Genomic DNA, 56,908 nt, shown 5'->3' on the forward strand with positions numbered 1-56,908 from the left:
TGTCGAACACTGTGAACAACACCCACCGCCGCAGCATGCGGACGGTGACCCCTGTGGTCCGCGCCGGTCGCGCGACCGCCGGTGCTGCGATGGCCGCCGCGATGCTCTTCGGCGGCGCAGCTGCAGCCACCGCTGAGCCGCAGGCCGAGGCCCCCGCCGCACCGCAGGCCGGCCCCGCCGTCATCGCTCCCGTGGCCGCCCCGGCCGTCGCGATCCCCGTCGCCGGCGTCGCAGCGGACGTGCAGTCCGCCGATGCCGCTGCGGACGTCGAGACCGCGGACTCCACGACCGAGGCCAAGACCGCAGCCCCTTCCTTCGCTCCCGCCGGTGGGTCGATCTCCGTCGAGGTCGGTCCCACGGAAGAGGAGATCGCCGCCGCTGAGGCAGCTGCTGAGGAGGAGCGCGCCGCGGAAGAGGCCGCCCAGGCCGAGGCCGAAGCCGAAGCCGCCGCCGAGGCCGAAGCCGAAGCCGCCGCCGAGGCCGAGGAGCAGGACCAGCAGCAGGCCGAGACCCGCGACGAGGACGACGGCGCCGATCGCTCGAACGAGCGCTCCAGCACGTCGAACGACTCGGACGAGTCCAGCAGCTCTGACGAGTCCACCGAGTCCAGCAGCTCCGACGAGTCCACCGAGTCCAGCAGCTCGAACGACTCCAGCAGCTCGAATGACTCCGACAGCTCCGACCAGTCGAACGACTCGAGCGACAGCTCCTCCGAGCAGAAGAAGGAGGAGAAGTCCGCTCCGGCACCGTCCGCCAGCAAGGGCAGCTCCATCCTCGCCACCGCCCGTTCGGGCATCGGCACGCCGTATGTCTTCGGTGGCACGTCGACGTCGGGCTGGGACTGCTCCGGCTTCGTGCAGTGGGTCTACGCGCAGCACGGCATCGACCTGCCGCGCGGCGCGAACGCCCAGGGCGCATCGGGCACCGTCATCCCGCGCTCCGAGGCCCGCCCCGGCGACCTCGTGTACAAGCCGGGCCACATCGGCATCTACGCCGGCGGCAACAACTTCGTCGATGCCGGGAACTCCCGCGTCGACACCACCGAGCGCAACATCTACTCGGGCAGCTGGACCTTCGTCCGCATCGGCAGCTGACCCGTTCAGCGCTGATCGCGACCCCGTGCCACTGAAGTGGTGCGGGGTCGCTCCCATTCTCGGGCCATGTGCTGGGCGCTCCCATGGCGCACCGGTACCGTGTCGGGGTGTCCTCCGCCCGTGATCTCCTCGCCGCCCTCCTGCTGACCGGAGCCCTGCTCCTGGGTGCCCTCTGGCTCCCGGGGGTCTGGATCGACCGGAACGTCGTCGAGCAGAGCGGCTTCCTCGCCGTCACCGAGCCGCTCGCCGCCGATGAGGCCATCCAACGCGATATCTCCGACAGCGCCGTGGAGACTGTTCTGGACGACGACAGGATCCCCGGCTGGGCCGCGGATCAGCTCGCGCCGCTGATCCAGGACCAGGCCCCGCGGCTCACCGGCACGGAGATGTACGCGACGCTGTGGGACGACACCATGCGGGACCTGCACGAAGGACTGTTCTTCGACGGGGCGAGCGCGCTCGAGGTGGACCTCTCCCCGGTCATCGAGGAGATGCTCAGCGCCGTCGACGGGTCGCTGCCGATCCAGATCCCTCGCCCCGAGAACGCCACCATCACCCTGGCCACGATCCCCGACGTCCCTCTGCTCACGACCTTGCAGCTCGTCGCGCCCTGGTTCTCCTGGGCGGGTCCTGCGGCGCTCGTCCTCGCGGCGCTGGCGCTGCTCATCGCCGCCCATCGGCGGGCCCTGCTCGCGCTGGCCGGCGTGGCCGGGATCATCGCCGGTGCACTCACCTGCCTGCTCGCCGGCGAGATCGACACGCTGGTGCCGAACTCGATCGATCAGGCGGCCTTCCTCGGCCCGATCGTGCAGGCCTTCGAGACGCAGTTCGCGGCCGATGTGATGCCCCAGGGCGTGATCGTCCTCGGCGTCGGCGCACTGGTCGCGACCGTCGGGCTCGTGCTGGTGGGCGTGCATCGCCGGGACTGACGGCGGTCACCATCGCCGAGGAAGCGCGCCGGCAGCGATGCAGGCGCCTGCACCGTCGGCGCTCGGCTCAGCAACGTCCAGCAATTTTCGTGGTCCTGCGGTCCTGCGGTCCTGCGGTCCCGCGTTCCCTCAGCCCCGCGTTCGCTCAGCCGCTCGTTCCCGTGGTCGGGTCAGAGGAGGCCGAGCCGCTGGAACGCCGTGACGACGCCGTGCTCCGAGGGGCCGGGCACCTCGAAGCGGGCGGCCTCGCGGACCTCGTCGCGGGCGCCCTCGATCGAGATCCCGGTCCCGGCCGCACGCAGCATGCCGAGGTCGTTCAGCCCGTCGCCGATCGCGACCGTCGCCGAGACGTCCAGGCCGACGTGCTCGGCCGTGCGGAGCAGCCCGTCGGCCTTGTCGACCGTGCGCAGATGCAGCTCCCCGGAGCTGGTGTCCTCGGTGGTGATCGAGTTGGGCAGGGCGCCGACCTCCGGGCCGATCTCCGCCGCCAGCTGCTCGACGGGCACACGGGACTCCCATAGCGAGATCTTCGCGAAGGAGCAGGCTCCGAGATCCTCGGGGACGCGGACGGCGTCGACGATGTCGCGGGGCCCGTTCCCGATGCCGGCGCGGGAACCGGCACCGGCACCGGGGTCGGCACCGGGCCCGGCCTCGGAGCCGGAACCAGGCGCAGGAGCCTCCACCCGGGCACGGATGCGCTTCGCGGCCGACGCCGAGCACCACAGCGCGTCGGGAGCCTCGAGCGCGAAGGCCACGTCGTGGCGCAGGAGAACCTCGACAGCGCGCCGGCCCAGAGCGGCCGGGAAGCGCTCGTCGTGCAGCACCTCCTCCCCGATCCGGACGTGGCCGCCGGCGGACGAGATCACGCCGTCGAAGAGGGCGGCGACCTCGGGGGCGACGATCGAGGCGGGTCGGCCCGTGCTGAGCAGGATCAGGTGCCCGTTCGCGCGTGCCTCGGCCACCGCCTCGGCATGTTCGGCGGGGGCGACGCCGTGCTGGGCGAAGGTGCCGTCGAAATCGATGAACACGCAGCGGCGGTCGGCCACAGAGGTCTCCTCAGGAACGTCGTGATGCGGAGGGGCCAGCCTAGTCGATGCCCTGCCGGATCAGAGCCGACGGTGTGCGCTGACCAGCACGGAGATGGTGACCGGGAACACGGCGGAGGCCTGGTCGCCGTGGGGCTCGTCGGGGCGTCCATCGACGCCTCCATCCAGGGCTCCGTCGAGGTCTCCATCAAGTGCTCCGTCGAGGGGCCCGCCGAGAGCCGTGGCCAGTGCTGCGGTCAGGGGTTCCTGCTCCACGTGGCGGGCGCTCGGCGTCATGGCGATCAGGTCGCGGATCCGGGCCTCGTCCACGCTCACGCGGTAGGTCAGCTCCCGCTGGGCAGTGGTGGCGAAGAACGGATCCAGAGCGGCGTGCAGGCGCTCCTCCTTGCGCGGGTCCACGCTCACCATCTGCGGGACGATCTCGCGCAGCTCGGCGAGATGTGCGCCTGTGGGGCGGACGACGACGAGCCGGCCCTGCGGGCGCAGCACCCGGGCGAACTCGGCGGGGTTGCGGGGGGCGAAGACGTCCAGGAGGAGGTCCGCGCTCTCATCGGCCAAGGGGAAGGGGGCGAACACGTCTCCGGTGTACACGGCGGCGCGCTGGTGGGCGCGGGCGGCGAAGCGCAGCGATCTCGCGGAGGTGTCGAAACCGAGGCCGCGGGCGGCGGGGAAGCGGTCCAGCAGCCCGGCGAGGTAGTAGCCCGGCCCGCACCCCGCGTCGAGGATCGTCGGGGCCGGGGCCGGGGCCGGGGCCGGGGCCGGGGCCGACAGGTCGGCCGGTGCAGGGTCCTCACCCAGGGCGGGCACCTCCTGCTGCGCGAGGTCGCCGATCCCGTCGAGGAGCGGCTCGTAGGTCCCGGTGCCCAGGAAGCGGTCGCGCGCGCGGGCCATCTCGTCGTCGTCGCCGCTGACCGCGCCGCCACCGCCCAGCAGCGACACGTAACCGGCGCGGGCGAGGTCGAAGGAGTGCCGGCGGGGACACTGCAGCGCGCGTCCGTCCGCGACCAGAGCACCCTCGCAGGCGGGGCAGCGCAGGACGTCGAGGAGCGAGATCAGAGCGCTCGGAGCGGCAGGAGAAGTGGTGGGCACGCCGTCAGGGTAGCGGGACCTGGACCCTGTCACGCACCCACGTACTGCCGCAGATGGGTGGCCGTGAGCGACGACGCCTCCGCCACCAGCTGCGCCGGGGTGCCCTCGAACACGACCTGGCCGCCGTCAACTCCGGCGCCCGGCCCGAGGTCGATGAGATGGTCGGCATGGGCCATGACCGCCTGATGGTGCTCGATGACGATGACCGTCTTCCCGGAGTCGACGAGACGGTCCAGCAGCGTGAGCAGGTTGCCCACGTCGGCCAGGTGCAGTCCCGTGGTGGGCTCGTCGAGCACGAGGATCCCGCCCGTGTCGCCCATATGGGTGGCGAGCTTGAGCCGCTGGCGCTCCCCACCCGAGAGCGTCGTCATCGGCTGACCGATGGTCAGGTACCCGAGCCCCACCTCGTCCATGTGCCGCAGCAGCTTCGCGGCCGCGGGGACCGCGGATCCCTCGGTGGTGAAGTGCTCCAGGGCCTCCTCGACGGACATCTCGAGCACGTCCGCGATGTTCGCCGTGCCCAGGCGGTACTCGAGCACGGCGGCCTGGAAACGTCGGCCCTCGCACTCCTCGCAGGGGGTCGAGACGGTCTCCATGAAACCCAGCTCCGTGAAGATCACGCCGGCGCCCTTGCAGACCGGGCAGGCGCCCTCGGAGTTGTTCGAGAACAGCGCAGGCTTCACCCCGTTGGCCTTCGCGAAGGCCTTGCGGATCGGCTCCAGGAGGCCCGTGTAGGTCGCGGGGTTGGAGCGTCGGGAGCCGCGGATCGCGCCCTGGTCGACCACGGTCACCTCGACGTCGCGGGGGAGCGAGCCGTGCACGAGCGAGCTCTTGCCGGATCCGGCCACTCCGGTGATCACGGTGAGCACCCCGAGCGGGATGTCGACGTCGACGTCGCGGAGGTTGTGCTGGTCCGCGCCACGGATCGCCAGGGCCCCGGTGCTCTCGCGCGTCTGCTCCTTGAGGGTCACCCGGCGATCGAGGTGGCGTCCGGTCAGGGTGTCCGAGGCGCGCAGTCCGGCCACATCGCCCTCGTACTGGAGCTCGCCGCCATGGGAGCCCGCGCGCGGACCGAGGTCGACGGCGTGGTCCGCGATCGCGATCGTCTCGGGCTTGTGCTCGACCACCAGCACGGTGTTGCCCTTGTCCCGCAGCGCCAGCAGCAGCTGGTTCATCGTGGCGATGTCATGGGGATGGAGCCCGATCGTGGGCTCGTCGAAGACGTAGGTGACGTCGGTCAGCGCGGAGCCGAGGTGCCGGATCATCTTGGTGCGCTGGGACTCGCCGCCGGACAGGGTCCCCGACGGGCGGTCGAGGGAGAGATACCCGAGCCCGATCGTCACGAAGGAGGACAGCAGGGCGGCGAGGTTCGTCAGCAGCGGCGAGACCGTCGGCCCCAGATGTCGCTCGCGCAGCCCCTCGACCCAGGTGGCCAGGTCGGTGATCTGCCAGGCGGTGACGTCCGCGATCGAGACGCCGTCGATCCGGGAGGTGCGCGCATGTTCCGCGAGCCGGGTGCCCTCGCACTCGGGGCAGGTCACGAACTTCACCGCCCGGTCCACGAAGGCCCGGACGTGAGGCTGGAGAGCATCACGGTCCTTGCTGAGGATCGACTTCTGGATCTTCGGGATCAGGCCCTCATAGGTCATGTTCACCCCGTCGATCTTCACCTTCGTGGGCTCCTTGTACAGGAAGTCGTGGAGCTGCCTCGTCGTGAAGGACGCGATGGGCTTGTCGGAGGGGAAGAACCCCGAGGACGCGAAGATCTTCACGTACCAGCCGCCCGCGGCGTAGTTCGGGATCGTGAAGGGGCCTTCGTCCAGCGACAGGCTCTCGTCGTACAGCTCGGCGAGGTCCACGTCGGAGATGTGCCCCATGCCCTCGCAGCGCGGGCACATCCCGCCCACTCGCGAGAAGCTCGTCTTCTCCGCGATCGTCTTCGCTCCCTTCTGCACGGTCATCGCGCCGGCGGCCGTGACGCTGGGGACGTTGAAGGAGTAGGCGCCCGGCCCCCCGACGTGCGGCTCGGCGAGCGTGGAGAACAGGGTGCGCAGGTAGGCGTTGGCATCGGTGACCGTGCCGACGGTGGAGCGCACGTTCGCCCCCATCCGCTCCTGGTCCACGATGATCGCCGTGGTCAGGCCCTGCAGATCGTCCACGTCGGGCCGTGCGAGCGAGGCCATGAACCCTTGGATGAACGAGCTGTAGGTCTCGTTGATCATCCGCTGCGACTCCGCGGCGATGGTGCCGAAGACCAGGGAGCTCTTGCCCGACCCGGAGACGCCGGTGAACACCGTCAGGCGCCGCTTGGGGATGTCCAGCGAGATGCCGCGCAGATTGTTCTCCCGTGCGCCCCGGACTCGGATGACGTCGTGGGCGTCAGCGGGGGCGCTGCGAGGGGTGGCGGTGGTCATCGGTCCTCCGAGGATCGCTGGGTCGACGTTCGCTGGGTCGAGCGTCGCTGGGTCGAGTGTCACTGGGCCCGGGTTCGCTGGGTCCAGGTTCGCTTCCGGTCCGTTCCTGCAGTCCTCGATACTATCGTTGAAAACACCGTGGAGACTTAGCGGGACCCTGACGACCAGTGATGCCGTCGAAGCCCCAAAGGAGGAGTGCATGCGCCCGATCGATCTCGCGCGAGAGCATGGGCTCTCCGCCCAGGCGGTGCGCAACTACGAGGGTGACGGGGCGCTGCCGGAGGCGGGCCGCACGAACTCCGGGTACCGGACGTACACGCCCCGTCATCGAGAGGCGCTGCGCGCCTTCCTCTCGCTGAAACAGGCCATCGGCCACCACCCGGCCCTGGCGATCATGCGGGCCGTCCACCGGGACGATCTGGACGCCGCGCTCGAGGGCGTGGGCAGGGCCCATGAGCAGCTCCTGCGCGATCGCGCCACGCTGGCCGTCGTCGCTCAGGCCGCGCAGGATCTCAGAGCCGCGCAGGATCTCAGAGCCGACGGGGCCGACGGGGCCGACAGAGCCGACGGGGCCAACGGGGCCGACGGGGCTGATGGCGCTGATGGCGTCGACCGAGCCGACGGAGCCGCGGGTGAGGGGAGCGGACGGCAGGGGTCCACGCGTCGCGTGCTCGGCGTCGGAGAGCTCGCCGCTCGGATCGGGGTGTCGCCGGCGACGTTGAGGCATTGGGAGCGCGAGGGGCTGCTGTTCCCCGGACGGGTGAGCGCCAGCGCACCCCGGCTCTACGGCCCGCAGCAGGTACGCGACGCCGAGCTGGTGCATCTGCTGCGCCGGGGCGGGCACGGGCTGGGGGATATCGCCGTCGTGCTGGAGCAGATGCGCGGAGGCGCGGGTGACTCGTCCCTCCACGACGCGCTCTCGACCTCCCGTGCGCGGGTCGCGGCCCGTGGCCTGGCGCTGCTGCGGGCGTCCTCGGCACTGGCCGCCTACATCGACCTGGAGGAGGGCTAGCCTGGGACGGTGACCGACACTACGCATTACGACATCGCCCTGATCGGCTCCGGCTCCTCGAACTCGTTCCCGGGTCCCGACCTCTCCGACCGCAGCATCGTGCAGATCGACCGAGGTGTGGGCCCGGACCACGTCTTCGGCGGCACCTGCCTGAACCTCGGGTGCATCCCCACCAAGATGTTCGTGCACACCGCGAACCTCGCCGCGACGCCGGCCGAGTCCGGCCGCTTCGGCCTCACCTCGACGCTGCAGGGCGTGGACTGGCCGGCCATCCGAGACCGCATCTTCGGGCGCATCGACCCGATCGTCCACGGCGGCGAGGAGTACCGCCGGGATCACGAGGACAACGCCAATCTCACGCTGGTGCGCGGCACCGCCACCTTCACCGGGGCGAAGACGCTGCGCGTGCTCGACGCCGACGGCGGCGAGCGGATGATCACCGCCGACACGATCGTGCTCGGAGCAGGTTCGCGGCCCGTGCTCCCGCCCATCGACGGACTGGCCGACGCCGCCCCGCACACCTCGGACACGATCATGCGGATCGACCAGCTCCCGGCGTCCCTCGCCATCCTCGGCTCCGGCGTGATCGCCGTGGAGATGGCGCACGTGTTCGCCTCCCTCGGGGTCGAGGTCACGCTGATCGCCCGCTCCGAGCGAGTGCTGAGAACGGCCGACGCCGACATCTCGGCCCGCCTCACCGAGATCCTCGGCGAGCGCCTCCACCTGGAGACCGGATTCAGCACCACGTCCGTGCGTCGCACGGCGGCCGGGGTGGAGCTGCGCGGCCGCCGCGACGGCGCGGACGCGGTGCTGGAGGCCGAGGAGCTGCTGGTGGCCGTCGGCCGACGACCCAACTCCGACCTGCTGGACGTCGAGGCCGCCGGCATCGACACCACCGAGGACGGCCGTGTGGTGGTCGACGAGTACCAGCGGGTGCAGAGCGGGGGGGAGGTGCTCGAGGGCATCTGGTCGCTCGGGGATCTCTCCAGCGCGCATCAGCTCAAGCATGTCGCGAACCATGAGCAGCGGATCGTGCGGCACAACGTCCTGCACCCGGAGGCGCTGCGCCGGTCCGACACCATGCCGATCCCCAGCGGCGTTTTCACCCACCCGCAGGTGGCGTGGGTGGGCATGGACGAGGCCGCGGCCCGCGAGAGCGGCCGGGAGGTGAAGGTCGCCGTCCAGGAGTACGCCTCGATCGCGTACGGCTGGGCGATGGAGGACACCACCGGGTTCGCGAAGATCATCGTGGATGCGGAGACGACCGAGATCCTCGGCGCCCACATCATCGGCCCCGAGGCCACCACGCTGATCCAGCTGCTGATCCAGGCGATGAGCACCGGGCAGACCGCCCGCGACATCGCGACCACGCAGTACTGGATCCATCCGGCGATGCCGGAGCTGGTCGAGAACGCCCTGCTGCAGCTGCTGGACTGACGCGAACGAGAACGGGGCCGGATCTGCGTGAGCAGATCCGGCCCCGTTCTCATCTGGGCGCTACGAGTCGCGGAGCCTCAGCCCTGCTCAGCGCCGGGGAGGCAGGACTTCAGAGGATCGTGGTCGATCTCCGGAGCCTTGCTCTTCTCCGGTGCGGTGGTGGCCTCCGCGGACTCCTCCGTGGTCTCGGCGTCGTCCGTGGTCGGAGTGTCCTCCGTGGCGGACTCCGACGGGTCCTCCTCGCCCTCGGCCGGGGGCGGGGCCCCGGTATCGGCGGGCTCGTTCGAGCCGGGCTCGGTCTCGCCGAGCACGGAATCCGGCGAGTCGTCCTTCATGGAGTCCTCGATCGAGGCGGCAGTCCATTCCTTGAGGTAGTCCCAGTCCGGGTTGCCGGAGGGCGTCACATCCTGCGTGATCGGGTACGACGTGAAGCCGCCGTCCTTGACGCGCAGGGCGAGGTCCACGAAGGCGTTGAGGTTCGCGACCGGGATATCGGTCTGGATGTTCTCCTCGGTGGCGGTCACCAGGCCCGGGATCGACATGGCCAGCGTCGTGGGATCCGATTCCTCGGTCACGGCGCGCACCATGCGCTGCTGCCGGCACATGCGGTTGAAGTCGTTGGAGCCCTCGCGGGAGCGGGCGTACCACAGCGCATGGAACCCATCGAGCTTCTGCTGCCCGGCCTCGATATGACCGGTGACCGGGTACTTCCCGCCCGTGGCCTGATTGACGCCGCCGCCGATGGGGATGCGTCGCTCCACGACGAGATCGACCCCGCCGATGGCGTTGACGAGGTCCTCGAAGCCCTGGAGGTTGACCATCGCGTAGTAGTCGCTCTCCAGGCCGAGGGTCTCCTCGACGGCCCAGGTCGTCGCGGTCAGTCCGGGGTTGGAGTCGCCCGGGAAGAGATCCGGGTGATCCTCTGCCCAGGTCCACACCGCATTGATGAGGTCCTGGTTCCTGCCGAAGTAGTCGAATCCGTCCGGGAACTCCTCCGCCGCCGGCGTGCCCTCGGGGAAGTGGACCTTCTCGAGGTTCCGCGGGATGGAGAACAGGGCGGTCTGCCCGCTGGACGTGTCGATCGACGCCATCATGATCGTGTCCGGACGGGTACCGGTGCGGTCCACGCCGGAGTCCTGGCCGAGCAGCAGGATGTTCACGCGCTCCGTGTTCGCCCACGGATCCTTGCCCTCGACGAAGGGATGTTCACGGCCGTCGCCGCCCGCGAACACCGATTCCGAGCCGAGCAGTCCCTGAGCGGCCCAGAGCGACTGGAAACCACGGCCGAACGGCATCGCCACCGCCACCACCATCAGCGCGGCCAGGGCCAGGGCCAGATAGCGCTTGGCCCCCTCGAGCCGCTGCAGCTTGGTGTGCGCGAGGTTCGCGAGCACGATCTGCACCGCCCATACCAGCCCGACCAGGCCGATCGTGGCCGTGATGGCGATCAGCACGGAGCGATGGGTCAGCAGCATCATGCCGGTGCGCAGCGGGTCGCCGATCACGAGGAACGCCGCCACGAGGACCACGGCCAGGCCGAGGAGCGCCAGCAGGATCCAGCCGAGCCGTCGGCGGTGGGTGGTGATCAGCCCGGAGCCGGGGAGGATCGTCGTCAGGACGGTCCACAGCGCGACCTTGGGCAGTGATCCGTCGTCGCCGGAGCCCTTCGGGTCGTGGCCGTCGTGATCGGGCTTGTCGTCGTCTGGTCCTGCTGGGGGAGTTCCGCCGCCGTCGGAGCCCGAGGAGCCTGCGGCACCTGCGGCACCTGCGGCACCTGCGGCACCTGCGGCACCTGCGGGAGCGCCGGAGCCTGCGCGGCCGTCGTCGACCCCGGTGGGGGTACGGCCGTCACGGGCGGAGCCGGTGAGCTCTTCGCTGGTGCTTCCGGTGTCTGTGTCTGCGTCCGTGTCTGCAGCGCTCTCTGCGCCGGCCGCCTCGGGTGCACCGGTGCCTCCGGCCGCTCCGAGTGCACCGACGCCGACGGCCGCAGCGGCCACCGGTGCTCGCCGTTCCTCGGTGCCGCTCGTGGTCTCCGTTGCGTCGGACGCGGCGGCTTCGGGGGCCTCCGTCGAACGGTCAGGCTCTGTCGTCGTCGTCGGGCGCGCGCGACGAGCGCCCGACGGGAACGTGCGGGCCTCGGAGAAGGAGTACGAGCGATCCGCCGGGGCCGCAGGGCTCGCGGTGCTCGCAGGATCGGACGACGCAGTGTTCTGGGCGTCCTGCTCGGCTGGAGCCGACGTCTGGGTGCTCCAGGCGTCGTGGTGCGCGGCGTCGTCGTCGGAGGACGGATCCTGCGCACGTGCTGCGTCGGAGGGCTCCTCGGGGAGCTGGAACGCGGCACGGCGGCCGCGCGGGCGCCGCGGCGGTCGGTCGATCGGTGCGGCAGAGGCCGACGGCACGACAGGGCTCTCGGGACCAGTCGACCCGCCCGGAACTGCGGGAGCGCCCGGTTCAGAAGGGGCACCAGGCCGTGCTGAGTCCCCAGACCCCGAGGGCGCAGGAGATGCGTCAGGCGCAGCGGGCGTCCTGGAGGCTGAGGGCGCAGGCGTCGTGGCGGCCGCGGCGTTCGTGGCCGGGGGCGGGACCGCCGGCAGGGGAGTGGTGGCGGGTTCCGCCCCGGTGGGGGGCCCGGACCGCTCCGGGGTGCTCGATGCCGGGGAAGAGCCGGGCACCGGCGCGTCGCTCGCGGCGGACTCCGAGGGCTCTGCCGATGGTGCCGAGGGCGCGCCGCCCGGCCACATGCGCTTCGGGCTCGCGGCACCGAACGCGCTCTCGCGGTTCCTGCGCGCTTCGTCTGGCGGCATGGGCGTGGACTCGACGCGTCGGACCGGCTCCTGATGTCTGCCGGATCGACGGCGTCGTCGCCGAGAGGCCGAGGAAGGATCCGTCATATGCTCCATTCTAGATTCTCGAGGACGAATCGTCCCCCATGCGCCTGTGAGAACCTCGTGGAGGTCGATCCGCCGCCGGAGATCCGTAGCATGGACCCATGCGCCTGATTCACACTCCGTCGACGGACCTCACCTACGACGACTGCTTCTTCCTTCCCGCACGCTCCGCGATCACCTCCCGATTCGATGTCGACCTCGGCAGCGATGACGGCACGGGAACCACGATCCCGCTGATCGCCGCGAACATGACGGCCGTCTCCGGACGACGCATGGCCGAGGTCATGGCCCGGCGCGGAGGCCTCGCCGTCCTGCCCCAGGACCTCTCCCCGGAACGTCTGGACTCGATCATCCGGTCCGTGAAGCAGCGGGACCACGTCGTGGACCATCCGCTGACGCTCACCGTGGACGGCACCCTCGGCCAGGCCGCGGACCTGCTGCCCAAGCGGCCCCACGGCATCGTCGTGGTGATCGACGACCAGCGCCGCCCGCTGGGCACGATCTCTGCTGAGGAGATCGCCGGACGCGACTCCTTCTCCGCCGTCGGCGACGTGGTGAGCACCGATGTGCCCGTCCTGCGCCCGGCGGATCTGCAGGTCACCCCTGCGGAGCTGCACGCCCGCATCGCCGCCACCCACCACGAAGCCGCGATCGTCGTCGACGACGAGGCCGAGGGCGGCGCGCTGCGGGGCGTCCTCACCGCCACCGGCGTGCTGCGCTCGACCATCTACCGTCCCGCGGTCGACGCGGACGGCGGCCTGCGGATCGCGGTCGCGGTCGGCATCAACGCCGATGTCGCGGCGAGGGTGGGGGAGCTGGTCGAGGCGGGAGCCGATGTGATCGTGCTCGACACCGCCCATGGCCACCAGGACAAGATGCTCGAGGCGCTGCGCATCGCGCGCGGCGTGATCGGGGACCGCGCGTCGACGTCGGTGCGGCTGGTCGCGGGGAACATCGTCACGGCGGAGGGCACCCGTGAGCTCATCGAGGCCGGAGCCGACATCGTCAAGGTCGGCGTGGGACCGGGCGCCATGTGCACCACCCGCATGATGACGGGCGTCGGCCGCCCGCAGTTCTCCGCTGTTCTCGAGTGCGCCGCCGAAGCGCGCCGGCTGGGTGGGCACGTGTGGGCCGACGGTGGGGTGCGCCATCCCCGCGACGTCGCGCTCGCGCTCGCCGCCGGCGCCTCCAACGTCATGATCGGCTCCTGGTTCGCGGGGACCTACGAGTCCCCGGGGCAGATGCGCACGGACGAGAACGGGCGGCGCTACAAGGAGAACTTCGGCATGGCCTCCAAGCGCGCCGTCTCGCATCGCACGGCCCACGAGGACGCCTTCGCGCGTGCCCGCAAGGGCCTCTTCGAGGAGGGCATCTCCACGTCCCGCATGTTCCTCGCCGAGGGCAAGGGCGGCGTCGAGGATCTGCTCGACGAGATCACGGCCGGCGTGCGGTCCTCCTACACCTACGCCGGGGCGAACAGCACGCCGGAGTTCCGCGAGCGGGCCGTCATCGGTCTGCAGGGCGCGGCGGGCTACGCCGAGGGCCGGCCCGTGTCCAGCTCCTGGAGCTGAGAAGCGCTGATCCCTCCCGGAACCGCCGCGTTCGCGGACCTCGGCCAGCGGCCGCTGTCCGCGGGCGTGGCGGTTCCGATCAGCGCAGGCCCGGTAAGATTCCTGCCATGACAACTCTCGTGATCGGTGGCGCTGGATACATCGGGTCGCACGTGGTGCGACTCCTCGTGGAGCAGGGGCAGAAGGTGGTCGTGGTCGACAACCTCTCCACCGGGATCCTGGATCGCACCAAGGGCGCCGAGCTGGTCGAGCTCGACATCACCGAGTCCGGCGCGAGCGAGAAGCTCGCCGACCACCTGCGGGCGTCCGGAGCCGATTCGGTGATCCATTTCGCCGCGCACAAGCAGGTCGGTGAGTCCGTCGCGAACCCCGAGATGTACTGGCACGACAACATCGGTGGACTGGCCAACGTGCTGGCCGCCTGCGCGAGCGCCGAGGTGCGCGACGTGGTCTTCTCCTCGTCGGCAGCCGTCTACGGGGTGCCCGATGTGGATCTCGTGACCGAGGACCTCACGCCGCAGCCGATCAACCCCTACGGCGCGACCAAGTACGTCGGCGAGTGGATGCTGGCCGACTCCGAGCGTGCCCACGACATGCGCACCGTGGCCCTGCGCTACTTCAACGTGGCCGGTGCCGGCTGGCCCGAGCTCGCGGACACCGCCGTGATGAACCTCGTGCCGATCGTGCTGGACCGCCTCGAGCAGGGCAAGGCCCCTGTCGTCTTCGGGGACGACTACGACACCCCCGACGGCACGTGCATCCGTGACTACGTCCACGTGCTCGACCTCGCCCATGCGCACATCGCGGCGTTGGACTACCTGCGTGGCGAGGATCGCCCGCATCGTGTGTTCAACGTCGGCACCGGCGAGGGCTCGAGCGTGCTCGAGGTGATCGAGGCGATCGCCCGCGCCAAGGGGATCGAGATCGTCCCTGAGCTCGGGAGGCGGCGCCCCGGCGACCCGGCCCGCCTGATCTGCTCCGGTGACCGCATCGCCCAGCAGCTCGGGTGGAAGTCCGAGCACGGCCTGGACGACATCGTCCGCTCCGCCGTCGAGGCCCGCTCGCAGAGCATCGCCCCCGACGTCGAGGCCTACCCCGAGGCCTGATCGGGCCGAGCCGTTCGCTCAGGTGAGGTAGCGGTAGATCGGATCGCTGGGGTCGACCCGTTCGATCTCCATGTTCGAGGCGGCCATGCGGGACATGAGCGGTTCGAGGTCCGCCCGGTCGCCGATCTCGAGCCCCACCAGAGCAGGCCCCTGCTCACGGTTGTTGCGCTTGATGTAGTCGAACAGGACGATGTCGTCGTTCGGCCCCAGCACCCGGTCCAGGAATCGGCGCAGCGCTCCCGGTTCCTGCCGGAACGTGACCAGGAAGTAGTGCTTGAACCCCTCGTGCACGAGAGAGCGCTCGATGACCTCGTGATACCGGGAGACATCGTTGTTGCCGCCGGAGATCACCACGATGATGTCGCCGGTCCCGGAACCGTCGGACGAGTCGCCCGCTGCCGGGGAGACCTGCTCCCGAGGGTCGCGGTCCAGGGAGTCCTGCTCCCGGGGTTCGAGGTTCGGGGAGTCCGGGCCCGCGGGTCCCTCATCGAGGGCCCGACGTGCAGAGTCCTGGTCGGCAACGGCGCGGGCTGCGGCGGCCTGGTCCGCAGAGTCCTGGTCCCGGTACCCGAGATGCTCGATCGCCCCGGTGGCGACGGACGTCGCGGCCAGCGCCCCCGCCGGCTCGGCGATGATCCCGTCGACCTGGTAGAGCGAGAGCATCTCCGTGCACACGGCACCTTCGTCGACGCCCACCAGCTCCGGCTCGATCGCCGTGACCACGCGCAGCGGCTCCGCGCCGACCCGGCGCACGGCGGCGCCGTCCACGAAGCGATCCATCTCCTGCAGCGTCACCGGGTGCCCGACGCGGACGGCCGCGGCCATGGAGGCGGCGCCGGCGGGCTCGACCCCGACGATCCGCACCGACGGAAGGCGCTCCCGCAGCCAGGCGCCGCAGCCGCCGATCAGGCCGCCGCCCCCGACCGGAAGCACCACCGTGCCGGGCTCGCGGCCGTGCTCGCTGCGCAGCTGGTCCACAGCTTCCAGCGCCACGGTGCCCTGGCCAGCCATGATCAGGGGGTGATCGAAGGGCGGCACCAGAGTGGCCCCGGTGCGCTCTGCATCCTCGGTGGCCGCTTCCGCCGCATCGTCGAAGGTGTCCCCGACGAGGATCAGGTGCACGAGGTCTCCGCCGATCGCGGTGATCCGCTCGCGCTTCTGGCGCGGAGTGGTGCTCGGCACATAGATGCGACCCTGGATCCCGAGGGCCCGGCAGGCCTGGGCCACACCCTGGGCATGGTTGCCGGCGCTCGCTGCGACCACGCCGGCCTCCCTCGACAGCGGGTCGAGGGAGTCGAGGAAGAGATGGGCGCCGCGCAGCTTGTAGGAGCGCACCGACTGCAGATCCTCGCGCTTGAGCCAGACCGGGACCCCGGCCCGTGCGCTCAGCCGTTCGCTGTACTCCAGCGGGGTGCGTCGGAGCACGGGAGCGAGGCGCTCGGCGGCGGCCTCCACCTCCTGGGCGGTCACGGGCAGATCAGGCAGGGATCCGGTCCGGGGCATCGTCATCACTCCTCCTCGGCGACGATCAGAGCGGTCGCCATCGCGGCGACTCCTTCACCGCGCCCGGTCAGGCCGAGAGCATCCGTCGTGCTGCCGGAGACCGATACGGGGGCTCCGACGGCCGCGGACATCGCGGCGCAGGCCTCCTCGCGGCGGGCGGACAGCCGGGGACGGTTGCCGATCACCTGGACCGAGATGTTGCCGATGGTGAACCCGGCCTCGCGGACGGACCGTGCGGCGTCCTCGAGGAGCCTCGCCCCGGAGGCTCCGGCCCACTCCGGGCGGTCGACCCCGAAGTGCGTGCCGAGGTCACCGAGGCCCGCGGCCGAGAACAGGGCATCGCAGGCCGCATGGCAGGCGACGTCCGCATCGGAATGCCCGGCCAGGCCGCGCTCTCCCTCCCAGCGCAGGCCCGCGATCCAGAGCTCACGCGGGGCGTCCTCGGCGGCGAAGGCGTGGACATCCACTCCGAGCCCGACGCGCGGCAGCCCGGATCGAGCGGTCATCAGGCCGTGCCCTGCTCGTCGATCCGTGCCAGCAGACGATCGATGTCGTCGTAGGTCACCTGGGGGTTGGTTCCCAGCAGCAGGGGCATCCCGGAGGCCTGGGGGATGCCGAGGGCGGCCGGGAGGTCGACGGTGCTGACGACGAGGTCGGCGTGGAAATCACGGGAGAGCAGGTCCATCACGGTGGCCTGCACGACATGGGCTTCGCGGTTGAGGGAGGCGAGGTGATCGCGCACCTGTTCCGCGACCAGTGCGGAGGTCGCGATCCCCGCGCCGCACACGATGGCGATGGTCAGCATTCGGACTCCTGGAAGGTCGATGGTGGGAGGCGGTCACCGGCTCCGGGACGGACAGGAGCATAGGAGCGTGAGCGCACTCGGCAACAGTCGATTCTGTCACGAGTGGGCAGGGCGGCGCACGGGGGACTCCCAGACGTCTACGATGCCTGCGTGACCCAGACCCGTCGACTCCGTGCTTCCCGCCGCCGTGGCCGCGCCGCAGGTGTGGTGCTGGCCGGCGGATCGGGGACCCGTGTGGGGGCCGGGATCAACAAGGCCTTCCTGCCTCTGGCAGGTCGCAGCATCGCCAGCTGGGGGATCAACACCCTCGGCACGGTCGAAGGGGTGGGCATCCTGGTCTTCGTCGTGCGCCCCGACGATCTCGAGCATGCGCGTTTCCTCGCCGGGCGTGAGACCGATCTCCCCCTCGAGATCATCACCGGCGGCGACACCCGGCAGGAGTCGGAGCTGCTGGCCCTGCGGCACCTGGCCGATCGTATCGACGCCGGGGTGATCGACACCGTGCTCATCCACGACGCCGCGCGCCCCCTGGTCTCCCACGGCCTGGCGGCCGCCGTGCTGCACGCCGCCCGCGAGACCGGGGGAGCGGTCCCGGGGATCCCGGCCACGGAGATCGCCCCGGTCGCGGAGTCGGGCGAGCTGGCCGCCAGCGGAGCACGCACGCTGGACACGCTGGTCAGGGTGCAGACCCCGCAGGGGTTCGACGCCGCGACCATCCTGGACGCCTACGAGGCCGCGGCCCGCGACGGATTCGTCGGCACCGACACCGCCTCGTGCGCCGAGGAGTACACGAGGATCCCGGTGACCTGGGTGCGCGGCGAGGAGACCAACTTCAAGATCACCTATGCACAGGATCTGCTCCTGGCCCAGGACGTGGTGACCGCGCTAGGTTTGAGGACAGGGTGAGGAGGACATGATGGCTGTCGAGGAGAGCTTCCTGCGGTGCACCGCCTGTGATCAGGAGGCGGAGCACGTGGTCGTGTATGCGGGGCGCTTCGTCTCGGAGATCCAGTGCACGGGCTGTGGCGCGGTGACCCGTCTGGACGTCTCCGATGAGTACCTCCCGGATCTCCGCCAGCGGATCTCCAGCAAGCCCGGTCGGCTGATGCGCAGATTCCGACGGGACCCCGGCGAGCTCGCCACCAGCCTTCCGCAGCGGACGCTGTCGAAGCCCCTGCGGATGGTCGAGGAGTTCCGGACGGTCTGGCGCAGCCGTCGCGAGGACTGAGGCGAGGGAGTTCGGGGCTCGGGTCCGGCGGGTCAGGCCCGGCGGGCCAGGCCGTAACGGTGCGAGGTGTCCCGGGCCAGCCCGAGAGAGATCTGCGCCTGCCAGAGGCTGAGTCGATCCACCACGGCGAAACCCGCATGTGATCCGTGCACCGTGCGCACGGCGGCCCCGTTCTCGAGCGCCGCCAGGATCTCGTCGAAATGCCCAGAACTACCGTGGGCAGTGTCGCGGAGCGGCCTGGCCAGGGCGTCCTGGAGGATCTCGCGTCGCAGGAGCCGGGGGCTCTGCATGCCGACCACGGTGGAGCGATCGATGTTGCGCAGTCCGTCCGGGCGGGCATCCTTCACGGAGTCGGTCATCGCGACGACCGGGAGCACGGCATCGGTCTCCGCCTCGAGTGCGGAGAGGACTTCGGAGATGGTGGAGGCCGGGGTGAGGGCGCGCTCGGCGTCGTGGAGGAGCAGGAGCTCATCGTCCGTCGCGCCCAGGGCGGCCGTCAGCGCCTCGCGGCGATCCGCCGAGCTGCCGATCACCTGACACCGATCGCCCAGGACGGTGCGCAGCGTGGCGACCGCATCGTGGGGGGCGACGACGACCGCGCTCGGCAGGCCGACCTCGTCCAGGGTGCCGAGCAGGCGCTCGATGAGTCGCGAACCGCCGAGCGTCTCCAGGCACGGGAGGGTGGTCCCGTGGGAGACGCCCGGCGCGGGCGGCGCAAGGGCGAGGACGACCGGTCGCACGGAGGCGACGGTCGGTCGAGCCGAGGAAGCGGTCATGTCTCGTCCGTGCGTCAGGACGCGAGGACCTCGTCGAGGATCGACTCGGCGTTGACCTCGTCGGTCTTCTCCGCGAGCGCGAGCTCGGAGACCAGGATCTGGCGCGCCTTCGCGAGCATGCGCTTCTCCCCGGCCGAGAGGCCGCGGTCCTGGTCCCGTCGCCAGAGGTCGCGGACGACCTCGGCGACCTTCTTGACGTCACCGGAGGCGAGCTTCTCGACGTTGGCCTTGTAGCGGCGCGACCAGTTGGTGGGCTCTTCGGTGTAGGGCAGGCGCAGCACCTCGAAGACCTCCTCGAGGCCCTCCTTGTCCACCACGTCCCGCACGCCGACGAGGTCGACGTTGTCGGCGGGGACCTCGATGGTCAGATCACCTTGGGCGACCTTCAGCTTGAGGTAGGTGCGGTCCTCGCCCTTGATGGTGCGGGTCTTGACCTCTTCGATGAGTGCGGCCCCATGGTGCGGGTAGACGACTGTCTCGCCGACGGCAAAATTCATGTGGTGGGTCCCCTTTCCGCCGAGCAGTCTAGCATCGCTGGGCCATGATAGGATCCGCGATCTTTTGTGAATCTGCAGTTCACGGCCGGTTCAACGGGGCACGGTAGGGGATCGGGGCGCCGCATGCGCCGCACCTGCGAGCGGACATCGCTCCTGCGTCGTGCAGGCGGTCACCGCCGTGACGCGATCGGTGCCCGCGCCCCTGCCGGGCGGACGGGATCCGTGCTCGCGGTGAGGTAACCTATCAGGGCTGTCCCAGAACTTTCCGCCGTCCTCAGCGGCATCGAACAGGAGTCCTCCGTGCGCCGTCCTCGCCGTCTTGTGCTCTCCGCAGCCGCCTTGGGCTTCGCCCTCGCCGCGTCCGGCTGCTCGGTCTTCAGCCCGGTGCAGACGCACGACTTCTACGAGGCCGCCGACGGCACCAACGCGAACCTCGAGCAGTCCGGCGCGCTCTACGCCGGCATGCGCAATTCCCTCATCGTGGTGGGCGCGGACGGATCCGCAACCTTCTACGGGACGGCCGTGAACTACTCCGACGAGACGATCTCGATCGACCTCGAGGCATCCGCCGAGGAGTCCGTCGTCTTCTCGACCAGCGTCTCCGTCCCCGCGCACGAGACGGTGGCGCTCGGCCCCGACGAGGGTCAGCAGCAGGTTCCGCTCGAGCAGCTCCCGGTCGAGCCTGGCGCCCTCATCGACCTCGACGTCTCCGCCGGCGGCGAGAGCACGGCGATCACGGTCCCCGTCCTCGAAGGTTCCGTGGGGCATCTGAGCGAGTCCGCCCAGGGCTGAGAGCCCTCATCAGCACCTCACGACCAGCACGTCATGACGAACGCCCCGCAGCCAGGCTGCGGGGCGTTCGTCGTCGTGCGGCGATCATCGGCAGATCAGCTGCCGGAACCGCCCGTGGACTCGAACTTGTAGCCGAGGCCGCGCACGGTGACCAGCTGTACGGGGTTCTTCGGGTCGTCCTCGATCTTGGCGCGCAGGCGCTTGACGTGGACGTCGAGCGTCTTGGTGTCGCCCACATAGTTCGCCCCCCACACCCGATCGATGAGCTGGCCGCGCGTGAGCACACGGTCGACGTTGCGCAGCAGGATCTCCAGCAGCTCGAACTCCTTGAGCGGGAGGGCGACGTCCTGGCCGCGGACCTGCACGACATGGCGCTCCACATCCATCATGAGATGGCCGGCCTGCAGGGTCGCGTCCTCGTCGGCCTCCGCCGATTCCTGCCCACGACGGAGCACCGCCTTGATCCGGGCGAGCAGCTCGCGGGAGGAGTAGGGCTTGGTGACGTAGTCGTCGGCACCCAGCTCGAGGCCCAGCACCTTGTCGAACTCGTCGTCCTTCGCGGTGAGCATGATGACCGGCACGCTCGAGGTGCGACGGATCTCCCGGCACACCTCGGTGCCGCTCATCCCGGGCAGCATGAGATCCAGGAGCACCAGGTCCGCGCCATGGGTGGCGAAGATCCGCAGACCGTCCGTGCCGTTGTCCGCTACGGCGATCTCGTAGCCCTCCTTGCGGAGCGAGTAGGACAGCGGATCGGAGAACGACTCCTCGTCCTCCACGATCAGGATGCGCGTCATATCAGGTTCCCTTTCCCGACCGGTGGTCGTTCGCCACGGTCCGTGAGATCGTTCCGGGCCCGGTGGGCCCTGCAGTGCCGGCGGCCGACGAGATGCGGCCCGGCCCGGCGGATGTCGTCGAGCCCGTGCGCTCCGGGGCATGGGGCGCCGGTGCGGAGATCGTCTCGGTCTCGCCCATCTCCGGCAGGCGGAGCGTGAAGGTGGACCCCTGTCCCCGCATCGACCAGGCCGTGACCTCGCCGCCGTGATCGGTGGCGATGTGCTTCACGATCGCGAGCCCCAGGCCGGAGCCGCCGGTGCTGCGCGATCTCGCCCGGTCCACGCGGAAGAACCGCTCGAAGACACGCTCCAGGTTCTCCTTCGAGATCCCGATGCCCTGGTCCTTCACGGACATCTCGATCATGCCACCGTCACGCCGCACCGAGACGCCGATACGGGTCTTCGGGTCGGAATAGGAGATCGCGTTGGAGATCAGGTTCGACAGCGCCGTGGTCAGCATCGAGGACGATCCGAAGACCTGCAGCCCGGTCGACCCGCCCACGGCGACCTCGATCTCCGAGCCGAGCGCGACATTGCGGTTCAGGGCCACGGCGTCGTCGACGACGTCGTCGATCTCCACCGGCTCGGCGTCGGGCAGCGAGGAGTTCCCCTGCACCCGGGAGAGCTCGATGATCTCCTTGACCAGATGCGAGAGCCGACGGGACTCGCTCTGCATGCGCCCCGCGAAGCGGCGCACCGCATCGGGATCCTCGGCCGCATCCTCCATGGTCTCGGACAGCAGCGTGATCGCCCCGACCGGGGTCTTGAGCTCGTGGGACACGTTGGCGACGAAGTCCCGCCGGGTCTCCTCGACCCGTACCGCGCGGGTGAGGTCATCGGCCAGGAGCAGGGCACCGTGCTCGCCGAGGGCCCCGATGCGCACGTCGATCACGGCATCGGTGTCGGAGGCGGCCTGGCTCGAGCGCCGCAGGGTCAGCCGCTCGTCGCGGAAGCCGCCGTTGCGGCCGACGTCCGCCGCGAGATCCAGGAGCTCGGTGTTCGCCAGGCGCGGGTAGTCGCCCTCGGCGGCCCGCACGATGCCGTAGGAGTAGGCGAGAGGGGAGGCACGCAGCACGTCGCCGCTCGCGTCGAGCACCACGTACGCCGACGACAGGATCGCCAGCACCTCGGCGGTGGCCTCGGGGACGCCCTGCTGCGTCGCCACGGGCGCGGCCGTGCGGCGACGGTCGGACCGCAGGAACGCGAGCGTCGCGGCGCATCCGATCACGAGTCCGATCGCGCCGGCGAGCAGGAGGAGAGCAGTCAGGGGCACAGGGACAGCCTAGGCCTCCGGCGTCGCCGGTCCGGTCCGACGCCAGGGGCTGGAGCATCTCGGCAGGCAGGAGTTCATGGCGGTGTCGCCGGAAGTTCACCGTCCGGCGGGCGCAGTTCATCCGGGATTGCGATACTCGGGGAGAACACCCCCGTCGGATTGAGGAGCACCACCCATGCGCGAGGCGTATCAGAGCGACCTGCGGCATATCGTCGACGACCTGCTCGACATGGCCGATCTCGTCGGGACCGCCCTGGAGGCGGCGACGACCTCTCTCCTCGAGGGCGATCTCGGCCTCGCGGAGCGCGTCATCGCCGCGGACCCGCACATCGACGAGCGGCAGGTCGAGCTCGACTCCAAGGCCGTCGAGCTGCTCGCCCGCCAGGCACCGGTCGCCGGCGACCTCCGGCTGCTCGTCGCGGCCCTGCGCATGAGCTCCTCGCTCGAGCGCATGGGCGACCTGTGCGCCCATGTGGCGCTGGTCGCCCGCCGCAGCCATCCGGAGCTCGCCGTCCCCGCGCAGCATCGCGAGCAGATCGCGCGGATGTCCGAGCTGGGCCGGGCCGCGCTGCGCGAGGCCTCCCAGGTCATCGCCGATCGTGATCTCGCCCTGGCCGCCCAGGTGGAGAAGGACGACGAGGAGCTCGATGACCTGATGCTCGAGGTCTCCCGCGAGATCTCCCGCGGAGAGGGCTACACCAACGGCCAGGTCGTGGACCTCACCCTGCTGATCCGCTTCTACGAGCGGATCGGCGACCACGCCGTGTCCCTCGTGCGCCGGGTCGGCTTCCTGGTCACCGGCGACTCGCTGGACACGCTCAACGAACGCGTCGACGTCAGCGAGTTCTGAGCGCTCGCTCGCGGACCCACGGTCTCGGAGTCCCGCAGTCCCACGATCTCGCCGCCCCGTCGCCCCGTCGCCCCGCAGTCCCGTCGCCCCGCCGCACGGGCACCCAGGGCGCACAGGGACGCAGAGCCGTCAAGGCGTGCACGGGCACAGCAGAGAAGGCCTCTCGCGGAAATCCGCGAGAGGCCTTCTGCGTGCGCCGAGGCTGGGTCAGCCGCGGTTGCTGCGCGGTCGGCGCGAGACGACGCGCTCGGCCCCCGTCTGGGCTCCGCGCTTGGCCATCATCTTCAGGCCCTGCAGGAGCACGCCGGAGACCGTGGCCCACAGCAGCATCTTCCAGATCGGCTGGTCGTCGGCGGGGTCCTTGATCGCGTCGATCTCCGCCTTCGACTGCCCCTCCTTCTTGGCCTGCTTGCGACGCTTCTGGGCGTCCTTCTGCGCGGCCTTGGTCGCCTTGACGGTCGGGGCGTCCTCGCCGAACACGGCGCCCCAGCCGGCGGCGGCAGCCTTGTTGCCGATGATGGAGGCGACGATTCCGGCGATCGGCACGACGATCTTGACGAGTGGATTGGCCACGAGGTTCCTCCAGGCAGTGGGTGATGCGGCGGACTGGGTGGGACCCGGGTCAGTAGGCCCCTGCGTACTGAGCGTAATAGGTTCCCATGCCATCCGTGCGCAGGGCGTCGCGCAGGATGTCCATCCCCTCCTCGTCGGTGCCCACGACGCTCGCGCCACCGCTGGTGGTGGTCGGCCCGGAATGGGGGACCGAGAGGTAGTAGATGTCGCTGTTTCGCACCGAGCGCATCGAGAGCCCGAGCTGGACCATCGCAGTACCGCTGAGGCCTTCGTCGGTGGTGAGGTAGGGGGAGATCGACTCGACCGTGCTGGCGAGCTTCCCCGGGTCGCTGAGGGTGTCCGCGCTGATCAGCTTGGCCGCGATCCCGCCCAGCACGGCCTGCTGGTTCCGGTTGCGCTGGAAGTCGCCGTCGGAGAACTGCTTGCGCTCGCGCACGAAGGTCAGCGCCTCCTCGCCGTTCAGGGTCTGGACGCCTTTGGTGAACTGGTGGCCGCCGGCCTCGAAGTCCTGGGGGATCTTCACGTCGATCCCACCGAGAGTGTCGACCAGTCCCTGGATGCCTTCGAAGTCGATGAGGGCCACATGGTCGATGGGGACGCCGACGTAGTTCTCGACCGTCGTCACCGCGAGGCCCACCCCGCCGAAGGCGAGGGCGGCATTGATGCGGTCCTTGCCGTGGCCGGGGATCTCGACGTAGAGGTCGCGCGGGAAGGAGGTGACGTAGACCTCCTTGTTGTCATCGGAGACGTGGACCAGCATCATCACGTCCGAGCGCTGACCGCTGACGCCCTGCGACTTCGCGTCCTCGGCAGATCGCTTGTCCGAGCCGAGCAGCAGGAAGTTGCGGCCCGCTCCGGCCTCGGGGCGCTCGCCGTCGGAGGCGCCGCGGGTGATCTGCACGACCGTGCGCTTCTCGTAGGAGTCGTTGATCCCGCGCAGGTAGTTCGCGACCACAAGGCCGACGCCGAGCACCAGGACGGCGACGAGTCCGAGAGCGATCAGGGCCATGCGGCGCCCGCGCCGCTGGCTGGGGTCAGGCTGGTCGTCATCCTCCCAGTCGGAGGGCAGTTCGACGTCGTCCGGGGCATTCATACGAGCTCGCTCTCAAACAGGCGTCACGGGTCGCGACGGAGGTCCTGAGGGTCTAGGCGGGGGCATCGCCCGACTGCCGAGGCACCCTGACGTACGCGAGATCCCATACTAAGCGTCCGGCGGCCCGTCCCTTGTTCTCGAAGCTGGTCTTCACACGACCCTCGAATCGAGGTGCCCATCCTGTGCGCGCCATGCTCTCGGAGATGGCGTCGCTGCTCTCCTCCCCGGGCCGGGCGCCCTCGGGATGGAGGTTCTCGAGCTCGGGGCGGGCATCGAGGTGGCGACGCATGTGATGGGCGTACTGCGCCCAGTCGGTGGCCAGGCGGAATGCGGCGCCGTCGGCGAGCAGCGGGAGCACGGCGTCCAGGAACGGCGGGTTGATGAGGCGGCGCTTGTGGTGGCGGGCCTTGGGCCACGGATCGGCGAAATAGACCCAGAGCTCCTGGATCGAGGCCTCGGACAGCAGCACGGGGAGGCTGCGCTGCGCATCGAGCGGCAGGAGGCGGAGGTTCCGGGGGCGCCCCGCTCGGTCGATCCGGTTCAGGGTCTGGGCGAGGCCGGGGCGGTACACCTCGACCGCGAGGAAATCGCGGTCCGGATCCGCGGTGGCGGCGGCGACGATGTTCTCGCCCAGGCCGCTGCCCACCTCGACGACGAGCTCGGCGCGCCGGCCGAAGACCTCAAGGAGATCGAGGGTCGCATCGGGACCCGGCACGGTGTCACGATCGCCGCGGGAGGGGTCCAGGACGTACTCGTCCGAGAGACGGTCCCAGGCGCTCTGCCTGCTCGCGGTCAAGCGCTCACCCCGACGGACGAAGGAGACGATCTCGCGCGGGGACTTCTCCTCCGGATCGGTCGTCTCCTCCGGATCGGTCTGCTCAGCGGTCATGGCGCGCTCAGCCGTCACGACGGACGAGGCCGCCCTCGACGACCACGGACACCTCGGGCAGCTGCCGGGTCGCCGGGCCCACCAGGACCTCACCGGTGGCCGCATCGAACTTGGAGCCGTGGCACGGGCAGTCGAGCTCGGCCTCCTTCTGGGCGAGGGCGCAGCCGTTGTGGGTGCAGTACCCCGAGTAGGCGGCGAGATCGTCGCCTGCTCCCCGGACCAGCAGCACGAAGGGCTGCTCGCCCCCGAAGTTCACCAGTGTGCTCGCGTTCTCCGGCACGTCGTCCAGGGAGATCGAGCCGTCGTCGGCCCGCACCGGAGCCGCCGTGCCGAAGCCTTCGTCCTGGGGACCGCAGGCGGCGAGGCCGCCGAGCGCGGCAGCCGAGGCAGGGAGCAGGAGGGCATGACGGCGGGAGAGGCACGGGCGTTCCATGCCGCCAGGATAGCCAGCGTTGCTGGGCGCGGGCGAGGCGAGGGGCGCCGCTGTGACGCGCCGGACCGCGGATCAGACGTCGGCGGCCTCGAGGTCCCGGGGATCCCAGGTGAGGATCCCCTGGGCGCGCCAGCCGCGGCCGGTCACCGCATCGAGCGCCTCGCGCCGGCGCGCGGGGGAGAGGCGGTCGAGGTACAGGGACCCGTCGAGATGGTCGACCTCGTGCTGCAGGGCGCGGGCCAGCACTCCGCCCTCGTCCTCGACGACGATCTGCTCGCCCTCGAGGTCGATGCCCGTGACGCGGGCACCGCGGTGGCGGGCGGTGGGGAATCCTTCGCCGGGCACCGAGAGGCAGCCTTCGATGGTCTCTTCGTCGAGCTCGATCCCGCCGAAGCGCTCGAGCCGCGGATTGATGACCACACCGCGCTGCACGGTGCCGGCGGAGTCGGCGCAGGAGTAGATGAACAGGCGCCAGCGCGAGCCGACCTGCGGGGCGGCGAGCCCCGCACCGTCGGCGGCATCGTTCGTCTCGAACATGTCCGCGACCAGGGTGCGGATGTCGGAGGTGACCTCACGGACCCGGCGGGTGCGCTGCTCGAGGGCGCGGTGGCCGACGATCGTGATCGGGCGGACGCTCATGTGGTGGGGTCTCCTGGCTGCGGCGGGTCGGTGCGGTCGTGAGGGTCGGAGGGGTTCTCGTCCGGGTCCGGCGGTTCAACGGGACCGGTGTGGTCGTCGGGGTCGGAGCGGGTGACGACGCTGTACTTCGTCGGCGGATTGACCGCGAGCAGGTTGCCGGCACCGACGATCCACGGTCCCCGCTCTCGGCGCAGCGGCTCCCCGGACCGCGCGGAGTCGGCTACTGCGCGCCCGATCTGCTCGGCCTCGACGGCATCGCCGGCCAGGAAGTCGAGCGTATGGGTGGCATGGGGGGCCAGCACGATGCTGTCCCAGGCGTCGAGGCCGCTCGCGATCTGCCGCGCGCGCAGGAACTCCGCGTCCAGGGCGGCGCCGGAGACGACCACGATGTTGGCCAGCCACAGCAGCACCAGGATCGCGATCAGCCCGTTCAGCACGGTGAGCACCTCGGCGAAGCGTGTCGCGTACACCATCAGTCGGCCCGCGAGGAGGGCGGCGCCGAAGAGCACCAGCACGGAGACCGTCGAGCCGAGGGTCATCAGCCGGTAGCGGGGCAGGCGCACGTTGGGGAACGAGTAGTAGGCCAGGGACACCCCGATGATCAGGATGACCAGGAGTATCGGCCACTTCGCGAGGTTCCAGGCGACGAAGGCGATGCGGGGGATGCCGATGAACTCACCGATGTGCTGGGACGCCTCGCCGCCCACGACGATCATGCCGATCGCGAGCAGCACCACGGCCACGATCAGCACGGTCTCGCCGAAGACGATGGTGCGGAACCACAGGAAGGGCCGGCCCTCGCGGGTGTCGTAGACACGGTGCAGGGCCCGGTGGAAGGCGGCGACCCCGTTGGAGGCGGAGACCAGCGAGCCGAGCGTGCCCAGCGCCAGTCCCAGCAGCCCGCCGCTGGTCGAGGAGACCGCGCGGATCGCGGTGAGGAAGGGCCGGGGATCCAGCGTCGGGAAGATCTCGGCGGTCATCGACGTGAACGCCTTGAGGGTGGCGGCCTCGATCCCGATCAGGGACAGCATGGAGACGGCCGCGACCGCGCCCGGGAACACCGAGAGCAGGAGATAGAACGTCATGGTGCCCGCGACGTCCCAGACCTGGATGTCCAGCAGGCGCATCCGCACCCGGTTCAGGACATGCAGGACGCTCAGCCGTGGTCGGGCGTACTCGACCACCGGCTTCGGCCGACGGGGGCGGGATGCGGACACCGTGTGCTCGTGCTCCGAGGGAGGGGACAGGGGGAGATGCCCAGAAGGGCGCGGCTGGAGCCTATGTCACCGGAGCCTGCCCGGCCGCCTCGGGCGCTCCGACCCGTCGTCCGCCGTCCTCGATCAGCCCTCTTCGATGAGGTCGTCGGGATCCGTCGTGACCGGGTACTCCCACGGATCCTCCGGATCCTTGGGCACGTGCGAGGTCACGATGGATCCGTCCGCCCGGGGGTCGCCGAGGCCGACGGGCGTGGCCAGCACGGCGTCGTCGAGCACGGGGCCCTGGTCCGGGAGGGGCACGACGGTGCCCGAGGCCGTCACCGTCACCGTGGTCCCGCGCACAGTGACCTCGATCTCGGGGCCGGTCTCCAGCGTGAAAGAGATCTCCTCGCGCAGCAGACGCACCCGGATCCGGGAGCCGCGCATCGTCAGGGGGAAGCTCAGCTCCGGCCAGCCCACCGGCAGGCGCGGATCGAAGGAGAGCCGCCCGTCGTCATGGCGCATCCCCCCGAAGCCGTGGACCAGGGCGTTCCAGACGCCGCCGGCGGAGGCGATGTGCACACCGTCCGCGGTGTTGTGGTGGAGGTTCCCCAGATCCACGAACAGACCGGCCCGGAAGTAGTCCAGGGCGGCCTTCTGATGCCCGACCTCGGCCGCCATGATCGACTGGACCACGGCGGACAGCGAGGAGTCACCGGTGGTGATCGGGTCGTAGTACTCGAAGTCTGCGCGCTTCTCGGCGGCGGTGAACTCGCTGCCGCGCAGGAACAACGCGAGCACCACGTCCGCCTGCTTGAGCACCTGGAAGCGATAGATCACCAGCGGGTGGAAGTTCAGCAGCAGCGGGAAGGCGTCGGCCGGGGTGCTCGCGAGATCCCAGACCTCGCGCTCGAGGAAGCGGTCCTCCTGGAGGTGGATCCCCAGGGCCTCGTCCTTGGCGACGAACATCCCGTCGGCGCACTCGTCCCAGTGCCCGAGCTCCAGCTCATCCAGCTCGAGCTCGACCAGCAGGGTCCGGTAGGCGGCCTCGTCGGCCTGGTGCAGCTCCCGGACGGCGCGGGCGGCGCGACGCAGGTTGAAGCGCGCCATGACGTTGGTGAACATGTTGTTGTTGACCACCGTCGTGTACTCATCGGGGCCGGTCACGCCGTGGACGTGGAAGCTCGCCGCGCCGTCGGCGGTGGTGCGCCAGAAGCCGAGATCGGCCCACATGCGGGCGGTCTCGACCAGTACCCGCACCCCGTCGCGGTGCTGGAAGTCCAGGTCGCCCGTGACGTCCACGTACTGCGCGAACGCATAGGCCACGTCGGCGTTGATGTGGTACTGCGCGGTCCCGGCGGCGTAATAGGCCGAGGCCTCGTCGCCGTTGATGGTGCGCCAGGGGAACAGCGCCCCCCGCTGATTCAGCTCGCGGGCGCGCTCGCGGGCCTTGGGCAGCAGGTTGCTGCGGAATCGCAGGGCGTTGCGGGCCCAGCGGGGCTCGGTGAACGTCAGGAACGGGACGACGTACACCTCGGTGTCCCAGAAGTAGTGGCCCTCGTAGCCGGATCCGGTGAGGCCCTTGGCCGGGATGCCCCACTGGTCCGAACGTGCGGCGGCCTGGGCGAGCTGGAACAGGCACCAGCGGGTGGCCTGCTGGGCGGCGGGCTGGCCCGGCAGCTCGACATCGGACCGGGTCCAGAAGTCGCCGAGGTAGTCCCGCTGGTCCTGGTGCTGCGCCTCGAATCCCTCGGACCGGACCCGGTCCAGCGTGCGGCGGCAGCGGTCGAAGAGCTCCCGATGGGGCACCGAGCGCGAGGAGTGATAGGCGACCGCCTTGCGGACGGTCAGCGTGTTGCCCTCCTCGAGGTGGGCGCGCACCACCTGGCGGCCGCGGTCCTCGCTGGTGTCGACCAGCTGCTCGACCTCCGCGTCGCACTCGACGGTGTGGTCGGCGCCCACGGCCAGGGTCATGCCCGAGCTCGCCACGCGGTAGCCCAGGAGCATGCGCCTGTCGCTGTGCCAGTCCTGCTGGGGTTCGAGCACACGGTGGGTGAAGGCCGTGGTCTGGCGGGGATCGTCCTTGTCCGTGATCGGGCCGCCGTCGACCCCCTTGCCGTAGTCGTCGGCCATGTCCTGGCGGTTGATGATCTGGGAGGACACGGCGACGGGAGCGGCCCCGTCGAGCATCGTGACCTCGAGCGTCATCAGGGCGAGATGGCGCTGCGTGAAGGACACCATGCGGGAGGTGGTCACCTTCACCCGCTTGCCCGACGGGGTGCGCCAGATCAGCTCGCGCCGCAGCACGCCCTCCCGGAAGTCGATCCAGCGCTCGTACTCCATGAGGTCCGCGATCGACAGGAGCAGGGGCTCGTCGTCCACGTACAGCTTCATGACGGTGGAGTCGGGGACCGAGATCATGGTCTGGCCGGTCCGGGCGAAGCCGAAGGCCGATTCGGCGTGGTTGATGCGCCAGGTCTCATGGAAGCCGTTGAGGAACGTGCCGTGGCTGTCCACGTCCCTGCCCTCGGAGGGCGTTCCTCGCATCCCCAGGTAGCCGTTGGCGGTCGCGAACAGGGTCTCGAGGTGTCCCAGGTCCCCGCCGGGGCGGGATTCGACGAGCCGCCATTCGTCCAGGGGAAGGTGGGTGCGGTCGACGGGGTCCTCGGGCACCGAGCGCAGGCGGGTCATGCGAGCTCCTCCAGGTCCTGGACGACGCAGGTGGCGCCGGCGGCCGCGAGGGCGTCCGCGCCTGCTCCGCGATCCACGCCGATGACCGCACCGAAGGAGCCGTCGGCCCCGGCCCGGACGCCAGAGACGGCGTCCTCGTAGACCACGGCATCGGAGGCCTCGGCGCCCATCAGACGGGCGGCGTGGAGGAAGGTGTCCGGTGCGGGCTTGCCGGGGAGTCCCTCGCGCGCCGCGACGTTGCCGTCGACGATGTGCTCGAAGCGCTCGAGCAGGCCGGCGCCGCGCAGCACCTCCTCGGCGTTGCGCGAGGACGAGACGATCGCCGGGCGCGCCCCCTCAGGCAGCGCGTCCAGATAGGTGACGGTCCCCGGGTACGGCACGACGCCCTCGGCACGGATCAGCGTCAGGACCAGCTGGTTCTTCCGGTTCCCGAGCCCTCGGACGGTCTCGGCCTCCGCCGGCTGGTCGGCGGGATCCGCGTCCTCGCCCTCGGGCAGCGTGATGTCGCGCGAGGCGAGGAAGGCGCGCACGCCGTCATAGCGGGGGCGCCCGTCGACATGGGCGAAGTAGTCCTCGTCGGTATAGGGCTCGGAGATGCCCCGCCCGGCGAGGAAGTCGCTGAACATACGGTCCCAGGCCCTCATGTGGACCTCGGCCGTCGGCGTGATCACCCCGTCGAGGTCGAAGAGGTGGACCGTGAAATCGGACGGTCGGAAGGGAGTCTCGGCAGTCTCGGCAGTCACGCGGCACATGGTACGGGCAGCGCCCGGCAGGGACGCCCTCCCGGAGCATCGGCTCACAGCGGACGGCGTGCCGTGGCGTGCCGCACCAGGGTCCGCTACTCTGCGAGGGTCCGTGCCCGCGCAGTCGCGCCGGCACGGAGCGGTTCCGACCCTTTTCGAGGAGAAGATGGCTGTCACGGAGTCGCTGCCCGTGGTCGACGCGGTGCGACGCGAACTCGAGATCGATGAGCAGATCCATGATGGACGCACCCTGGTGCGCACCACGGCGACGCTCACCACCAACATCGACCGATCCCCGGCCCAGCTCTGGCCGTTGCTGACGCGCCCGGACCAGCTGGCACCGTGGTTCGGACAGATCTGCGGCGACCTCCGCGAGGGCGGGCGGTTCGAGGCGCCCCGCGGGGCGCGCGGACGCCTGCTGCAGGTGGAGGCGCCCCACAAGATCTCCTTGACCTGGGAAGATGGCGGGTCCGAGGACCCGTTGTCGATCCGGCTGGATCCGGAGGACGACGGCACCACCCTGCTGCGCCTGCGCCATACCCGGCTGATCCCCCAGGAGGAGTTCGACCTGGTGGGGCCCGGCCTCGGCGCGGTGACCTGGGAGATCTCCCTGCTCGCACTCGCCGCGATGACCGATGGCTGGCGCACGAGCTGCCTCCACGACGTCCCGCGGCCCTCCTCCGCCTGGCTCGCCAGCGAGGAAGGTGCCGCCTACATCCGGGCATGGTCCGTGCGCTGGGCCGCCGAGGCGATCGCAGCCGGACTCGACGAGGGCGCGGCACGGCGGGCCGAGATCGAGACGAACGCCGCCTACGGCACCTGAGCGGACGCCGACGCAACTCCTGGCCACCGCGTCCACCCTCTGGAACTCATTGCCCAGGCTCACTATTGGGTGACAGACTTCCGAGGTGACCACCCCTGCGCGCCTCCCCCCGGGAGGCAGGGCACAGACCTCCAGACAGGTCCTGTGGTCCCTGGCTCCCTCGGTGTACGCCCCGACCCTGCTGGAGTTCGCCGGGCTCGCGGCACTGATGCCGGTGATCCCGCTGCTCGCGCTGGATCTCGGGTTCGCCGCCTGGCAGGCGGCCGCGCTCACCACCGTCTTCGGGCTCACCTCGTTCCTCGGGCCCATCCCCGCCGGTCGGTTCATCTCCCGCGTGGGGGCGCGCCGTGCGCTCGTGAGCACCGGGGTCCTGCTGGTGCTCTCCAACCTCGTCGCCTTCGTGGTGCTCACACCGGGTGTCCACGGGAGTCCGGGGCTGCGCCACCAGCTGACCTTCCTGGGGCTGCTGCTCGTGATGGCGATCAGCACGCAGGTCTGGCAGCTGGGCAGGCAGGCCTACCTGGGCACCGCCCTGCCGCCGACGATGCGGGCGCGCGGCATGACCATGTTCGGCGGCGTGATCCGTCTCGGTGAGGTGATCGGGCCGCTGCTGGGCGCTCTCGTGATGGCCCTGGGGTCGGATACCGGGGTGTTCATCCTGTTCGCGGTGACCGCTGCCGCCGGCACCGTGATGATCGCGATCTTCCTGCCGCCAGGGGAGTCCCGGCCGACCCCGAGACGTCCGCGCGGGGAGCGGATCCCGCGCAGCATGGCACGCTCCCGGCTCGACCGCGCCGTGCTGAGCAGGATGGCGATGGTCGGCCTCGGGATCGCCCCGGTGATGATGGCCCGCGTGAACCGGCCGGTGATCGTGCCGCTCCTCGGCGCATCCCTGGGTCTGGACTCGGTCTGGATCTCCCTCGTCTTCGGGGTCTGCGCGGCACTCGAGATCCTGTTGGTGATCCCGGCCGGGACTCTGATGGACCGCTATGGGCGCGCCGCCGTCGCCGTCCCCTGCGCTCTCCTCATGGGGGCCGGGTTCATCCTGCTGGCGATCCTGGGGACCACCCTGGCCGGGCACGGGACCACGCTCGCGGTGGTCGCCCTGCTGGTGCCCAGCCTGCTCATCGGCCTGGGGAACGGGATGGGGGCCGGCATCGTCATGACGCTGGGGATCGACGTGTCCCCGGTGCACGACCGCACCCGGTACCTGGCCTGGTGGAACACGATGCTCGGATCGGGTCGCCTGGCGGCGCCGCTGGTGGTCACCGCCATCGCCCTGGTGGCACCGATCGCCCTCGCCGGTGCGGCCACCGGGGGACTGTGCCTCGCCGGGGGGATATGGCTGGCACGCACACTGCCCCGCGTCACGCCCTCCGGGAGTACCCGGAAGAGGTGAGACGGGGCAGTGGGACCGCGGTGTCAGGCGGCGGTGTCAGGCAACGGAGTCAGGCAGCCGTGTCGGCGCCTGCTGCGACCGCGTTCGCGGCGGTCTCCTGCAGCAGCTGGTCCGCCTCGTCGCGCGGGATCTCCCGGGCGATGGCGATCTCGGCTGCGAGAGGAGCGATCGCCTGCTTGAGCAGATTGCGCTCTGCGAGGCTCGACGGGGCGCCGCCGGAATCGCCGAGGATGCCGCGGATGACGTCGATGCGGTCGGTGAGGCGGCCGGACTGCAGCTGCATCGTGAGGGACTTGATCCGGTGGGCCCAGGAGGCCTTCTTCTCCGGCGGCTCGATCGGCTGGGAGAGCTGCACGATGAGCTCGGTGATCTCCTTCTCCTCGAGCAGGGCGCGCAGCCCGATGACATCTCTGCCGTCGGACGGCACGGAGATCCGCATCTCGTCGCCGATGACCTCCATGTCGACGTACTCGCGATCGGTCCCGCGCACGGAGCGGGTGCAGGTGGAGATGATGCGCACCGGTCCATGGACAGGATGGGTGAGCACGTCGCCGGGCTTCGGAGCAACGGTGTCGACGGGCGGAGTGGCAACGGACAAGGGGATACCTCCTCGGTGGGCCTATGCGCCGTCGGTACCGAAGACCAGCCAAGGTCCGGGCGGCCGCGCTCGGTCATCGCGCAGAGCCTGGTCAGGGCATTGCGATGGGGACTTCGAGGCAGCTCGAGCACCGCTCGACCTGCAGGAACAGGGTGGCGGCGCCTACGGCAGCGCACCCCCATGGTCTCATGGATCTGACACGATATCCAGAGGTTGACGTTTCCAGTTCGGTCACACCCGGAGTGCTGCAGACCCGAGTGCCGGCCCGAGTGCTGGTCCGAGTGCCGACCAGAGTGCAGACCGGAGAGTTGACGCGAGAGTCGACCCGAGTGCCGACCGAAGTCGGACGTCGTCACGGGGCAGATGCTGTTTCATGGAGTCCATGGGACGAGACGCGACACTGCACGTCGAGCAGGATGATCGATCGGACGAGCTGGTCCGGTTCGAGGGCGTCGGAGTCGTCTCCGATGACAACGTGCTGCTGCTGGACGCCACAGGCGCTGCCCGGGCCGGCGAGATCCTCGCCCTCACCGGGGCCAACGGCTCCGGGAAGACCACCTTGCTGCGCGTGATGGCAGGGCTCGCCGATCCGACCGCCGGGACCGTGCGCATCGCGGGTCGGCGCCCGGATGACCGGGACCGGATCTTCCGTGCTGCGCTCGCCGCCCTCATCGGGCCTCCGCAGACCGCCCGGGACCTCACCATCGTCGAGCACCTCCAGTTCATCGCCGCCACCTGGGGCATCGGGGCGAAGGCCGCCCGCGTCCAGGCCGAGGAGCTGCTGGACGAGCTGCAGATCGGTGCCCTGGGGCGACGATTCCCGCACGAGCTCTCCAGCGGACAGTCCCAGCTGGTCTCCCTCGCGCTGACCCTCGCCCGCCCCAGCCGGGTGCTGCTGCTGGACGAGCCCGAGCAGCGACTGGACGTCGACCGGCTGGGGCTGGTGATCGACGCGGTCCGGGCCCGGGCAGAGGCAGGCGGCGCGGTGGTCCTGGCGAGCCACAGCCCCCGACTGCTCGAGGAGCTCGCCGACGTGCGACTGCACCTCGAGGAGCAGCGGTGAGCGCGGATCCGATCGCGGATCCGATCACGCCGTCCGGATCCCTCTCCGCGGTCCGGGAGGTCTGGGCGCAGAGGTCGCAGGCCCGTACCCGCGGCGATGTCCTGTATCTGGTGTACGTCCTGGCGCTGAGCGTGCTGATCGTCGGGGCACCCGCCCTGCGAGCGGCGGGCACCGCCCTGTCCCGGCCCGACGTCGTGCCGCTCCTGATCGCCACCGGGGCGCCGCAGATCAGCACCGCGGTCACCCTCGCCGGAGGCGCGTCGCTGGTGCTGCTCGGTGCAGTGCGGGGCCCGGCTCTGCTCTCCCCGTTCTTCACCGCGAGCCTCGCCTCCAGCGCGATCCCGCGGCGGTCGGTGCTCTGGAGGCCGTTCCTGCGGTCGTTGCTGGTGACGGTGCTGGGCATGGTGATCCCTGCGGTGCTGATCGGGGCCACCCTGGTGTCCGCGGGGCACGTCGAGCTGGGGGCTGCGGGCTGGTTCGCGCTCGCCGCGGTGGGCACCGGGATGATGCTCGGTGCGGCGTGGTTCGCCGGGCAGCTGCTCGGCCCCGCCGGGCGCCGGCTGCTCGCCGCCGCCCTCGGCCTCCTCGCGATCGGCGCCCTGATGCTGCCCGCGGGGATCGGGATCGGCGGGGCGTACCCGGTCGGCGGGCGCTTGCCGGGCCCCTCGGCGGTCGCCTCGTCCCTCGTCGGGGTCCTCGCCGTCGGCGCCGCCGTGCTGCTGCTGGGCCGCTTGCGGGGATCAGTGCTCCAGGAGCAGGCCGCGCGCTGGGAATCGGCCACCGTCAGCGCCACCACGATGGACCTGTCCGGGGCGGCGGGCTTCTTCCGGCCCCCACCCGCAGCGGGCCGGCGCCTCCCCGCGATCGGTGCCGGTCCGCTCGCCGTGCTCTATGCACGACGCGATGTGGTCGCGTGGCTGCGGAGCCCCGAGCGGACGACGGTCGGCGTCATCGCCTCCCTGCTCTCCGCCGCGGTCCTGGCAGGGTCGACCGTGATCACGGGACCTCTGGCGTGGTTCCTGCTGCTCCTGGGCTCACTCGGCCTGTGGCTCGCGAGCGGCACCTTCGTGGACGGCATCCGGCACGGCGTGCACACGCTGGGTGCGCCCCAGCTGTTCGGGCAGACCGCCGCGGTGCAGACGCTCCTGCACCTGACCGCCCCGATCGTCCTGCTCACGGCGCTCGGGGCAGTCGGCGGGCTCGGGGCGTGGCTCGCCGCCGGTTCCGTGCCCGGATCGGCTCTCCCGGCCGTGCTCCTGCCGGCTGTCCTGGCGCTCGTGCTGGTCGTGGGCCGGGCTCGGGATGCTGCGAAGGGGCCCATGCCGCTCTCGCTCAGCACGCCGATGCCGACCCCGCAGGGAGACGTCTCCGTGCTGCCGATGCTCCTGTGGCTGTCCGACGCGATCCTGCTCGCCCTCGGGGTCGGGGCTCTCCTGCTGGGGAGCGCCACCGGGGGAGCGCTCTGGATGCTCGGCGCCGGTGCCGCGGCGTCGGCGCTGATGGGGCTGATGGCCTGGGTGCGGCTGCGAGCACTCGTCTCATGACCGAGGAAGGGAACGCGCCATGACCATCCGGACCACGCCGAATCCGCTGATCCGCTGGATCGAGTTGCAGCTCACGCGGTTCAACGACCGTCACCCGTGGAGCCACAACCACCACTTCCATCCGTGGATCCTGCGATCTCTGCCTCCGAGCACCGGTCGCGCGCTCGACGTCGGCTGCGGCCGCGGGGACCTCGTCGCCGCGCTCGCCGGGGTCGTCGGCCGGGTCGACGGGATCGACCCCGACCAGGAGATGGCCTATGTCGCCGCCACACGCTTCGTGCACGATCCGGCCGTGCAGATCGGGCGCCGCACGCTCTGCGAGCACGCCGCTGAGCCACACCGCCATGGCACCTATGCCGCGATCACGATGGTCGCCTCGCTGCACCACATGGATCTCGCCGAGGCGCTCACCGACGCGAGGACCCTGCTGACGCCCGGCGGTCGGCTCCTCGTGGTCACCCTGACGGATCCGGTGAGCACCGCCGACCAGATCTGGGACGTGTTCAGCGTGCTCAGCAATCCGCTGATCGGTCTCGTCAAGCACCCCCGCCCGGTGCGCGAGGCCCCGGAGGAGCGGCCGATCCCGGTGAAGGACCCCACCTGGTCGATCGACGAGCTGCGTCAGGAGGCCGCGAGGATCCTGCCCGGCGCGGTGATCCGTCGGCGGGAAGGCTTCCGCGTGACGCTGCGCTGGCGCAAGCCCGGCAGCGCGCCGGCGGAGATCAGCGCCGGGGGTGCTGCGCGATGACCTCGCCGAGACGGCCGATGGCGTCCTCGATGACGGCGGGGGCATGGGTCACGAAGCTCAAGCGCATCGTGGACCGATCGGGGTCGTCGGCGAAGAAGGACCATCCCGGCAGGTAGGCGACCCCGGCCGAGACGGCCTCGGCGAGCATCACCTGTGCGTCGTAGCCCTCGCCGAGCGCGGCCCACAGGAACATGCCGCCGTCAGGATGGGTCACGTGCGCGCCTGCAGGCAGCACCGGAGCGATCGCGGCGGCCATCGCGTCGCGCCGCTCGCGGTACACGGCGCTGACCCGGGCCACGTGGGCGTCGAGGTCGACGGAGTCCAGGTAGCGGGCGACCGTCAGCTGATCGACCACGGAGGACTGCATCGAGATCGCGGCCTTGGCGACGGCGAGGGTGTTCAGGATCGGGCCCTCGGCGCGCATCCAGCCGATGCGCACGCCCGGGCTCATCAGCTTGCTCATCGAGTTCAGCAGCAGGGTGCGCTCGCTCATCCCCGGCAGGGCGGCGATCGGCGCCCAGGTGCCCCCGGTGAAGCTCAGCGCACCGTAGGGGTCGTCCTCGATGAGGGGGACGTCCGTGCGCAGCAGCACGTCGGCCACGGCCTGGCGGCGGGCGACGGGCATGGTGCGCCCGGTGGGGTTCTGGAAGGTGGGGATCAGGTAGACCATCCGCGGATGGTGCGTGCGGATCGCCTCCTCGAGCGCTTCGGGGACCACACCGTCGTCGTCGGTCTCCACCCCGATCATCCGCGCCCCGTGCACGGCGAAGGCCTGCACGGCCGCGAGATAGGTGGGGGACTCCACGAGCACGACGTCACCCGGCTCGAGCATCGCCTGCGCCACCACGAACAGCCCCTCCTGGGAACCGGAGGTGACCCGGATCTGGGAGGAGTCCGTGGGCAGGTCGCGTGACAGGCGACGGGCGGCCTGCTCGCGCAGCTCGACCTCGCCCTCGCTCACGCCGTACTGCAGTGCGCGGTGGCCCTGGTTCGCCAGCACCCACTCATAGCTGGCGGCGATGTCCTCGAGGTCGAACAGCTCCGGGTCAGGAATGCCTCCGGCGAAGGACACGACGTCCGTGCGGGCCGCGAGCGCGAAGATGTCCTTCAGCGGGGAGGACTCCATGCCCGCGTAGCGCGCGGCGACGGGGAAGCGATACGGCTCGGACGACGAGGGGAGGCTCATCGCCCTATCGTGTCACGCGAGCAGAGCACCCTCGAGGACCAGCAATGCCTGTTTGGTCTCGATCCCGCCGGCGTATCCGGTGAGGGCGCCGTTCCCGGCCAGCACCCGATGACAGGGCACGACGATCGAGATCGGGTTCGAGCCGACGGCGGCCCCGACGGCCTGGGCGGCGCGGGGCCGACCGAGCTCTTGGGCGATCGCGCCGTAGGTCGTCGTCGCGCCCCGCGGGATCTCCTGCAGGCGGTCCCAGACGGCATGCTGGAACTCGGTGCCCCGCGGAGAGAGCGGCAGGTCGAAGCCCGTGCGCTCGCCGGCCAGGTAGGCGAGCAGCTGCTTCTCGGCGACGTCCAGGAGGGCGTCGTCGGCGGCGGCCGCCGGCCCGAGCCGTTCCGGGCGGGGGAAGTGGCTCTGCTCCTCGCGCCAGACCCCGGTGAGCGACCCCGCCTCGGCGGCGAGCAGATAGGTGCCCAGCGGGGTGTCCACCCGGCGGTGCCGGGGTGCGGCTGGTGCAGGTGCAGGTGCAGGTGCAGGCGCTGGTGCAGGAGCAGACGCCGGCCTGGTGGTCGGAGCGGCCTGCGCGGGACGGGTGTCGGTCATGACGGGTGTCCTTCCGGAGCGGAACGGGATGAGTGGACGGAGGGCGGCGCGGCCGCGGTCGATCCGCGACCGGTCCGGGCGGGAGCCCGACGGAGCGAGGCCTGGTGATGCCACAGGTGCATCGAGGCGTAGGAGCGCCAGGGGGCCGCGGCGACCAGCTCCTGCTGGAGGGAGGCGTGGTCCTCGGCGAGGCCGAGATCGCGCGCCGCACCGAGCAGGGCGACATCGCGCGCCGGGGCCACATCGATGGCGCGCACCCCGCGCAGCAGCACGTAATCGGCCGTCCAGGGGCCGATGCCGCGCAGTGCGAGCAGGTCGGCCCGGAGCTCGTCGACGGGCCTGGAGGCGTCGAGATCCAGATCGGCGGTGACCGCGCCGACGGCGGAGATCAGGGTCCGGCGCCGGGCCGCCGGCCCGCGGAACCATTCCTCGGCGTGCGCGGCGGCGATGCCGGGATCCACAGGGGCGCGATGCACTCCCGACAGGTGGAGATCAGCAGGCAGCTCCTCGGCGAGCAGGTCCGTGGCCCGCGTGATCTGCTCACGGGCCTGGGACGTGGTGATCTGCTGCCCCGTGATCGCCCACAGCAGGGCCTCTTCGAGGCTCGGTGTCCCCGGCAGCCGTACCCCGGGCCGGGCGTCGACCAGCGCGGCGAGCGCGGGCACAGAGGCCGAGAGCCCGCCATCGATCCCCACCGGGTCCGCGTCGAGGTCCAGCAGCCGTCGGGCCAGAGAGATCGCGGCCGCGTGGTCGCGCAGATCCGCCAGCCTCATGCTCACCGGAAGCGCGCCGGCGGCGCCGAGATCGACCTGGAGCACCCCCGGCCCGTGCGGCAGGCGCACCGCGCGGGTCCAGACCGACCCCGAGATGTCCTCGACGCCGGGTACGGCGCGATGCGCGAACCAGGCGGCGAGCCCGGCACCGTCGAAAGGGCGGCGCACCGCGAGCTGCGCGGTCACCACGGAACCCCCGTCGGCCGCGCGGGAGGAACCTCCTGTGCGGCCGTGCGAGCGCTCCCGCACCGCCGAGGGGGAGTGGCCGAAGAGCTGGCTGAACGTCTCATGGAACTGCCGCTCGCTGCCGAACCCGGAGACGTGGGCGACCTGCGCCAGCGGCAGCTCGGACCCGATCACCAGTTCATGAGCCCGTCGGGCGCGGCGCATCCGCGCATGCGCGAGGGCTCCTGCCCCGGTGACCGCCACGAGCGCGCGGTGCAGGGTGCGCTCGGAGACGGCGAGCCGCCGTGCGAGGTCGGGGACCGTGCCCTCCTCGTCCAGCGCCCCCTCGTCGATCAGTCGCAGCGCCCGTCCCGACAGCGACCCCATCGGATCGTCGTCCGGGCTGCCCGGCGGGGCCGTCGGCCCGCAGCGCTTGCAGGCACGGAATCCGTCGGCCACAGCGGCGGCGGCCGACGGGGCGAAGTCGACGCCGCCGCGGTCCGGGGTGCGGGCCGGGCACGAGGGGCGGCAGAAGATTCCGGTGGAGCGCACGCAGGTGAAGAACATGCCGTCGAAACGGGTGTCGCGGGCGCGGATCGCCGCATAGCGCTCGTCGTCGGTCATCGCGGTCCGTGTCATGGCTCCAGTGAACCGCGCCTGGGCCTGCGGCACCAGCGGGAATCGGACAGCGTGGTCGGCCACGTTCAGCACTGCTGCCCTCTGGTGCCCGGGGATGTCGCGGGGGAGAATGGCGGTGATGACGACGATGCCGCCGGACCACCCGGCCGACCAGCAGGTCCCTACGGCCGATCCCCGGGTGCGTGTCCTGGTGGCGCGGCTCCGGCGCGCCGGATGCGTGTTCGCCGAGCAGGAGGCCCGCATCCTCCTCGAGGCGTCCGCCGGGGCGGAGCTGGAGCAGCTGTGCGCTCGTCGGGAGGCGGGCGAGGCCCTCGAGCACCTGGTCGGCTGCGTAGAGATCGGCGGCGAGCTGCTGGCCGTCGGCCCGGGCTGTTTCGTGCCCCGCCAGCGCACCCTCGCCCTCATCGACGCGGCCGTCCAGGAGGCACGGTTGCGGAGGTCACCCGTGATGGTCGAGGCGTACTGCGGGGTGGCTCCCATCGCCGCGCTCGTCGGCCGTCGGGTGCCGGGGGTCCGTGTGCATGCCACGGACCGGGACGAACGGCCTCTGGTCCATGCCCGCACGAATCTTCCCGCCGGCGCCGGGGTGCATCACGGGTCCGGCCTCGACGCCCTGCCCGCGCAGCTGGCAGGCGCCGTCGATCTCCTCGCCGCGGTACCGCCCTATGTGCCCTCCGGGCAGCTGGAGCTGATGCCGCGGGACGCCCGGGAGCAGGAACCCGAGACCGCCCTGGTCGCCGGGGAGGACGGCCTCGACGAGGTGAGACGCCTGCTCCGTGAGGCCCCGCGCTGGCTCGCACCCGGCGGCGTGCTGCTCCTGGAGATGCACCGGGACCAGGTGCCGATCGTCCTCGCCCAGGCCCGCGATCAGGAATGCTTCGATGCTGTCGGTCATCAGGTCGCGGGCGACGGGGAGACCGCTGTGGTGCGGGTACGGCGGGACGCTGGAAAGCCGGGACGCCGGGATGCCGGAAAGCAGAGAGCCGCGGTCCCGGAGGGGACCGCGGCTCTGCAGCGGGTGGAGCGGGCGACGGGAATCGAACCCGCGTAATCAGTTTGGAAGACTGAGGCTCTACCATTGAGCTACGCCCGCTGGACCGCACCATTGAATCAGAAGAACGGGGCGGTCGCACATCGGAGGACCGAGGACGCGACATGCATCTCCTCACAGCGCGCCGGGATGAGTCGGGCGCTCCTCAGGAGTAACGGGTAATATCCCATGGGTTGCCCTCCGGGGTGTAGCTCAGCTTGGTAGAGCACCCGCTTTGGGAGCGGGAAGTCGCAGGTTCAAATCCTGTCACCCCGACTCCGCTTCGGGTGGCCGCCGCGTGCGTGCTCCGGAGCATCGTGAGAACTGACAACTAGACCGACGATCCACAGGGAGACCTGACCAGTGAAGACCGAGTCCGAGAAGCTCAGCCCCACCCGGGTGAAGCTCACCGTCGAGGTGCCTTTCGACGAGCTCAAGCCGGCCGTCGCGGCCGCCACCACGAAGATCTCCGAGCAGGTGGAGATCCCCGGCTTCCGCAAGGGCAAGGTTCCCGCCACCCTCGTCGAGCAGCGCTTCGGCCGCCCCGCGATCATGCAGGAGGCCGTCAACGACGCACTTCCCGACTTCTACCAGCAGGCAGCTGCCGAAGCGGCGATCAAGCCCGTCGGCCGCCCCGAGGTCGAGGTCAGCGAGATCCCGGGCCTGGACGGCTCCGAGGACGGCAACCTCGTGTTCGTCGTCGAGCAGGACGTGCGCCCCGAGATCGATCTGCCCGACTTCTCGACCTACGAGGTCGAGATCGAGGAGCCCTCCGTCGATGACGACGCCGTCGAGGTGCGTCTGACCGAGCTGCGCGAGCGCTTCGGCACCCTCGTGGGCGTCGACCGTCCCGCCCAGAACGGTGACTTCGTCTCCCTCGATCTCGTCGCCACGATCGGTGACGAGGAGATCGAGTCCGTCGAGGGCACGTCGTACCAGATCGGCGAGGGCAACATGCTCGAGGGTCTGGACGAGGCGCTCATCGGCCTCTCCGCCGAGGAGACCACCACCTTCACCTCGAAGCTCGCCGGTGGCGATCACGCCGGCGAAGAGGCGCAGATCAAGGTCGTGCCGCAGTCGGTCAAGGTCCGCGAGCTGCCCGATGCCGACGACGAGTTCGCCGAGCTGGCCTCGGAGTTCGACACCATCGACGAGCTGAAGGACGACCTGCGCCAGCAGGCCGCCGCCGACGCCGAGGGCAACCGCGTGGCCCTGGCCCGCAACGCCCTGCTCGAGAAGCTCCTGGAGGAGCTCGAGATCCCGGTTCCGGAGGCGCTCGTCGAGGACGAGATCAACGCTCACCTCGAGAACGAGGGCAAGGAGCCGGGCGACCCGCACGGCGAGGAGATCCGCGAGGACACCGCCAAGGCCGTCCGCGCTCAGTTCCTGCTGGACGAGATCAACGGGACCCGTGAGGTCAGCGTCGAGCAGGACGATCTCATGGCCTACATGACCCAGCTCTCGGCGCAGTACGGCATCGAGCAGAACCAGCTGCTGCAGATGCTCGCCCAGTCGGGTCAGCTCGAGCAGATCTTCGGCGAGGTGCAGCGCTCCAAGGCCCTCGAGGTCGTCCTCGCGGACGTCACCGTGAAGAACGCCTCCGGCGACGTGCTGGATCTGGGCCTCACCGCCCAGGCCGCCGATGCGGACGGCGCCGACGCGGAGAGCACCGACGACGCGGCGGATGCCGAGAAGGCTCCCGCGAAGAAGGCTCCGGCCAAGAAGCCTGCTGCCAAGAAGGCTCCGGCGAAGAAGGCTCCGGCCAAGAAGGCCGCAGACTCCGAGGCTGCTGCTGAGGACGCCACCGAGGAGGCGGCCGAGAAGCCCGCCGCCAAGAAGGCGCCGGCCAAGAAGGCACCCGCCAAGAAGGCTCCGGCCAAGAAGGCGGCACCGAAGAAGGCTGCTGACACGGACGCCGCGGACTCCGCGAAGTGATCCTCCGCCCCGGCTGATCCAGCCGGGGCACCCGAGGCATCATCGACGGGCCGTCACCCCCACCGGGGTGACGGCCCGTCGTCGTGCGTGCCGGCACGAGACGCGCCGGTTCGCTCCTGACGCGTGGCCGCTCGCGGAGGGCCTCCGCCGCACGCCGGGCTCCGTGCGGACCTCTTGCCCCTGGACCTCGAGGCTGGAAGGATCGGCACCCTTCGATCACAGGGTCGCGGGTGGGGCGGAACAGTCTTCGGGAGGGCTCATGGGACGGGTGACGTGGGGATTCACGGCATCACTAGACGGCTTCATCACCGGGCCCGGGCACGACATGAGCTGGCTCGAGGAGCTCGCGGCCGAGGCAGGGCTCGCGGAAGGGGTCACCGAGTCGCTTGCGGCGCCGGTCGGTGTGATCATCTCCGGGCGCGCGGGCTACGACGCGGCCCGGGCTCAGTCGGAGGTGCGCGGTGAGCTGACCGCCGAGGCCTACGGCGGTGCATGGTCGGGGACGGAGATCATTCTGACCCATCGCCCGGAGGAGATCGCGGACGACCCGGCGATCACCGCCTGGAACTGCGACGTGCGTGAGGCGGTGCGACGAGCCCACGAGATCGCCGGCGAGAAGGATGTGCAGATCATCAGTGCCGACATCGGGCGTCAGGCGCTGGAGCACGATCTCCTCGACGAGATGCAGATCTTCGTCGCCCCGGTGTTCCTGGGGGACGGCACCCGCATCTTCTCAGTGCCCGGTGGGCGCCGGGTGCGCTGGGACCTTGTGCAGGACCTCGACCTGGGCCCGTCGGCCCGAGGCGGCATCTATCGACCGCGGCGGCGACCTCTCACGGCATGAGAGGTCACGGGGCGTCCTTGCGCCCATGTGTCCGCATCCTGCGCGAGAGGATGCCCGGGCCACCCGGGTCAGCGCGTCCCCGAACGCACGAGGGCCCGATCTCCGTGCGGAGATCGGGCCCTCGGTGAGGTGCTGTATGGATCAGCGGTAGGTGACGAACCCGATCGGGTTGCCCCAGAGGGCGCGCTCGACGACGCGCTGCTTCGAGCCGGAGGCGTCGATGATCTGACCGTTGCCGGCGTAGATCGCGACGTGGCCGGAGTAAGCCACGATGTCGCCGGCCTGAGCCTGGGACTGGGAGACCCAGCGGCCGCCGTTGGCGATCTGGCCGCTCGTGCGGGGGAGGTCGATCCCGGCCGCCGCGTAGGCGTAGTTCACGAGACCGGAGCAGTCCATGCCGCTGAGCGACGAGCCGCCCCAGCTGTACGGGGAGCCGACGGCCGAGCGGGCCGCGTTCACGATGGTGTTGTTGTTCGAGCTCGAGGAGGACTTCGCCGGAGCGGAGGTGCCGCCGCCCGAGGGAGCGGACGAGCCGCCGAGCGCACCGAAGGTCTGCGGGCCGACGACGCCATCGACGAGCAGGCCCTTGGAGGACTGGAAGTTCTTGACCGCGGAGTGGGTGCGGGGGCCGAAGGAGCCGTCCTCGGCGATGTTCGCGCCGTGGTCGTTCAGGGCCGACTGGAGCTTCTCCACGGCGTTGCCGCGGGAGCCCCAGCGCAGCTTCGCGCTGGTGTCCAGGGCGGTCGACGGCGCGGTGGCGACGGGAGCGGCCGGAGCGGTCTGCACGGAGGGGGCGGCCGGTGCTGCCGGTGCTGCCGGAGCGGCCTGGGCGGCGGAACCGGCGAAGGCGGTGCCGACGACGACGGTGCCGAGGACTGCGGCGCCACCGAGACCGCGAGCTGCGGTGAAGGCGGGGGTCTGTGCGCGTCCTGCGGAGCGGTGCGTGTTGTTCTGGGCCATGTGTGCTGATCGTTCCTTCCGGGCCGGCGGGGGTGCCGGGAGTCCTGCTGGCTGATGTGTCCCCCGCTAGCGGGGCGATCTTCGTCCTGCGGTAGGACCAACGTAGGGGCGTGAAACCGCTTCGGTAAGGGGGCTTGGGACAGTTCGGCAGGGGACTTGGCGTGGTTTTTGCCTGATCTCGGGTCAACGTGACCAGAACTCGCCCCGGCTTGACGTTCCAGGGAGGTCCGGGGCACATGTCGCGACGTCGGGCGCGCCCGTCGGCCCCGCCCTCTGCCGCAGGAGAGCCGTCCGGGCACAGTGCGCCTGCGGCGAACAGCGCCCCGTGTCGTCCCACCCAGCGCCTAGAGTCGACTCATCGACGATTCCCGCTATGAAGGAGACCCTGTGACCTCCGTGAGCTCCCAGAGCACTCAGAACTCCGCGCCCCGCGACGCGGCCGGCGACAGCCCGATGGGCCTCGACGACAACGTCTACCAGCGACTCCTGCGCGATCGCATCGTGTGGCTCGGTTCCGAGGTGCGCGACGAGAACGCCAACGCGATCTGCGCCAAGATCCTGCTCCTGGCCGCCGAGGACCCGGACAAGGACATCTACCTCTACATCAACAGCCCCGGCGGCTCGATCACGGCCGGCATGGCCATCTACGACACCATGCAGTACGTGCAGCCGGACGTCGTGACGATCGGCATGGGCATGGCCGCCTCGATGGGGCAGTTCCTGCTCTCCTCGGGGGCGAAGGGCAAGCGCTACGCCACCGCCCACACTCGCGTGCTCATGCACCAGCCCCTCGGTGGGCTCGGCGGCACGGCGACCGACATCAAGATCCAGGCCGACCTCATCCTGTCGATGAAGCGCACGCTCGCCGGGCTGATCGCCGAGCAGACCGGCAAGAGCCTCGAGCAGATCACCGAGGACTCCGACCGCGACCGCTGGTTCACGTCGACCGAGGCCCTCGAGTACGGCTTCATCGACAAGATCGTCACCGGAGCGGGTGACGTCACCGGTGGCGGCGGCACCGACGACTGACCGCTGCTCCGTCGCCCCCGCACGCCCTGAGAACAAGGAGAACCCGTGACTTTCGATCCCCGCACCATCGGCGCACTGCCGACCGCCCAGGCCGGCGGCATGCCGACCTCTCGCTACGTGCTCCCGCAGTACGAGGAGCGCACCGCCTATGGCATGAAGCGCCAGGACCCGTACACGAAGCTGTTCGAGGACCGCATCATCTTCCTGGGCGTCCAGGTCGATGACGCCTCGGCCGACGACGTCATGGCCCAGCTGCTGGTCCTGGAGTCCCAGGATCCGGACCGCGACATCACGCTGTACATCAACAGCCCCGGCGGCTCGTTCACCGCGCTGACCGCCATCTACGACACGATGCAGTACATCAAGCCCGAGGTCACCACGGTGTGCCTCGGCCAGGCGGCCTCGGCCGCCGCCGTGCTGCTCGCGGCGGGTGCCCCGGGCAAGCGGCTAGCGCTCCCGAACGCCCGCATCCTGATCCACCAGCCGGCCATGGGCGGCGAGGGCGGCGGCGGTCAGGCCTCCGACCTGGAGATCCAGGCCAACGAGATCATGCGCATGCGTGATTGGCTCGAGCAGACCCTCGCAGACCACTCCGGCCGCTCCAAGGAGCAGGTCAGCCGGGACATCGAGCGCGACAAGATCCTCACCGCGAAGGATGCCCTCGAGTACGGGCTCGTCGACCAGGTCCTGGAGACCCGGAAGGTTCCCCGCGCCGCGGTCACCTCGTGATCCCCGCCGTGGCCGGGCGGCAGTCACCGCCGCCCGGCCACGGAACCTCCTGATCGTCCGTCGGCCTCCCGAGCGCGTCTGCGCGAGTCGTGGGGCCGGTCGTCGTCACCGGCTCCACGGCGGCGGCGCGCACGGCCCGCCTCCCGCGCCGCGTCGGCTCCTCGGGGTACCGTGGACTGGTCTGCACAGCGCGGGCCGCGACCAGCGGAACCGCATGAATGCACTGATGACTGCACAGATGGTGGCCGACGGAAGGACACGGACATGGCACGCACGAGCGACGGGGCCGACGTGTTCAAATGCTCGTTCTGCGGGAAGTCGCAGAAGCAGGTCGAGAGACTGATCTCCGGCCCGGGGGTGTACATCTGTGAAGAGTGCATCGAGCTGTGCAACGAGATCATCGCGGAGGAGATCCAGGCCGCGCAGCCCAGCTCCGAGGAGCAGGCGCCCCTGCCCACCCCGCAGGAGATCTTCACCTTCCTCCAGGACTACGTCGTGGGCCAGGACCCTGCCAAGAGGGCCCTAGCGGTCGCGGTGTACAACCACTACAAGCGGGTGCGGGCGCAGGACACCGAAGAGGCACCGTCCAGCGCCAAGAGCGCGGCCGCGGCACTGGCCGAGGAAGCCGTGGGCGAGCGCGACGACGCCATCGAGGTCGCCAAGTCCAACGTGATGCTCGTGGGCCCCACGGGCTGCGGCAAGACCTACCTCGCGCAGACCCTCGCCCGGATGCTCGACGTGCCCTTCGCGATGGCCGACGCCACCGCGCTCACCGAGGCCGGATATGTCGGCGAGGACGTCGAGAACATCCTGCTCAAGCTCCTCCAGGCCGCGGATTACGACGTCAAGAAGGCCGAGCGCGGGATCATCTACATCGATGAGATCGACAAGATCGGCCGGAAGTCGGAGAACGCGTCGATCACCCGCGATGTCTCCGGCGAGGGCGTGCAGCAGGCGCTGCTGAAGATCCTCGAGGGGACCGTCGCCGCCGTGCCCCCGCAGGGTGGGCGCAAGCACCCGCACCAGGAGTTCATCCAGATCGACACCACGAACGTGCTGTTCATCGTGGCCGGTGCCTTCGCCGGGATCGAGGACATCATCGGTTCACGGATCGGCAGGCGCGGCATCGGCTTCGGCGCCGAGCTGCACACTCCCCTCGAGCAGGAGGCCATCTACGCGAAGCTAGTGCCCGAGGATCTGCTCAAGTTCGGGCTGATCCCCGAATTCATCGGGCGTCTGCCGGTGATCACGAGCGTGTCGAACCTCGATCGCGAGGCCCTGATCCAGATCCTCACCGAACCGCGCAACGCGCTGGTCAAGCAGTTCCAGAAGATGTTCGCCCTGGACGGCGTGGAGCTGGACTTCGAGCGCAGCGCCCTGGAAGCCGTCGCCGACCGCGCGATCGAGCGCGGCACCGGTGCCCGTGGCCTGCGCGCCATCCTCGAGGACTCCCTCCAGGAGGTCATGTTCGAGGTGCCCTCACGCGCCGACGTCGCGAAGGTGGTCATCACCGAAGGTGTGATCACGCAGCGCCGCGCCCCGCTCATGGTCACCGGCAAGGACAGCGACCATGCAGCCCCACAGGAACGACAAGACAGGTCCGCCTGATGACCCAGCCCCTCGGGACCGGCGACGGCCCGTCCTCGACCACCGCTGCCCCGACCGATCCGGCCTCGACCGATCCGGCCTCGAGCGATGCGGCCTCGAGCGATGCGGCCTCGACCGTTGCTGCCCAGGACGAGGTTGCGCGTGCTCGCGAGCTGCTCGTCGAGGAGCGGCGCAGCATTGACAACATCGATGCCGCCCTCGTGCACCTGCTCGCGGAGCGCTTCTCCCACACCCAGCGCGTAGGAGTCCTCAAGGCGACGCACGGGCTGCCGCCCGCAGATCCCTCGCGGGAGCGTGCACAGATCGACCGGCTGCGCTCCCTCGCGCACGACGCGGGCCTGGACCCCGTCTTCGCCGAGGCCTTCCTGCGCTTCATCGTCACCGAGGTGATCCGCCACCACGAGCGGATCCGCGACGAGGGCACCGCCGAGCGGTGAGCCCGGGCGGGGACCCTGCAGGCCTGTAGGCAGTGACCCTGCGGGGCCGTGAGGCGGTGGCCCTCAGGCCTGAGGGCACGTCCCGTCGTCGTGGTCGTTCGTGCAGGTGAGCGCCTGATGCCGAGGTGCCCGACGGACCCCGATGGAACGTTCGCCGCGAGCTGAACGCTGGTAGGATGCACCCATGGCTCGCCCACTGTTCCTCGACTGGCCGGTCCTCCGGCAGCTGCGCGGTGCGGACCCGACAGGGCGCGGCACCGCGGTGATGTCGCCGACGACCCGCAGCATCTCGCCGCGCACCGCGGACGCGGACGGGCTCGCCCACAGCGTCTGCCCGTACTGCGCCGTCGGCTGCGCCCAGCGTGTCTTCCATCAGGACGGCAGGGTCACCCAGATCGAGGGCGACCCGGATTCGCCGGTCTCCCGGGGCCGCCTGTGTCCCAAGGGTGCGGCCAGCGAGCAGCTCGTGAACTCCCCGCTGCGACAGACCTCCGTCCTCTACCGGCGCCCCCACGGCACGGACTGGGAGGAGCTCGAGCTCGACACCGCGCTGGACATGATTGCCGACCGATTCATCGAGGCGCGGCGCGCGCACTGGCAGGACACCGATGAGCACGGACGCCCGCTGCGACGTGCCATGGGCATCGCGAGCCTCGGCGGGGCCACGATCGACAACGAGGAGAACTATCTCCTCAAGAAGTTCTTCACCGCCGCCGGGGCGATCCAGATGGAGAACCAGGCCCGTATATGACACTCCGCCACGGTTCCCAGTCTGGGAGCCTCGTTCGGACGTGGCGGTGCCACCCAATCCCTCCAGGACATGGCGAATGCTGATTGCATCGTCATCGAGGGCTCGAACATGGCCGAAGCGCACCCGGTGGGATTCCAGTGGGTGATGGAGGCCAAGAAGCGCGGCGCACGGGTGATCCATGTGGACCCGCGGTTCACGCGCACCTCGGCGAACGCGGACAAGCACATCCCGCTGCGCTCGGGCACCGATGTGGTGCTGCTCGGCGGCGTGATCCGCTACGTGCTCGAGAACGAGCTGTGGTTCGACGAGTACCTCAAGCTCTTCACCAACGCCTCGACCCTCGTGAGCGAGGAGTACGGGGATCCCGAGGACCTCGAGGGTCTCTTCTCCGGGTACGACGAGGAGACGGCCACCTACGACAACAGCACGTGGGCGTACGCCGGGGATCCCGAGCGCCTCGCCCAGGGTCTCCCGGAGCGCGACGAGACGCTGCGCGATCCCCGCACGGTGTTCCAGATCCTCAAGCGGCACTATGCGCGGTACACCCCGGAGATGGTGCGGGACACCTGCGGCATCTCCGAAGCGGACTTCGAGTACCTCGCCCGCTCGATCACCGAGAACTCCGGCCGTGATCGCACCACCTGCTTCGCGTACGCCCTGGGCTGGACCCAGCACGTCGGCGGCGCGCAGATGATCCGCACCGCGGGCGTGCTCCAGCTGCTGCTGGGCAACGTGGGGCGGCCGGGCAGCGGCATCATGGCGCTGCGCGGGCACGCCACGATCCAGGGGTCCACAGATATCCCGACGCTCTACCACATCCTTCCCGGCTACCTGCCGATGCCGAAGGCGGGCGAGGACGACTTCGGGGAGTATGTGCGCCAGATCGGCAAGAAGGAGCAGAAGGGCTTCTGGGCGAATGCGGACGTATATGCCGTGAACCTGCTCAAGGCCTGGTGGGGAGATGCGGCGACGGCGGAGAACGACTTCGCCTTCGACTACCTCCCTCGCCTCACCGGTGCCCACGGCACCTACCAGACCGTGATGCGGATGCTCGAGGACGGCGTCGACGGCTACTTCCTGTTCGGCCAGAACCCCGCCGTCGGTTCGGCCAACGGACGCATGCAGCGACTGGCCATGTCCCACCTGAAGTGGATGGTCGTGCGGGACTTCTACATGATTGAATCCGCGACATGGTGGAAGGACGGCCCGGAGATCGAGACCGGGGAGCTGCGCGCCGAGGACATCGCCACCGAGATGTTCTACCTGCCGGCGGCGAACCACACCGAGAAGGCCGGATCCTTCACCCAGACCCAGCGCATGGTCCAGTGGCGCGACAAGGCCGTGGAGCCTCCGGGAGATGCCCAGAGCGACCTGCAGTTCGCCTTCGATCTGGGCAACCGGGTGCGGGAGAAGCTCAAGAACTCGACCGATCCGCGTGACCGACCGATCCTCGACCTCACCTGGGACTACCCGGTCGACGAGCACGGGGAGCCGGACGCCGAGTCCGTGCTCGCCGAGATCAACGGCCGTCACCTCACCGGTGAGAAGGCCGGCCAGCCGCTCTCGGGCTTCGCCGAGATGAAGGCCGACGGCTCGACCATCGGCGGCTGCTGGATCTACTCGGGCGTCTACGCGGATGGCGTGAACCAGGCCCGTCGGCGCACTCCCGGCCAGCAGCAGGACGAGACCGCCGCCGAGTGGGGCTGGGCCTGGCCCGCCAACCGGCGCATCCTGTACAACAGGGCGTCGGCCGATGGGGAAGGCAAGCCCTGGAGCGAGCGCAAGAAGCTCGTGTGGTGGGACGAGGAGATGGGGCGTTGGACCGGCGACGACGTTCCGGACTTCCCGGTCACCAAGCGACCCGACGACCCCGGGGACCCGTCCAAGGGCGGGGCCGGTGCGCTGTCCGGAACCGACGCGTTCATCATGCAGGCCGACGGGCGCGGCTGGCTGTTCGCCCCCAGCGGTCTGGTCGACGGCCCGCTGCCCACCCACTACGAGGCGCCGGAGTCCACCGTGCCCAATCCGCTGTACGCGGTGCAGAACAACCCCACCCGGGTCACCTTCCAGGACCGCAACAACATGCAGTCTCCGGGAGCGCACTCGGCCAAGGGCGAGACCTACCCGTATGTGTTCACGACCTATCGCATCACCGAGCACCACACGGCAGGCGGCATGAGCCGTTTCCTGCCGTACCTCTCCGAGCTCCAGCCGGAGATGTATGTGGAGGTCTCCCCGCAGCTCGCCGGGGAGGTCGGTCTCGAGCCGTACGGCTGGGCCACGGTCATCTCGGCACGCTCCGCCATCGAGGCGAAGGTGCTGGTGACCGAGCGCATGACGCCGCTGACGATCGGGGACCGCACGGTCCACCAGATCGGGATGCCCTTCCACTTCGGCCGCGGCAGCGCCGCGATCGTCGAGGGCGACGGGGCGAACGACCTGATCGGCATGATGCTCGACGCCAACACCCAGATCCAGAACAGCAAGAACAACGACTGCGCGATCATCCCCGGTCGTCGCCCGCGCGGCCCGAAGCTGCTGACGCTCGTGGACGAGTATCGTCGACGGGCCGGGCTGATCCCCGAGGACGAGGCCCAGGTCGACGGGGCGCTCGGCGCCCCCGGACCCGGGCCCGGCCACGAGCTCTCGCCGCACACCATGCGCGGCCCGGAGGAGGCCACCGCCGTGCCCACCGGGGAACCGTCGATGAAGGAGATGAGGAACCGATGAGCCTGCTCGCCGGACCAGCCGGACCCGCCGCCGCCTCCGGGTGGGGCGGGGACCAGCAACGGGTCGGATTCTTCACCGACACCTCGATCTGCATCGGCTGCAAGGCCTGCGAGGTCGCCTGCAAGGAGTGGAACCGGAATCCGGTCGACGGCGATCTGGAGATCCTCGGCTCCAGCTACGACAACACGGGGGCGCTCGGCGCGAACACGTGGCGGCACGTCGCCTTCGTCGAGCAGGGCAGGGAGAGGATCGAGGCTGCCCAGGAGTCCGGGCGCAAGCTCGTCGGCCTCGGCATGCCCACCGTCGGCCCGCGACCGCCCCGCGGTCAGACGCCCGACGGGGACCTCAGCGGGACAGACCGCACCCCGCCGAACACCCAGGAGTTCCGTTGGCTGATGTCCTCGGACGTCTGCAAGCACTGCACCAACGCGGGCTGCCTGGACGTCTGCCCCACGGGCGCCATCTTCCGCTCCGAGTTCGGCTCTGTCGTGGTCCAGAGCGACGTCTGCAACGGCTGCGGCACCTGCGTGGCGGCCTGCCCCTTCGGGGTCATCGAACGACGCGACGACGGCACCGTCTCCGCGAAGGTCGAGCGTGACGAGGACGTGCCCCATGCCGGCACCGCCAACAAGTGCACCCTCTGCTACGACCGTCTCGTGGTGGGGGAGCAGCCCGCCTGCTCCGCGACCTGCCCCACGCAGTCCATCCGCTTCGGGGAGCACGACGAGCTCGTCGACAGCGCTGAGGACCGGGTGCGGGCGCTCCACGAGCAGGGCATGACCGAGGCCCGTCTGTACGGCGCCAACCCCAAGGACGGCGTGGGCGGCACCGGCTCGGTGTTCCTGCTGCTGGACGAGCCCGAGGTCTACGGCCTCCCGCCGGATCCGCAGGTGCCCACCAAGGAGCTGCCGCAGATGTACGCCCGGGTCGGGATCGCCGCCGCCGGCATGCTCGCCGCGACGGCCCTCGCCTTCCTGGGAGGTCGCCGATGAGCATCACCCCGCTGGATGCCGACCGTCCTCCCGAGGGGCCGCGGCGTCGACGTCGGCCCGGCGCGGGCCGCACCGGCAGGCGTCGCCGCTCGATCGACCGGCTCGGCAGCACCGACGGCGGCCGCGAGCAGGCGGTCGTCGAGGACATCACGATCGACCCGTACGACTCCTACTACGGCCGTCCCGTCGTGAAGGCGCCGCCGTGGCGGGCACCGATCGCGGTGTACCTCTTCCTCGGCGGACTCGCGGGCGGCTCCGGGATCCTGGCCACGGGGGCCCGGCTCACCGGCCGCCCGGTGCTGCGCCGCACCGCGCGCCTGACAGCCCTGGGCGCCCTGGGCGTGGGCACCGTCGCGCTGATCGAGGACCTCGGCCGTCCCGAGCGGTTCCTGAACATGATGCGCACGCTGAAGATCAGCTCGCCCATGAGCGTGGGCACGTGGATCCTCGGGAGCTTCGGTGCGGTCTCCGGCGTGGTCGGGGCGATCGAGGTGGACCGGATGACGGGGGAGCGGATACCCCTGGGGCCGCTGCGCCCTCTCGTGCACGGCGCCGAGACCCCGGCCGCTCTCGCGCAGGCCGCTCTCGGCCCGCTCCTGGCCTCGTACACCGGTGCACTGCTCGGGGACACCGCGGTGCCCACCTGGGCCGCCGGCCGCAAGCATCTCTCGGCCCTGTTCGTCAGCTCGGCGACGCTCGCCACCGGCGGCGCCGCGATGCTCACCGCGCCGGTGTCCGAGACCCGGCCGGCGCGTCTGCTCGCGGTCGCCGGGGTCGCCGGGGACGTCGCCTCCCTGCACGCGATGAAGGCGTCGATGCATCCTCTGGAGGCGGAGCCCCTCGAGACCGGCCGCCCCGGGACGATGCTGCGCTGGGCGGAGCGGCTCGCCGTCGCCGGAGCCGTCGGGACCGTCCTGGGCGGGCGCCACCGTGCCGTGGCGGCGGTGAGCGGCGCCGCGCTGCTGGCCGCCTCGGCCCTGACCCGCTTCGGGGTGCTCGAGGCCGGCCTGGAATCCGTGAAGGACCCGCGGCGCGTGATCGAGCCGCAGAAGGCGCGGCTGGCCGCCCGACGGGACGCCGGTATCACCGATGACTCGATCACGACCGTCGGCTGATCCGCACCTGCTCCTGGACCGGAGCGCTCAGCGCACCTCGATGCCGGAGCCCGCGACGGTCTCCCCGATGATCGGGTAGCCGGGGACCTCGCCGATCACCAGCAGCCCGCCCGAGGTCTGGGCGTCGGCCAGCAGCAGCAGGTCGTCCTCGGTGATCCCTGCGCCGGCGCGCACGTCCTGGCGCACCCAGTCGAGGTTGCGGCGCGTGCCGCCGGAGACGAAGCCGTCGCGCAGCGCGTCGGCCGCCCCGTCGATCAGCGGCACGGCGGCACGGTCGATGATCGCGCCGACGCCGGAGGCACGGCCCATCTTGAACAGGTGGCCCAGCAGGCCGAAGCCGGTCACGTCGGTCGCGGCCCGGGCCCCGGCGGCCAGCGCGGCCCTCGCGGCATCGCGGTTCAGGGCGGACATGGTCGCGATCGCCGCAGCGGAGACCTCACCGGTGGACTTCATCCGGTTGTTCAGCAGCCCCACGCCGAGCGGCTTCGTGAGCGTGATCGGCAGCCCGGCCGTCGCGGCGTCGTTGCGCAGCAGGCGGTCGGGATCCGCGGTGCCGGTGACGGCCATGCCGTACTTCGGCTCCGGATCGTCCACCGAATGACCGCCGATGACGGGCACCCCCGCCTCCTTCGCGATGGCGAGACCACCCGCGAGGACCTCGCGCAGCACCTCATAGGGGAGCACCCCGCGCGGCCAGCCCACCAGGTTGATCGCCACCACGGGGTCCCCGCCCATGGCGTAGATGTCCGACAGGGCGTTCGCGGCGGCGATGCGGCCCCAGTCGAAGGGATCATCGACCACCGGGGTGAAGAAGTCGGCGGTGGAGAGCACGGCGGTGCCGTCGGCGATCCGCACCGCAGCGGCGTCGTCCCCATCCTCGAGCCCCACGATCACGGAGTCGTACTGCTGGCCCGAGAGGGCGGAGACGACCTCCTCGAGCTCGCCCGGAGGGATCTTCGAGGCGCAGCCCCCGCCGTGGGCCATGGTCGTCAGACGGATCGACGGTGCGGCCTGGACAGGGACGATCGGTGAGTCGCTCATGGCCAGAGCCTACCCATCTCGACATCACGGTCCCAGGTCGCTGCCGGGCCCTGTCACGCATCGGAGCGCCTGGTGAGGCCGGAGAACCGGGCGCGACGGTGATAGTTTGGCCCACGGAGGCGTCCGTGTCCTGGTGGGCGCCCTGGTCTTCAAAACCAGTGAGACCGAGCATCTCGGTCTGGCGGGTTCGATTCCCGTCCGCCTCCGCCACTTGAGCGTCGGCCCCGCGGGGTCGACGGCACGGCCCGAGGAGGTTCCTGTGTCCCAGTCCCCGGAGCGATCCGACCCCTCGGCCGACCCGCGCCGTCGCATCCCGCGCACCGATCACCTGCTCGCCCAACCGCAGGTCGGGCGGGCGAGCGACAGCCTGAGCGAGCGCGTGGTGCGGGACATCGTCCGCGCCGCGCAGGACCGGGCACGACGCGGGGAGATCCCGCCCGAGGAGGTGCTCGCCGAGGTCCTCTCCGCGGTCGGCGGCCGGTCCGCAGCCTCCCTGCGGCCGGTGCTCAACGCCACCGGGATCATCGTGCACACCAATCTCGGCCGGGCACCGCTGTCCGCAGCGGCGCGTGGCGCCGTCCAGGCCGCAGCCGGATACACCGACGTCGAGTTCGACCTGGGAACGGGAACCCGGGCGCGACGCGGCGCCGGCGCCCGCGCGGCCCTGCTCGCCGCCTGCCCGGAGGCGGAGGACGCCCTGGTGGTCAACAACGGCGCCGCGGCGCTCCTGCTCGCCACCACCGCGCTGGCCGGCACCGGCGAGGTGGTC

Annotated in this window: 52 protein-coding genes and 3 tRNA genes (2 of these 55 cut by a window edge); 29 read left to right on the plus strand and 26 right to left on the minus strand. The window is 70.7% G+C overall.

What is annotated here, in order from left to right; all coding sequences use genetic code 11:
- Together INT49_RS11080 and INT49_RS11085 are read left to right on the plus strand one after the other, a co-directional pair.
- A protein-coding gene (locus INT49_RS11080; protein ID WP_319021585.1) for a C40 family peptidase crosses the window boundary here: on the plus strand, positions 1-1,094 show its 3' portion. Its footprint begins 1 nt before the window's first position; only the last 1,094 of its 1,095 coding nucleotides appear in the window; only part of the start codon is in view: it crosses the left edge, with 2 bases visible at positions 1-2; the stop codon is at positions 1,092-1,094.
- A 107-nt stretch (positions 1,095-1,201) separates the two neighbouring features.
- Entirely contained in the window at positions 1,202-2,023 is an 822-nt protein-coding gene (locus INT49_RS11085) for a hypothetical protein (protein WP_193117805.1), read from the plus strand.
- Positions 2,024-2,193: 170 nt separating this feature from the next.
- Here the strand turns inward: INT49_RS11085 and INT49_RS11090 are convergent, their stop codons facing one another.
- The 3 genes from INT49_RS11090 to INT49_RS11100 are packed head-to-tail and all read right to left on the minus strand — an operon-like array spanning position 2,194 to position 6,572.
- The gene (locus INT49_RS11090) at positions 2,194-3,069 is read right to left on the minus strand and encodes an HAD hydrolase family protein (RefSeq protein ID WP_193117806.1); all 876 of its coding nucleotides are present in this window, start codon (positions 3,067-3,069) and stop codon (positions 2,194-2,196) included.
- A 60-nt stretch (positions 3,070-3,129) separates the two neighbouring features.
- Complete coding sequence (locus INT49_RS11095) at positions 3,130-4,158, minus strand: putative RNA methyltransferase (protein ID WP_319021586.1); 1,029 nt, start codon at positions 4,156-4,158, stop codon at positions 3,130-3,132.
- 29 nt (positions 4,159-4,187) lie between these two features.
- A complete protein-coding gene (locus INT49_RS11100) occupies positions 4,188-6,572 on the minus strand; it encodes an ATP-binding cassette domain-containing protein (RefSeq protein ID WP_193117807.1) in 2,385 nt (794 codons plus the stop codon).
- A gap of 199 nt (positions 6,573-6,771) precedes the next feature.
- Here INT49_RS11100 and INT49_RS11105 point away from each other — a divergent pair, with 199 nt between their 5' ends.
- Together INT49_RS11105 and INT49_RS11110 are read left to right on the plus strand one after the other, a co-directional pair.
- Positions 6,772-7,584 (plus strand): MerR family transcriptional regulator, encoded by an 813-nt coding sequence (locus INT49_RS11105; RefSeq protein ID WP_193117808.1) that lies wholly within the window; start codon positions 6,772-6,774, stop codon positions 7,582-7,584.
- 9 nt (positions 7,585-7,593) lie between these two features.
- Positions 7,594-9,021: a mycothione reductase gene (locus INT49_RS11110; RefSeq protein WP_193117809.1), complete on the plus strand. Its 1,428-nt coding sequence runs from the start codon at positions 7,594-7,596 to the stop codon at positions 9,019-9,021.
- Positions 9,022-9,098: 77 nt separating this feature from the next.
- Here the strand turns inward: INT49_RS11110 and INT49_RS21560 are convergent, their stop codons facing one another.
- Positions 9,099-11,420 carry an LCP family protein gene (locus tag INT49_RS21560; RefSeq protein ID WP_319021587.1) on the minus strand — a complete coding sequence of 774 codons (2,322 nt, stop codon included), beginning with the start codon at positions 11,418-11,420 and terminating at the stop codon, positions 9,099-9,101.
- A 202-nt stretch (positions 11,421-11,622) separates the two neighbouring features.
- Between INT49_RS21560 and INT49_RS21130 the strand changes: the two genes are divergently transcribed.
- From INT49_RS21130 to galE, 3 genes are all read left to right on the plus strand, one after another.
- Entirely contained in the window at positions 11,623-11,859 is a 237-nt protein-coding gene (locus INT49_RS21130; protein WP_226850291.1) for a hypothetical protein, read from the plus strand.
- 151 nt (positions 11,860-12,010) lie between these two features.
- Entirely contained in the window at positions 12,011-13,480 is a 1,470-nt protein-coding gene (locus INT49_RS11120) for a GuaB1 family IMP dehydrogenase-related protein (RefSeq protein ID WP_193117810.1), read from the plus strand.
- A gap of 107 nt (positions 13,481-13,587) precedes the next feature.
- Positions 13,588-14,586 (plus strand): UDP-glucose 4-epimerase GalE, encoded by a 999-nt coding sequence (gene galE, locus INT49_RS11125; protein WP_193117811.1) that lies wholly within the window; start codon positions 13,588-13,590, stop codon positions 14,584-14,586.
- Positions 14,587-14,604: 18 nt separating this feature from the next.
- Here the strand turns inward: galE and INT49_RS21135 are convergent, their stop codons facing one another.
- The 3 genes from INT49_RS21135 to INT49_RS11145 are packed head-to-tail and all read right to left on the minus strand — an operon-like array spanning position 14,605 to position 16,894.
- Positions 14,605-16,095 carry a pyridoxal-phosphate dependent enzyme gene (locus INT49_RS21135; protein WP_226850293.1) on the minus strand — a complete coding sequence of 497 codons (1,491 nt, stop codon included), beginning with the start codon at positions 16,093-16,095 and terminating at the stop codon, positions 14,605-14,607.
- Positions 16,095-16,595, minus strand: a complete 501-nt coding sequence (ispF, locus tag INT49_RS11140; RefSeq protein ID WP_193117812.1) for a 2-C-methyl-D-erythritol 2,4-cyclodiphosphate synthase — start codon at positions 16,593-16,595, stop codon at positions 16,095-16,097. The genes INT49_RS21135 and ispF overlap by 1 nt, the downstream gene beginning before the upstream one ends.
- Entirely contained in the window at positions 16,595-16,894 is a 300-nt protein-coding gene (locus INT49_RS11145) for a PTS sugar transporter subunit IIB (RefSeq protein WP_193117813.1), read from the minus strand. Before INT49_RS11145 ends, ispF begins: the two co-directional genes overlap by 1 nt.
- Positions 16,895-17,044: 150 nt before the next feature.
- On the opposite strand from INT49_RS11145, the gene INT49_RS11150 reads away from it, so the two are divergent.
- Both INT49_RS11150 and INT49_RS11155 read left to right on the plus strand, forming a co-directional pair.
- Positions 17,045-17,800 carry an IspD/TarI family cytidylyltransferase gene (locus INT49_RS11150; RefSeq protein WP_193117814.1) on the plus strand — a complete coding sequence of 252 codons (756 nt, stop codon included), beginning with the start codon at positions 17,045-17,047 and terminating at the stop codon, positions 17,798-17,800.
- Positions 17,801-17,807: 7 nt separating this feature from the next.
- Positions 17,808-18,122 (plus strand): hypothetical protein, encoded by a 315-nt coding sequence (locus INT49_RS11155; protein ID WP_226850295.1) that lies wholly within the window; start codon positions 17,808-17,810, stop codon positions 18,120-18,122.
- A 32-nt stretch (positions 18,123-18,154) separates the two neighbouring features.
- On the opposite strand, the gene INT49_RS11160 is transcribed toward INT49_RS11155, so the two are convergent.
- Together INT49_RS11160 and INT49_RS11165 are read right to left on the minus strand one after the other, a co-directional pair.
- The gene (locus INT49_RS11160; RefSeq protein WP_193117815.1) at positions 18,155-18,898 is read right to left on the minus strand and encodes an IspD/TarI family cytidylyltransferase; all 744 of its coding nucleotides are present in this window, start codon (positions 18,896-18,898) and stop codon (positions 18,155-18,157) included.
- A 14-nt stretch (positions 18,899-18,912) separates the two neighbouring features.
- Positions 18,913-19,395, minus strand: a complete 483-nt coding sequence (locus tag INT49_RS11165; RefSeq protein WP_193117816.1) for a CarD family transcriptional regulator — start codon at positions 19,393-19,395, stop codon at positions 18,913-18,915.
- Positions 19,396-19,695: 300 nt separating this feature from the next.
- Here INT49_RS11165 and INT49_RS11170 point away from each other — a divergent pair, with 300 nt between their 5' ends.
- On the plus strand, positions 19,696-20,187 hold the full coding sequence (locus INT49_RS11170; RefSeq protein ID WP_193117817.1) for a hypothetical protein: 492 nt from the start codon (positions 19,696-19,698) through the stop codon (positions 20,185-20,187).
- 95 nt (positions 20,188-20,282) lie between these two features.
- On the opposite strand, the gene INT49_RS11175 is transcribed toward INT49_RS11170, so the two are convergent.
- Positions 20,283-20,984 (minus strand): response regulator transcription factor, encoded by a 702-nt coding sequence (locus INT49_RS11175; protein WP_193117818.1) that lies wholly within the window; start codon positions 20,982-20,984, stop codon positions 20,283-20,285.
- Position 20,985: 1 nt separating this feature from the next.
- Positions 20,986-22,296, minus strand: a complete 1,311-nt coding sequence (locus tag INT49_RS11180) for a sensor histidine kinase (protein WP_193117819.1) — start codon at positions 22,294-22,296, stop codon at positions 20,986-20,988.
- Between the two features lie 175 nt (positions 22,297-22,471).
- Between INT49_RS11180 and phoU the strand changes: the two genes are divergently transcribed.
- Positions 22,472-23,146, plus strand: a complete 675-nt coding sequence (phoU, locus tag INT49_RS11185; protein WP_193117820.1) for a phosphate signaling complex protein PhoU — start codon at positions 22,472-22,474, stop codon at positions 23,144-23,146.
- A gap of 207 nt (positions 23,147-23,353) precedes the next feature.
- On the opposite strand, the gene INT49_RS11190 is transcribed toward phoU, so the two are convergent.
- The 8 genes from INT49_RS11190 to INT49_RS11225 all read right to left on the minus strand — a co-directional run bounded on the left by INT49_RS11190 (position 23,354) and on the right by INT49_RS11225 (position 31,403).
- Positions 23,354-23,719 carry a DUF4235 domain-containing protein gene (locus INT49_RS11190; protein ID WP_193117821.1) on the minus strand — a complete coding sequence of 122 codons (366 nt, stop codon included), beginning with the start codon at positions 23,717-23,719 and terminating at the stop codon, positions 23,354-23,356.
- A 49-nt stretch (positions 23,720-23,768) separates the two neighbouring features.
- Positions 23,769-24,812: an LCP family protein gene (locus INT49_RS11195; protein ID WP_193117822.1), complete on the minus strand. Its 1,044-nt coding sequence runs from the start codon at positions 24,810-24,812 to the stop codon at positions 23,769-23,771.
- A gap of 52 nt (positions 24,813-24,864) precedes the next feature.
- Entirely contained in the window at positions 24,865-25,701 is an 837-nt protein-coding gene (trmB, locus tag INT49_RS11200; RefSeq protein WP_193117823.1) for a tRNA (guanosine(46)-N7)-methyltransferase TrmB, read from the minus strand.
- 7 nt (positions 25,702-25,708) lie between these two features.
- Positions 25,709-26,134 (minus strand): Rieske (2Fe-2S) protein, encoded by a 426-nt coding sequence (locus INT49_RS11205; protein WP_193117824.1) that lies wholly within the window; start codon positions 26,132-26,134, stop codon positions 25,709-25,711.
- A gap of 72 nt (positions 26,135-26,206) precedes the next feature.
- Positions 26,207-26,773 carry a peptide deformylase gene (def, locus tag INT49_RS11210; protein WP_193117825.1) on the minus strand — a complete coding sequence of 189 codons (567 nt, stop codon included), beginning with the start codon at positions 26,771-26,773 and terminating at the stop codon, positions 26,207-26,209.
- Positions 26,770-27,990: a YihY/virulence factor BrkB family protein gene (locus tag INT49_RS11215; protein WP_319021589.1), complete on the minus strand. Its 1,221-nt coding sequence runs from the start codon at positions 27,988-27,990 to the stop codon at positions 26,770-26,772. Before INT49_RS11215 ends, def begins: the two co-directional genes overlap by 4 nt.
- A 123-nt stretch (positions 27,991-28,113) precedes the next feature.
- Entirely contained in the window at positions 28,114-30,660 is a 2,547-nt protein-coding gene (locus tag INT49_RS11220; protein WP_193117826.1) for a glycoside hydrolase family 65 protein, read from the minus strand.
- Positions 30,657-31,403 carry an HAD family hydrolase gene (locus INT49_RS11225; protein WP_319021590.1) on the minus strand — a complete coding sequence of 249 codons (747 nt, stop codon included), beginning with the start codon at positions 31,401-31,403 and terminating at the stop codon, positions 30,657-30,659. The genes INT49_RS11220 and INT49_RS11225 overlap by 4 nt, the downstream gene beginning before the upstream one ends.
- Positions 31,404-31,569: 166 nt before the next feature.
- On the opposite strand from INT49_RS11225, the gene INT49_RS11230 reads away from it, so the two are divergent.
- A complete protein-coding gene (locus tag INT49_RS11230; protein WP_193117828.1) occupies positions 31,570-32,226 on the plus strand; it encodes an SRPBCC domain-containing protein in 657 nt (218 codons plus the stop codon).
- Positions 32,227-32,311: 85 nt separating this feature from the next.
- On the plus strand, positions 32,312-33,625 hold the full coding sequence (locus tag INT49_RS11235; protein ID WP_319021591.1) for an MFS transporter: 1,314 nt from the start codon (positions 32,312-32,314) through the stop codon (positions 33,623-33,625).
- A gap of 49 nt (positions 33,626-33,674) precedes the next feature.
- On the opposite strand, the gene INT49_RS11240 is transcribed toward INT49_RS11235, so the two are convergent.
- Positions 33,675-34,223, minus strand: coding sequence for a CarD family transcriptional regulator (locus tag INT49_RS11240; RefSeq protein WP_193117829.1), 549 nt, complete (start codon positions 34,221-34,223; stop codon positions 33,675-33,677).
- Between the two features lie 382 nt (positions 34,224-34,605).
- Here INT49_RS11240 and INT49_RS11245 point away from each other — a divergent pair, with 382 nt between their 5' ends.
- The 3 genes from INT49_RS11245 to INT49_RS11255 are packed head-to-tail and all read left to right on the plus strand — an operon-like array spanning position 34,606 to position 37,578.
- Positions 34,606-35,286, plus strand: coding sequence for an ABC transporter ATP-binding protein (locus tag INT49_RS11245; protein ID WP_193117830.1), 681 nt, complete (start codon positions 34,606-34,608; stop codon positions 35,284-35,286).
- Entirely contained in the window at positions 35,283-36,830 is a 1,548-nt protein-coding gene (locus tag INT49_RS11250; protein ID WP_226850299.1) for a hypothetical protein, read from the plus strand. The genes INT49_RS11245 and INT49_RS11250 overlap by 4 nt, the downstream gene beginning before the upstream one ends.
- A 19-nt stretch (positions 36,831-36,849) precedes the next feature.
- A complete protein-coding gene (locus INT49_RS11255; protein WP_193117831.1) occupies positions 36,850-37,578 on the plus strand; it encodes a class I SAM-dependent methyltransferase in 729 nt (242 codons plus the stop codon).
- Here the strand turns inward: INT49_RS11255 and INT49_RS11260 are convergent.
- From INT49_RS11260 to INT49_RS11270, 3 genes are read right to left on the minus strand one after another with little or no spacing between them, the layout of a single operon-like run.
- Positions 37,553-38,764, minus strand: coding sequence for an aminotransferase-like domain-containing protein (locus INT49_RS11260; protein ID WP_193117832.1), 1,212 nt, complete (start codon positions 38,762-38,764; stop codon positions 37,553-37,555). The two genes, INT49_RS11255 and INT49_RS11260, sit on opposite strands and share 26 nt — an antisense overlap.
- A 12-nt stretch (positions 38,765-38,776) precedes the next feature.
- A complete protein-coding gene (locus tag INT49_RS11265; RefSeq protein WP_193117833.1) occupies positions 38,777-39,361 on the minus strand; it encodes a methylated-DNA--[protein]-cysteine S-methyltransferase in 585 nt (194 codons plus the stop codon).
- Positions 39,358-40,938: an Ada metal-binding domain-containing protein gene (locus tag INT49_RS11270; RefSeq protein WP_193117834.1), complete on the minus strand. Its 1,581-nt coding sequence runs from the start codon at positions 40,936-40,938 to the stop codon at positions 39,358-39,360. The genes INT49_RS11265 and INT49_RS11270 overlap by 4 nt, the downstream gene beginning before the upstream one ends.
- Before the next feature lie 118 nt (positions 40,939-41,056).
- Here INT49_RS11270 and INT49_RS11275 point away from each other — a divergent pair, with 118 nt between their 5' ends.
- Positions 41,057-41,989 carry a N5-glutamine methyltransferase family protein gene (locus INT49_RS11275; RefSeq protein WP_193117835.1) on the plus strand — a complete coding sequence of 311 codons (933 nt, stop codon included), beginning with the start codon at positions 41,057-41,059 and terminating at the stop codon, positions 41,987-41,989.
- On the opposite strand, the gene INT49_RS11280 is transcribed toward INT49_RS11275, so the two are convergent.
- Positions 41,958-42,031: transfer RNA gene (locus tag INT49_RS11280), tRNA-Gly, on the minus strand. The two genes, INT49_RS11275 and INT49_RS11280, sit on opposite strands and share 32 nt — an antisense overlap.
- Positions 42,032-42,170: 139 nt before the next feature.
- Here INT49_RS11280 and INT49_RS11285 point away from each other — a divergent pair.
- The 3 genes from INT49_RS11285 to INT49_RS11295 all read left to right on the plus strand — a co-directional run bounded on the left by INT49_RS11285 (position 42,171) and on the right by INT49_RS11295 (position 44,747).
- Positions 42,171-42,244 (plus strand) — tRNA-Pro (locus tag INT49_RS11285).
- A gap of 87 nt (positions 42,245-42,331) precedes the next feature.
- Entirely contained in the window at positions 42,332-43,903 is a 1,572-nt protein-coding gene (tig, locus tag INT49_RS11290) for a trigger factor (protein WP_193117836.1), read from the plus strand.
- 259 nt (positions 43,904-44,162) lie between these two features.
- Positions 44,163-44,747, plus strand: a complete 585-nt coding sequence (locus tag INT49_RS11295) for a dihydrofolate reductase family protein (RefSeq protein ID WP_193117837.1) — start codon at positions 44,163-44,165, stop codon at positions 44,745-44,747.
- Positions 44,748-44,888: 141 nt separating this feature from the next.
- On the opposite strand, the gene INT49_RS11300 is transcribed toward INT49_RS11295, so the two are convergent.
- Entirely contained in the window at positions 44,889-45,707 is an 819-nt protein-coding gene (locus INT49_RS11300; protein WP_193117838.1) for a C40 family peptidase, read from the minus strand.
- A 396-nt stretch (positions 45,708-46,103) separates the two neighbouring features.
- On the opposite strand from INT49_RS11300, the gene INT49_RS11305 reads away from it, so the two are divergent.
- The 7 genes from INT49_RS11305 (at position 46,104) to nrfD (ending at position 55,098) form a co-directional block, all read left to right on the plus strand.
- Entirely contained in the window at positions 46,104-46,736 is a 633-nt protein-coding gene (locus tag INT49_RS11305) for an ATP-dependent Clp protease proteolytic subunit (RefSeq protein WP_193117884.1), read from the plus strand.
- A gap of 99 nt (positions 46,737-46,835) precedes the next feature.
- Positions 46,836-47,465, plus strand: a complete 630-nt coding sequence (locus tag INT49_RS11310; RefSeq protein ID WP_193117885.1) for an ATP-dependent Clp protease proteolytic subunit — start codon at positions 46,836-46,838, stop codon at positions 47,463-47,465.
- 264 nt (positions 47,466-47,729) lie between these two features.
- Positions 47,730-49,073 (plus strand): ATP-dependent Clp protease ATP-binding subunit ClpX, encoded by a 1,344-nt coding sequence (gene clpX / locus INT49_RS11315; protein ID WP_193117839.1) that lies wholly within the window; start codon positions 47,730-47,732, stop codon positions 49,071-49,073.
- On the plus strand, positions 49,073-49,510 hold the full coding sequence (locus tag INT49_RS11320) for a chorismate mutase (RefSeq protein ID WP_193117840.1): 438 nt from the start codon (positions 49,073-49,075) through the stop codon (positions 49,508-49,510). The genes clpX and INT49_RS11320 overlap by 1 nt, the downstream gene beginning before the upstream one ends.
- A gap of 184 nt (positions 49,511-49,694) precedes the next feature.
- On the plus strand, positions 49,695-52,991 hold the full coding sequence (gene fdnG, locus INT49_RS11330; RefSeq protein WP_226850301.1) for a formate dehydrogenase-N subunit alpha: 3,297 nt from the start codon (positions 49,695-49,697) through the stop codon (positions 52,989-52,991).
- Positions 52,988-53,983 carry a 4Fe-4S dicluster domain-containing protein gene (locus tag INT49_RS11335; protein ID WP_193117843.1) on the plus strand — a complete coding sequence of 332 codons (996 nt, stop codon included), beginning with the start codon at positions 52,988-52,990 and terminating at the stop codon, positions 53,981-53,983. Before fdnG ends, INT49_RS11335 begins: the two co-directional genes overlap by 4 nt.
- Complete coding sequence (nrfD, locus tag INT49_RS11340) at positions 53,980-55,098, plus strand: NrfD/PsrC family molybdoenzyme membrane anchor subunit (RefSeq protein ID WP_193117844.1); 1,119 nt, start codon at positions 53,980-53,982, stop codon at positions 55,096-55,098. The genes INT49_RS11335 and nrfD overlap by 4 nt, the downstream gene beginning before the upstream one ends.
- Positions 55,099-55,125: 27 nt before the next feature.
- Here nrfD and selD read toward each other — a convergent pair whose 3' ends face one another.
- Entirely contained in the window at positions 55,126-56,139 is a 1,014-nt protein-coding gene (gene selD, locus INT49_RS11345; RefSeq protein WP_193117845.1) for a selenide, water dikinase SelD, read from the minus strand.
- A 115-nt stretch (positions 56,140-56,254) separates the two neighbouring features.
- Here selD and INT49_RS11350 point away from each other — a divergent pair.
- Together INT49_RS11350 and selA are read left to right on the plus strand one after the other, a co-directional pair.
- Positions 56,255-56,349 (plus strand) — tRNA-Sec (locus INT49_RS11350).
- Positions 56,350-56,398: 49 nt separating this feature from the next.
- Positions 56,399-56,908 carry the start of an L-seryl-tRNA(Sec) selenium transferase gene (selA, locus tag INT49_RS11355; RefSeq protein WP_193117846.1) on the plus strand. Its footprint extends 822 nt past the window's final position, so 510 of the gene's 1,332 nt are visible here — the first part of the coding sequence; its start codon is at positions 56,399-56,401; its stop codon lies beyond the right edge, outside the window.

It is taken from the genome of Brachybacterium tyrofermentans (assembly GCF_014897585.1).
GTDB classification, from domain to species: Bacteria; Actinomycetota; Actinomycetes; order Actinomycetales; family Dermabacteraceae; genus Brachybacterium; species Brachybacterium tyrofermentans.

Coding starts and splice junctions, on each gene's coding strand:
- INT49_RS11255 (WP_193117831.1), top strand. CDS start 36,850: ATGACCATCCGGACCACGCCGAATCCGCTGATCCGCTGGATCGAGTTG.
- INT49_RS11295 (WP_193117837.1), top strand. CDS start 44,163: ATGGGACGGGTGACGTGGGGATTCACGGCATCACTAGACGGCTTCATC.
- INT49_RS11205 (WP_193117824.1), bottom strand. CDS start 26,134: ATGGAACGCCCGTGCCTCTCCCGCCGTCATGCCCTCCTGCTCCCTGCC.
- selD (WP_193117845.1), bottom strand. CDS start 56,139: ATGAGCGACTCACCGATCGTCCCTGTCCAGGCCGCACCGTCGATCCGT.
- INT49_RS11275 (WP_193117835.1), top strand. CDS start 41,057: ATGACGACGATGCCGCCGGACCACCCGGCCGACCAGCAGGTCCCTACG.
- phoU (WP_193117820.1), top strand. CDS start 22,472: ATGCGCGAGGCGTATCAGAGCGACCTGCGGCATATCGTCGACGACCTG.
- INT49_RS11265 (WP_193117833.1), bottom strand. CDS start 39,361: ATGACCGACACCCGTCCCGCGCAGGCCGCTCCGACCACCAGGCCGGCG.
- INT49_RS11100 (WP_193117807.1), bottom strand. CDS start 6,572: ATGACCACCGCCACCCCTCGCAGCGCCCCCGCTGACGCCCACGACGTC.
- INT49_RS11335 (WP_193117843.1), top strand. CDS start 52,988: ATGAGCCTGCTCGCCGGACCAGCCGGACCCGCCGCCGCCTCCGGGTGG.
- def (WP_193117825.1), bottom strand. CDS start 26,773: ATGAGCGTCCGCCCGATCACGATCGTCGGCCACCGCGCCCTCGAGCAG.
- INT49_RS11320 (WP_193117840.1), top strand. CDS start 49,073: ATGACCCAGCCCCTCGGGACCGGCGACGGCCCGTCCTCGACCACCGCT.
- INT49_RS11155 (WP_226850295.1), top strand. CDS start 17,808: ATGATGGCTGTCGAGGAGAGCTTCCTGCGGTGCACCGCCTGTGATCAG.
- INT49_RS11270 (WP_193117834.1), bottom strand. CDS start 40,938: ATGACACGGACCGCGATGACCGACGACGAGCGCTATGCGGCGATCCGC.
- clpX (WP_193117839.1), top strand. CDS start 47,730: ATGGCACGCACGAGCGACGGGGCCGACGTGTTCAAATGCTCGTTCTGC.
- INT49_RS11145 (WP_193117813.1), bottom strand. CDS start 16,894: ATGCTGACCATCGCCATCGTGTGCGGCGCGGGGATCGCGACCTCCGCA.
- trmB (WP_193117823.1), bottom strand. CDS start 25,701: ATGACCGCTGAGCAGACCGATCCGGAGGAGACGACCGATCCGGAGGAG.
- INT49_RS21135 (WP_226850293.1), bottom strand. CDS start 16,095: ATGACGATGCCCCGGACCGGATCCCTGCCTGATCTGCCCGTGACCGCC.
- INT49_RS11220 (WP_193117826.1), bottom strand. CDS start 30,660: ATGACCCGCCTGCGCTCGGTGCCCGAGGACCCCGTCGACCGCACCCAC.
- nrfD (WP_193117844.1), top strand. CDS start 53,980: ATGAGCATCACCCCGCTGGATGCCGACCGTCCTCCCGAGGGGCCGCGG.
- INT49_RS11230 (WP_193117828.1), top strand. CDS start 31,570: ATGGCTGTCACGGAGTCGCTGCCCGTGGTCGACGCGGTGCGACGCGAA.
- INT49_RS11310 (WP_193117885.1), top strand. CDS start 46,836: ATGCCGACCTCTCGCTACGTGCTCCCGCAGTACGAGGAGCGCACCGCC.
- INT49_RS11120 (WP_193117810.1), top strand. CDS start 12,011: ATGCGCCTGATTCACACTCCGTCGACGGACCTCACCTACGACGACTGC.
- INT49_RS11175 (WP_193117818.1), bottom strand. CDS start 20,984: ATGACGCGCATCCTGATCGTGGAGGACGAGGAGTCGTTCTCCGATCCG.
- galE (WP_193117811.1), top strand. CDS start 13,588: ATGACAACTCTCGTGATCGGTGGCGCTGGATACATCGGGTCGCACGTG.
- INT49_RS11195 (WP_193117822.1), bottom strand. CDS start 24,812: ATGAATGCCCCGGACGACGTCGAACTGCCCTCCGACTGGGAGGATGAC.
- INT49_RS11245 (WP_193117830.1), top strand. CDS start 34,606: ATGGGACGAGACGCGACACTGCACGTCGAGCAGGATGATCGATCGGAC.
- INT49_RS11165 (WP_193117816.1), bottom strand. CDS start 19,395: ATGAATTTTGCCGTCGGCGAGACAGTCGTCTACCCGCACCATGGGGCC.
- ispF (WP_193117812.1), bottom strand. CDS start 16,595: ATGACCGCTCGATCCGGGCTGCCGCGCGTCGGGCTCGGAGTGGATGTC.
- INT49_RS11260 (WP_193117832.1), bottom strand. CDS start 38,764: ATGAGCCTCCCCTCGTCGTCCGAGCCGTATCGCTTCCCCGTCGCCGCG.
- INT49_RS11105 (WP_193117808.1), top strand. CDS start 6,772: ATGCGCCCGATCGATCTCGCGCGAGAGCATGGGCTCTCCGCCCAGGCG.
- INT49_RS11160 (WP_193117815.1), bottom strand. CDS start 18,898: ATGACCGCTTCCTCGGCTCGACCGACCGTCGCCTCCGTGCGACCGGTC.
- INT49_RS11300 (WP_193117838.1), bottom strand. CDS start 45,707: ATGGCCCAGAACAACACGCACCGCTCCGCAGGACGCGCACAGACCCCC.